Here is a 57,671-nt window from a genome sequence, read left to right as displayed (position 1 = left end):
GAGATAATTTTAATTAAATTAATCTATTATGTTTTCAATAAAAAAATATATTTCTTATGTTTTTATACTTTTAGTAAGCAGTTGTTCTACCAAGAAAAACGCTTTGCAAATTGCATTAGCATCTAAAAATCCAAAAATAAAAACTGTTATGAATAATCCAGAACCACATGAAATTCAGATTATTTATACCGAAATTTTGAGGGATAAAGAAGGTAAAGTTTCTTTTAAGGATTTTAGCTATAATTTAAATTCCAAAAATTATTTTTATCCGGCTAGTACTGTCAAATTTCCTATTGCCGTATTAGCTTTAGAAAAACTGAATACAATTCCAAATACTGGTCTTAATACAACTTATACTATTGAAGGAAGTGCTGAAAAATTACAATTTTCTGAAGAGATATCGAAAGTTTTTGCCGTGAGTGATAATGTGGCAAGTACCAATCTGCTTGATTTTCTAGGTTTTGATTATGTAAATTTAAAAATGAAAGAAAAAGGATTATACCCATTTAGTCTTAGCCATCGACTTTCTGGTACAGATCCTAGTAATCCTGAGTTTCCTGCAATAACACTATATAAATCGGATAATACAGTAGTCAACATTCCTTCAAAACGGAATCAAATTCCTGAAGCGCTATCTCTAAATGGCATTCAGAAAGGAAACGCATATCGAGATTCTAAAAATAAACCAATAAACGAACCTTTTGATTTTTCTAAAAAAAACTATTATCCATTAGAAACTTTACATAATACGTTAAAAAGAATTGTTTTTCCAGAAGTATTTAAAAAAGAGGAACGCTTTTTAATAACTGAAAAAGACAGGCAATTTATTCTTTATTCCATGCAAAATTTGCCAAAAAATGCAGGATTTGATCCTAATGAATTTTTTGATGGATATTGCAAATTTTTTATGTTTGGTGATACAAAAGAAGATATTCCTTCCTCAATAAAAATTTATAATAAAGTAGGCAATGCCTATGGAACTATGATTGATTGTGCTTATATTACAGATCCAGAAAACAAGGTCGAATTTATGTTATCTGCCACAATTTTAGCCAATAAAAATGGTGTTTTTAATGATAATATTTATGAATATGATAGTATTAGTTTGCCTTTTTTAGCTGAGTTAGGCCGCCAATTGTATGCTATAAATAAACATTAATTTTTATAATTAAATGATTTGCTAATATTTACCAAAGCTGACTTACTTCATTTTTTAAGAATGATAGTGCTGTAGTACTTGGAGCATGTTTTTCCATTAGATCACCAATAACCATTTCTCTTAAAGTATCTGCATTTGTTACTTTTTCATTTTTTGTAGTCAACCGAATCATTTGTATTGTGGCATTTTTTGCTGTAATTACAATAGACCAACATTCTTCAGATACATAAATCTGTTGGGATAAATTATGCTCAAATTCTTGTTCAATTTGTGCTATAACAAAATTTTGATAATCTGTTTTATCTTCAGAAATTGGATTGATTCTTACCATTAATTGAGAAGGGTTTATGCGTTCCATAAGTAAAGTTAACCTTTCATAAGCTTGTAATCTTAGCGGTAAAATTGATGGTTGATTGTCTTTTTGTAGCAGCCATCGTTTGGTGTTTTGTTGTTCTTTAAAATATGAATTTAATAAAAAATAGGCTACAGCACCTGTTATTATTGATGGTAAAGAATAGGCGATTATTTCAATGATTTTTGTAGAATCCATGCTTTTATAATTTTAAAGAGCAAAAATATACTTTTTAGATTATAAATCAAGTTGATTTAATTAGCAATAAATGAATTCGAATAGTAATTTTACGTTTTGTATTAAAAAATAATAATATTTACTATTTAAATGGAAACTTACGTATTGGTTTTACTGTGTTTAGCCGCTTTTGCTGCTGGTTTTGTAGATGCGATTGTTGGCGGAGGCGGACTCATACAAACTCCAATGGGATTAATTTTATTGCCTAATCTTCCTGTATCTACTGTAATTGGAACTTTAAAAATTCCGGCTTTTAGCGGAACTTCAGTTGCTGCTTATCAATATTTGAAAAAGGTCGATATGAATTGGAAATTACTGAGTATTATGATGATTTTAGCATTTCCATCAGCATTTTTAGGATCTACTTTATTAACGTATGTGAGCAATGATTTCATGAAACCATTACTGTTAATTGTGCTGTCATTTTTGGTAATTTATACTTACGCAAAAAAGAACTTTGGTCAACATTTAGAAAAGCAGCACACGCCTAGAACACAAATCTTTAATGCAGTCGCAATTAGTTTTATAGTTGGTTTGTATGATGGTTTTATTGGCCCAGGAACCGGTAGTTTTCTTGTAGTTGCTTTTATCGCCATCATGGGATTTGACTTTTTGCATGCTTCAGCAAATGCTAAAATGGTCAATTTATCGACCAATTTTGGTTCTATTTGTCTTTTTATCTTAAAAGGAAAAATTATTTGGTCTATTGCTTTACCCATGGCAGCAAGTAATGCAGTAGGAGGTTGGATTGGAGCAAAATTAGCTATAAACAAAGGCAACAGTTTTATCCGAATTTTCTTTTTAGTAGTTGTAATTGGTACTTTAATTCGTTTTGCCTACGATGTCTTTTTTAAATAATTAGTAAGAAATATTTCTTTTAAAGTAGTGAAATTTTGTAAGGAGTCATTGTTCCTTTTTGATACTTAAAACCTCAATCAAAATCGCTATTTTTGTATAACAAAATTAAAATTTCACATGCATAAATATATCGATCAACTTAACGAAGCACAACGTGAACCCGTTTTACAAAAAGACGGTCCTATGATAATTATTGCAGGAGCAGGTTCTGGAAAAACTCGAGTGTTGACAATTAGAATTGCTTATTTAATGCATCAAGGCATAGATGCTTTTAGTATTTTATCGCTAACATTTACCAATAAGGCGGCACGAGAAATGAAAAAGCGTATCTCTGATATTGTTGGTGCAAGCGAGGCTAAAAATTTGTGGATGGGTACATTTCACTCTGTTTTTGCTCGAATACTTCGTTCAGAAGCAGAACATTTAGGCTATCCTTCCAATTTTACTATCTATGATTCACAAGATTCTCTGCGTGCTATTTCTGGTATTATCAAAGAAATGCAGTTGGATAGAGATGTGTATAAACCAAAACAAGTTTTAAGCAGAATCTCTAATTTTAAAAATAGTTTGATTACTGTAAAGGCTTATTTTAACGATCCTGAATTGCAAGAAGCCGATGCGATGTCTAAAAAACCTCGCATGGGCGAAATTTATCAGAATTATGTAGACCGTTGTTTTAAATCGGGTGCTATGGATTTTGATGATTTGTTATTGAAAACGAACGAATTACTAACTCGATTTCCAGAAGTTTTAGCCAAATATCAAAACCGTTTCCGCTATATTTTAGTTGATGAGTACCAAGATACCAATCATTCTCAATACCTTATAGTTCGTGCTTTGTCTGATAAATTTCAGAATATATGTGTGGTAGGAGATGATGCGCAAAGTATTTATGCTTTTCGTGGCGCCAATATTAATAACATATTGAATTTCCAAAAAGATTATGAAGGCGTACAAACCTATAGATTAGAACAAAATTATCGTTCTACAAAAAATATAGTAGAAGCAGCGAATACAATTATTGATAAAAATAAAGTCAAACTGGATAAAATTGTTTGGACAGCCAATGATTTTGGACCAAAAATAAAAGTTCATCGCAGTTTAACCGATAATGAAGAAGGACGTTTTGTAGCCAGCACCATTTGGGAACAAAAAATGCAAAATCAATTACATAATGGTGCTTTTGCTATTTTATATCGTACCAATGCTCAATCGCGAGCCATGGAAGATGCCTTAAGGAAAAGAGATATTCCTTATCGAATTTACGGTGGACTTTCTTTTTATCAAAGAAAAGAAGTAAAAGATGTCTTGTGCTATTTAAGGCTAGTCATTAATCCGAAAGATGAGGAAGCTTTAATGCGTGTGATCAATTATCCAGCACGTGGAATTGGAAATACGACGATCGAAAAATTGACCATTGCCGCTAATCACTACAAACGATCCATGTTTGAAGTAATGCAAAATATCGAACGAATTGATTTAAAATTAAACTCAGGAACGAAGCAAAAACTATTGGATTTTGTAACTATGATTCAGAGTTTTCAGGCCATTAATGAAAATCAAGATGCTTTTTATCTAGCCGATCATGTAGCTAAGAAAACAGGTTTGGTTCAAGAATTAAAAAAAGATGCAACTCCTGAGGGAATGGCAAAAATTCAAAACATTGAAGAATTACTAAATGGAATAAAGGACTTTACAGAAGGTCAAATTGAAGTGGATGGTGCAAGAGGAGCCTTGTCAGAGTTTATGGAAGATGTGGCTTTAGCTACTGATTTAGATAAAGATACTAGCGATGAAGATCGTGTGGCATTAATGACTATTCACTTGGCTAAAGGTTTAGAATTTCCTCATGTTTTTGTTGTAGGTATGGAGGAAGATTTGTTTCCTAGTGCGATGAGTATGAGTACAAGAAGCGAATTAGAAGAAGAGCGTAGATTATTTTACGTGGCATTGACTCGTGCTGAACATCAAGCGTATTTAACCTATTCACAATCGCGTTACCGCTGGGGAAAACTAACGGATAGTGAGCCGTCTCGTTTTATCGAAGAAATTGACAGTCAATATTTAGAATACATGACGCCTCCTGAAAATAATTATCGATACAAGCCCATGATTGATAGTGATATTTTTGGAGACGTAGATAAGTCTAAATTGCGTTTAGCAAAACCAATCGGGGGGACACCACCAAAGGCACCTACAAGTATTGAGCAAAAATCAGAAATAAATGTACGCAAGTTAAAGCCTGTTTCAAGTAATGCTGCAGCTGGAAGTGCTAATTTATTTGACAATAAATTGGTTGCAGGTAATATTGTTATGCACGAGCGATTTGGCAAAGGCCAAGTTGTGAATTTGGAAGGAGTAGGAGCAGATAAAAAAGCAGAAATTAAATTTGAAGTGGGAGGTATCAAAAAATTGTTGTTGCGTTTTGCAAAGTTAGATATTATTGGATAAAAATCAGTTTTGTTATAACCTCTCAAGCTTCTTAAATAGAATAATTTGAATGGTAAATAAAACATTAAAGAAAAAATAAAATGGCAGAATTTATAAAAATATACGAAAACAAACCCAATGAAGCGGCTATAGCCAAAGTAGTAAAGGTTTTAAAAGATGGTGGTTTAATTATTTATCCAACCGATACAGTATATGGTTTAGGGTGTGATATTACAAATACTAAAGCATTAGAGCGCATTGCTAAAATCAAAGGAATTAAACTAGAGAAGGCAAATTTCTCTTTTATTTGTCACGATCTTAGTAATTTATCTGATTATGTAAGGCAAATAGATACTGCTACTTTTAAGATATTAAAAAGAGCTTTGCCAGGACCTTACACGTTTATTTTACCAGGGAATAATAATTTACCTAAAGAATTTAAAAAGAAGACTACTGTTGGTATCAGGGTTCCAAATAATTCAATAGCGCTAGAGATCGTTAAGTTGTTAGGAAATCCGATTGTTTCTACATCAATACGTGATGAGGATGATGTAATAGAATACACCACTGATCCTGAGCTTATATTTGAAAAATGGCAGAATCTTGTAGATCTTGTCATTGATGGTGGTTATGGAGATAATGTAGGATCTACCATAATTGATCTGTCAGGTGATGAGCCAATTGTAGTGAGAGAAGGTAAAGGAGATTTAGACGTTTTATAAATAGCATTATTTGGCAAATAAACTATTAAAATCAACTAAGATTTAGTATGTTTACCAATAAATATTTACTTAGTAAGTTAAAAATAGTAGTATCTTATTCTTAATTGTATTTAATTGGTTGTTAAAGAAAAATTAAGGATAGGTAAAAGCAGGTCATTTGACCTGCTTTTTTTGTTTCTCCCTGAGTATAGAGTCATATATTTTCTTAACCAAAAAGGATAAAATTCATAGATAAAAAAAAACGCCTCAAATATGAGGCGTTTTTTTATCTATGTCCGAAGATTATTTTTGTTGTTTTTTCATTTCTTTTTCAATCATATCGTAAAATTGATCGATTTTAGGTAATACAACAATACGAGTTCTTCTATTACGTGCTCTGTTTTCTGCAGTATCATTTGATACTAAAGGAATGTAAGAACTTCTTCCAGCTGCGATTAATTGTTCTGGTTTAACACCTAATTGATTCGTTAATACACGAATAATAGAAGTAGAACGTTTTACACTTAAATCCCAGTTGTCTAATAAAATCCCTGATCCATTGTAAGGAACATTATCCGTGTGTCCTTCAACCATACATTCAAAATCAGGTTTGTCATTTACTACTTTTGCAACTTTAGCTAAAACAGCTTTTGCTTTATCTGTTACATCATAACTTCCTGTTTTAAAAAGTAATTTGTCAGCAATTGAGATAAAAACAACTCCTTTTTCAACATTAATTTCGATATCTGGATCCGAAATACCTACTGAGCTTTTTAAACTTGTAACTAAGGCAAGAGTAACACTATCTTTTTTAGTTAATGCGTCTTGCATTCTACTAATTTTTAAATCTTTCTCTTTGATAGATTCTAAAGCTTTTTCAATATTTTCAGCACCTTTAGTAGTTAAGATAGTCATATCTTTAGAAGTACTAATTAAGGTTTGATTTTGTTCTTTCAATCCATCAACTCTAGCTGCAAGACCTGCTTTTTCTTCTAAGCAAGAATTTAATTTTACAGTAGCTGTATTAAGTAAGTCTTGAGTTTCTTTATTTCTAGCTTCTAAATCAGTATATTTCTTCTTGGAAACACACGAAGTTAAAAGAGCCATAACTGATAAGGCGATTACGATTTTTTTCATAAATTTAGTTTATAGTGTTAATTACAAAGTTACTTTTTTATATTCTATTTAATTCTAAATAAATCGTTAAATGAAATAACTTTCCTAATGTAATAAGAGTAAACGATACTTTGCACTTTATAGTATTGCTGTTGTTGAAAATTATTTCTTTTTTTATAATAGACAGCAAAAAAACCATAAAAAGACCAATGCGCTTTTAGTATTGCCCATAAATGTTTTGGTTTTCCTTTGCATAAAAATTGCAGACCTGCAACTCCGTCTAACAGCATACGTACTAATAAAATGGTGTATAATTTCTCTTTTGGAAGGTTTTTTGTCAGCATTAGTAAGGAATTCCTAAAGTTCAAAAAAGTCTTCATCGGGTTTCCTTGTTGTAATGTAGCACCTCCAACGTGATAAACGACAGATTCTGAATTGTATTTTATTTTATACCCTTCATTTATAGCACGCCAGCATAAATCTATTTCTTCTTGATGTGCAAAAAATTCACCATCAAAACCATTTAATTTTTTATAAACTTGACTTCTAATAAAAAAACAGGCTCCAGAAGCCCAGAAAATCTCACAATTGTCATCGTATTGTCCATTGTCTTTTTCTAAAGTATCAAAAATTCTACCACGGCAAAAAGGATATCCATATTGATCAATAAAACCACCTGCTGCTCCTGCATATTCAAAATATTCTTTACTTTTATAATCAAGAATTTTAGGCTGAATTATAGCCGTATTCGATTCAGCTTCAAAAGTTTTAATAATGGGATTAAGCCAGTTTTTAGTTACTTCGATATCAGAGTTTACTAAAGCATAAACATCCCCATCAATACATTTTAATGCTTCATTATAACCACTAGCAAAGCCTAAGTTGCTTTCGTTTTTTACAATTTTAATCGATGGATAAAAAGCTTTTACATAAGAATTAGAATCATCAGTCGAGGCATTGTCAACTACGTATATTGTTGCTTCAGGTGAATATTCAACTATGGATGGAAGAAATTTTTCCAACAACAACATTCCATTCCAATTTAGTATAACAACTGCTATTTTCATTTCAAAATTTGATTATTGGATTTGATAAATTGGTAATTCAGTAAGAAACTGATATTTTTCATTTTCAAAATCCATTTGACAAAAGTAATGATTCAATCCGTTAGTCACCATCAAAAACTGAGCTTTCATTGTCATGTTATAGCGAGCAATTTGGTCAAAAGTAGCCTGAGCAATTTTAATTTCTGGCGCTTTACATTCAATTAAAATGAAAATAGAACCATCAGAATTAAAAACCACAACATCGTATCTTTTGCGTAAGCCATTGACCTTTAAAACCTTCTCGACATTGATGAGCGATTTTGGATATTTTTTCTCCTCCAATAAAAATTGGATTACATGCTGACGTACCCATTCTTCGGGAGTGAGTATGATAAATTTTTTCCTGATTTCATCAAAAATAGACACTTTATTTTCGCTATTTTTGAAACGAAATTTATAACTGGAAAAATTTAACTGCTGCATTAAGCAAAAGTATAAAATAAGATTTAAAGATTAAAGTTTAATCTTTGCCAAGGTTCAAAGCAGATGAAAATTGGAAATTGAAAGCAAAAAAAATGGATGAAGTACTAAAAATTGTAAATGATATAAAAAGTGGGAACATCAAGCCCATTTATTTCTTAATGGGAGAAGAGCCCTATTATATTGATAAATTATCTGATTATATTGAGGAAAAAGTACTTACTGAAGAAGAAAAAGGCTTTAATCAAACTGTTTTGTACGGACGAGATGTATCAATAGAAGATATTATTTCGACAGCCAAACGCTATCCAATGATGGCCGAGAGACAAGTAGTAATTGTCAAAGAAGCGCAGGATTTAATTAGAACTATTGACAAGCTAGAAGCTTATGCCGAAAATCCTATGGCATCAACAGTTTTAGTATTTTGCTACAAATATAAGACCTTAGATAAGAGAAAAAAATTAACTAAGGTTTTAGCCAAAACAGGTGTTGTTTTTGAAAGTAAAAAGCTCTATGAAAATCAAGTAGGAGATTGGATCAAACGTGTTTTGTCAAGCAAAAAATACGCCATTGAGCCTAAAGCAACTGCAATGTTAGTAGAGTTCTTAGGAACAGATTTAAGTAAAATAAATAATGAACTTCAAAAACTACAAATTATTTTGCCAGTCGGAAGTACTATTTCTCCAAAGGATATAGAAGAGAACATTGGCTTTAGTAAGGATTTTAATGTTTTTGAATTACGCAAAGCTTTAGGAGAAAAAAACCAACTAAAAGCGTATACCATAGCTGAAAATTTTGCTCAAAATCCAAAAGATAATCCATTGGTAGTCACAACCAGTTTAGTTTTTGGATTTTTTATTCAACTGCTAAAGTACCATGGATTAAAAGATCGAAATCCCAAGAATGTAGCGGCTGTAATTGGTGTTAATCCCTTTTTTTTAAAAGAATATGATGTGGCTTTAAAGAATTATCCAATGAAAAAAGTTAGCCAGATTGTAACTGCATTGAGAGATATCGACATAAAGAGTAAAGGAGTAGGTGCTAACGCATTGTCTCAATCTGATTTATTAAGAGAAATGCTTTATAAAATATTTAATTAAAGGGTAAAAATTACCGATATTTGCAAATCCGTTTCGAAGTATCGAAATTTGGATAAAATTAAAATACCACATTTATGGGAATGAATAAGAATACGATATTAGGTTGGGCAACCTTAATAATGATTTTAATGGGATTACTATTAATTGGTTTAGGAGCTTTTCGCTACAGGGAAGTTTCTGGATGGGGATTTGTGGCCGTAGGAGTTGGCTTTTTAGCTAATGCTTGGGTTTTTAGTTCTCTTAAAGGAAGACTTTAGTACAGATTTGTTTCCTTGTCTAAATTGAGGTAACTTTAAAAATAAACAAAAAAAACTTTAAATAAGAATTATGGCAGACGATAAAAAAGTGATATTCTCAATGTCAAAATTGAGTAAAACCTATCAAGGTGCAGATAAACCTGTACTAAAAAACATCTACTTGAGTTTCTTTTATGGAGCTAAGATTGGTATTTTAGGTTTAAATGGTTCTGGAAAATCTTCTTTACTAAAAATTATTGCTGGTGTTGACAAAAATTATCAAGGTGATGTTGTTTTTGCACCAGGTTATACAGTAGGATATTTAGAGCAAGAGCCAATTTTAGATGATACTAAAACGGTTATAGAGATTGTACGTGAAGGAGTTGCTGAAACTATGGCAGTTCTGGATGAATTCAACAAAATAAATGACAGTTTTGGTTTGCCAGAAGTGTATGAAGATGCTGATAAAATGGAGCAGTTGATGGATCGTCAGGCACTTTTGCAAGATAAAATTGATGCATTAGGAGCTTGGGAAATCGATACTAAATTAGAAATTGCCATGGATGCCTTGCGTACTCCAGAAGGTGATACTCCAATTAAAAATTTATCAGGTGGTGAGCGTCGTCGTGTCGCTTTATGTCGTTTGTTATTGCAACAACCTGATGTATTGCTTTTAGATGAGCCTACGAATCACTTGGATGCAGAAAGTGTACTTTGGTTAGAGCAACACTTAGCACAATATGCGGGAACTGTAATCGCTGTAACGCACGATAGATACTTCTTGGATAATGTTGCTGGTTGGATTTTAGAGTTAGACAGAGGAGAAGGAATTCCATGGAAAGGGAATTATAGCTCTTGGTTAGACCAAAAATCGAGCAGAATGGCGCTTGAAGAAAAAGTAGCTTCAAAACGTAGAAAAAATTTGGAACGTGAGTTGGATTGGGTACGTCAGGGAGCAAAAGGACGTCAAACCAAACAAAAAGCGCGTTTACAGAACTACGATAAATTACTAAACGAAGATCAAAAACAATTGGATGAAAATTTAGAAATTTATATTCCAAATGGTCCACGTTTAGGTACCAATGTTATTGAAGCTAAAAATGTAGCTAAAGGTTTTGGTGAAAAATTATTATATGATAATTTGAATTTTACTTTACCACAGGCTGGAATTGTTGGAATTATTGGACCAAATGGTGCTGGTAAATCGACAATTTTCAAAATGATTATGGGTGAAGAAAAACCAGATTCTGGTGAATTTTTGATTGGTGATACAGTGAAAATTGCTTATGTAGATCAAGCGCACTCTAACATTAATCCTGACAAATCAATTTGGGAGAACTTTGCTGATGGTCAGGAATTGATTATGATGGGAGGCAAACAAGTAAATTCTAGAGCATATTTATCTCGTTTTAATTTTGGTGGTGGAGAACAAAACAAGAAAGTCTCTATGTTATCTGGTGGAGAACGCAACCGTTTGCATCTTGCCATGACTTTAAAAGAAGAAGGAAACGTATTGTTACTAGATGAGCCTACGAATGACTTGGATATTAATACGCTTCGTGCATTAGAAGAAGGTTTAGAGAGTTTTGCTGGTTGTGCAGTAGTTATTTCTCACGACAGATGGTTCTTAGATAGAATATGTACTCATATTTTAGCTTTTGAAGGAAACTCTGAAGTGTATTGTTTTGAAGGTGGTTTCTCTGAATATGAAGAGAATAAGAAAAAACGTCTTGGTGGTGATTTAACTCCAAAACGATTGAAATATAGAAAATTGATTAGAAGCTAAAATTCAATCATTTTCGAACAGCAAAGAGGATGTCTTAATAGACATCCTCTTTTTTTATGCTTTATTTTTTTTTGTCAGAATTCATCATAATTAAAACTGCCGCAACCAGTCCTACTATAACTAAACCAAATACGACAATCATTATAAATGTTCCGTTATCCCAAGTAAAAAGTGAAGTGTCTTTCATGTGTAAGTGAATTTAAAGATTGGTCAAATATATACTACTTAAAATATAAAAGTAATGATATTTATCATAAATTCATTTATTACAAAAATTTTGACTTTAACGATGGAGTTGGAATCATACAAGCCTCTTTTTTTCCATACCATTTATAACGATTTTTTGCAACATAATCGTATAAAGAATCAGTAAGTGATGTGGGTAAAAAAGAAAATATAGAGATTATAGAAAATAGTCCACCCAATTCTTTTGCAATTTCAAAAACAGCTTGTGATTTATGGTAATAGGCATATCCTGGTTGGTATAATATAATGCTACTTAACTTTTCGCTACTAATTCCGAGATAATTACTTATTTCTTTTCCCGTATCAGATTGCAGTGATACAAATCTAAATACATCCTTCTTATCGTGCTTAATAATAAACTGTACCGCTGAGTCACAGAGATTGCAAACGCCATCAAAGAGAATGATTTTTTTATTTTGAGGAAGGTTTTGCATTTGATTTATAATTTAAATTTTGCACCGCTTGTGTAACATCAGCACCGCCCCATTCTACAAGAGTAAAACCCTTGCGCTGCGTTTTTACAAGTTTTTGTTCTGGAATCTCAGTCTTATTTTCTACAGCATAAAATTCCATAAAAACCCTAATTGAAGTTTCTGGTTTTGGATTTACAGCATTGGTTGAAAAAACATCATAATCTGAATTGCTGTAAAAATGAACAAAATTAGTTTCATTTTTTTCTAAAATAGGCAACCAATACTGGACAAAATCGTTTGTTTCGTAAGTATTCAAACCTAAAATTTCCAATTTTTCTATTAAAAAATTTGTCAAATCTATTTTTGAAACTGTAAATCCAGTTTTGTACTTATAATGTTCCTCAGAAAAAGTTTGTTTACCATCCCAAAAGAGAGAAGAATAAAAACGATTTGTTTTTTTATCGAAAATTTTTCCATCTGGATAAGCCGTTAATTGCCAATTTGATTCATATTTTGGCAAAGTAGTTGATAAAATACCATTAAAATTAAATGAAAAGGTAATATCTGTTTTTGCAGTTGGATAAAGATAAACAACTGGTTTCTTAATCATTATTTCAGAATTAGTATTGACTTTCTTTAAAACTACATTCTGAATTGTTTGATTGTTAACAATAATTTGTTGAGATTCATAACCTGTTAAAGAAAAATTAAAAACGTCTTCATTTGATGCTCTTATTGAGTAATTCCCATAACTATCTGAATGGTAAGCTTCTTTTTTGGTAAGATTTGAAATCACTACAGTTGCCAAGGGATTGGCATCTTTATCAGAAATCAAACCAGAAATTATAATTTTATAATTATTTTTTTCAAATTTAATTGCGCTATTCTTTTTAATTAATTGTTCAAGGTTCTTATTATCAGAATTTTTAAGGGTTATTTCTACAATTCCATTTTCACCTTTTTGTCCATATTTTTCAATCTCAGATTGTTTTTTAAGCACTACAATACCTTCTATGTCTTCAGGTTTGATAGATGAAATCACAGCGTAATCCTCTATGGTAATTCCATTTACAATATATAGAGGATTTTTTTCTTTTTCTTTCAATTTAGAAAATAGAATCTTTGCATTATTTGTAACTTCCTCTAATTTGTTGTTTTGTGCATTTGTAATGCCAATACAGAGTAATAATAGAATATTTATAATTTTCATAAAATAATTTGGTTTAAAATCTCAAAGCTAAATTAATATAAAATACGTAATAAAAATCTTATTTTAAATTGTTTCTGATTTAAAATAAATACATATCCTCAATTTAAATTTCTTTCTAATTTAAATTACTTTTTAACCGCTTCAACTAATTCTAATTCGTCCAAACTTACTTTAGACATAAACATTCCGTAATTTACATTTGCTTTATTTTTCTCGATAGTTTCAATACTTCCAACTGCTTTACCATCCAGCATACGTACTCGATCACCAACTTTTAAAATGTGTCTAATTTTCTCAATAACAGGTTTAAGTTTCTTTTCTTTTTTTTCTTTTCTAATTTCTTCTACATGAACAGTCACTTCCTCAATAACTTCCTTTTTCTTGGCAACGATAGCTTTGGCCTCTTTAGGAGTTGCCTTTTTCCTTTTGGAATTTTCTATTTCGATAATTTTTAAAAATTCAGCGATAAGATCTTTTTTATTTTTATTATTAAAATACTTCTCCGCTATATCTTCTATTTTATTACCAATGTAAATTGTTTTTTGGTTGCTGTCATACAACTCCTGATAACTTTCCAGTTTTTGTTTGATTTTGACATTAATAGTTTCCATTTTCTTGCCTTCTTCACGTGCTTTTGTTTCTTCTTCCTTTAGCGTTTGCGAAGTTTTTTCCATTTTAGAACGCTCTTTTTGTAAAGTAGCAATGGTTTTGTCAAAACGTACTTTTCCTACTTCTATCTTCTTTTTGGCGCGATTTATTAAGCCAAAAGGAATTCCGTTTTTCAGAGCTACTTCAAATGTAAATGAGCTTCCCGCTTGTCCTAATGCAAGTTTGTACATTGGTTCTAATGACTTTTCATCAAAAAGCATGTTGGCATTTGTGGCAAAAGGCAATTCGTTTGCTAAAATTTTTAGATTAGAATAATGGGTCGTTATAATCCCGAAAGCTTCTCTATGATAAAATTCTTCTAAGAAAATTTCGGCTAATGCGCCTCCTAACTCAGGATCAGAACCCGTACCAAATTCATCAATTAGGAACATTGTTTTTCTATTGCACTTCTTTAAGAAGTAGTTCATGTTCTTTAATCGATAACTATAGGTACTTAAATGATTTTCAATAGATTGATTGTCTCCAATATCTGTTAATATTCTATCAAACAAGAATGTTTCACTGCGTTCGTGAACCGGAATTAGCATTCCCGATTGCAACATCAATTGCAGCAATCCAACCGTTTTTAGCGATATCGTTTTTCCACCAGCATTAGGTCCAGAAATAACTATGATTCTATTTTCCTGAGCCAATTCAATAGTTTGCGGATGCGTAATTTCGTTTTTTTGTTTGTTATTCAAATACAAAATAGGATGGAAGGCTTCTCTGAAATACAAACGTCTATTATCGGTGATGTTGGGCAGGATTCCATTAATGCGATTTGCATATTTAGCTTTCGCAGCAATTACATCAATATCACTCAAAAAATCTTGATAGTCAATCAGTAACTGTAAAAAAGGTCGAATTTGGTTCGTTAATTGCTTTAGAATTCTAGTAATTTCTTCTTTTTCTTCGTATTCTAAGTTGCTCAGTTCTCTCGAATAATTTAGTGTTGCTTCGGGTTCGATATAGGCAATACTTCCTGTTTTAGAACTTCCTAAAATTGATCCTTTTACCTTGCGGCGATACATAGACAAAACTGCTAAAACCCTGCGATTTTGAACAAAGCTTTCTTTTATATCATCTAAATATCCAAGGGCATTGTATTGCGTAAGTGCTGTACCAAAACTCTGATTTACTTTACCGCGAACCGTATTCATATTCCTGCGAATATTTAATAAATCGGGTGAAGCGTTGTCTTTTATTTCACCATATTTATCAACGATTTCGTCGGTCATGGTAATAATGTCCTTTGTAAATTCGACTTGTAAAGCCCGTGAATTTAAATTAGGATAATAGTCTTCAAATTTTTTAAAATAACTCAATAAAAAATTAACGGTAGAGGATATTGTTGCTATTTTTCTAAAACTTCCTACTTCAAGAAAACTATCTTCAATGGCAAGAAATCTTATTTCATGCGTAATGGCATCAAAACCATGATTTGGAATGGCATTGTTGTTTTGGAAAGAAGACACATATTCTGATGTTTGCATTAAGGCCTTCATCAAAGTTTCCTTGTCTTTAAAAGGAGTTATTTCAAGTGCTTTTTGTTTTCCTATATCGGTATTACAAATTGCCGAAATCGTTTCGAGAACGGTTGGGAATTGTAAATCTTGTAATGTCTTTTCGGTGATGGATATCATTTATCTATAAAATTCTTTTCGACACAAAAATAGTTAATAGTTAAGACTAATTAACAGTCATTCACAAAGAATTAAAGAATGTTTATTGTGGTTTTTTTAAGTGAAATATTATCTTCTCTTATTACTTCTCAGCCATTACTCTGTGTATCTTTGTAACATAACAATTATTTATGCAAACGAATCTTAATCCAGAATGGCAAACTATTTTGTCAGATGAAATACAGAAGCCTTACTTTGCTGACTTAATGGAAAGTGTGGCTGAAGAATACAAGACAAATATTTGTTTTCCGCCAAAAGAATTAATTTTTTCGGCTTTTGATTATTGTAGTTTTAAAGATTTAAAAGTGGTTATTATTGGTCAAGACCCCTATCATGGAAATGGCGAAGCAAATGGTTTGTGCTTTTCAGTAAATAATACTGTTCGTATTCCGCCTTCTCTGAGAAATATTAATCGGGAACTGAGTGATGATTTGGGAACGATTTTTTTGCCTACTTCAGGCAATTTAGAAGATTGGGCGAAGCAAGGAATTTTGCTTTTGAACGCTTCGTTGACGGTAAGAAAAGACACTCCAAATAGTCACAAACATTTAAAATGGAATCTTTTTACCGATGCTGTTATCGATCATATTTCTTCGAAAAAAGAAAATGTAGTGTTCTTACTTTGGGGCGCTTTTGCGCATAAAAAAGGAATTAAGATAGATAGAAATAAGCATTTAGTTTTAGAGTCTGGACATCCGTCGCCGATGAGCGCTAATCAAGGAAAGTGGTTTGGGAATAAACATTTTAGTAAAACGAATGCTTATTTAAAGCAAAATGGTAAAGAAACCATTAACTGGATTACGGAATAGTAATATTAGAAAGTAGAAATCTCTATTTTATTCTAGATTGCGTGAGGGATTGAAGCTAGCTACCGAAGTAGCGCGTAAAGCCCGACAGTATAAAAAATAAGGGCTCCTCACAACAATGTAAGGAGCCCTTGTTTTTTATGGTGGCACGTCCAAATTAGAACTAAATCATTATATTTACTCTTTTTCTTTTTTGATTATATCATCTAAAACCGCTTTATTTTCATAGTTGATGACCTTTAAAATAATTTCTTGGTTTTTGACTGTTTTACCTTCAATTACGTATAATTTTCCTTTTTTTACGATAACATTACTTTCATCAAAAACGACATCGCCAAATTGCAAAGTATTTTTAATATCGGTAGTATCAATCCATTTTTCAGCTAGTATTTGAGATGCTTTTTCGGAATAATGAAAGGGCTTATTTCGTAGATCATTTAGAACTCTTGCGTTTGGAAAATAATTACAACGGGTATCTTTACCGCTAAAAACTAAAGAGACAAAAAACACTCCAATTACTAAACCTACTAAATAGTAAGCAAAACGATGTATAAATTTCATGAATTATATTTTTGGCAAAGGTAGCTCAAAGTTTCCTTAAAAAACAATTAAATTGATGTCGTTATTGGGCAAATCAAACCAGTCGCCAATGGCAGCATTTGTTAGAATTCCGTGATACATGTACACTCCATTTTTAAGTCCTTTATCAAAACGTATGGCAGTTTCAATTCCGCCATCATCAGCGATTTGTAATAGGTATGGCGATATAATATTACTGATGGAGAGCGAAGCCGTTTTTGAATATCGAGAAGGGATGTTGGGAACACAATAATGCAATACATTACTTTTGACAAAAGTCGGTTTTTCATGCGAGGTCACTTCTGAAGTCTCAAAACAACCACCTGTATCGATGCTAACATCAACAATTACGGCACCATTTTTCATGTGTTCTACCATTGTTTCGGTTACAATTACAGGACATCTTTCTTTACCGCGCATCGCGCCAATGGCAACATCACAGCGTCTAAGCGCTTTTAATAAAGATTTAGGTTGTATGGTAGATGTAAAAATGCGTTGGTTTAAATTGTTTTGAAGACGTCGTAATTTGGTAATAGAATTATCAAAAACTTTTACTGTTGCACCCAAACCAATTGCTGTCTTTGCGGCAAATTCTCCTACGGTTCCCGCTCCTAAAATCACAACATCTGTAGGCGGAACTCCGGTAATATTGCCAAATAGCAATCCTTTTCCAAACTCATTTGTAATCATTAATTCAGCTGCAATAAGGATTGAGGCTGTTCCTGCTATCTCGCTTAAGGATTTAACGGCAGGATACGTGCCATCTTCATCTTTAATATATTCAAATGCTAATGCGGTAATTTTCTTTTTTGTTAAGGCTTCAAAATATTTTTTCTTTCGAGTCTTTAACTGAATAGCAGAGATTAGAATCGTTTGAGGATTCATCATGGCTATTTCTGCGGTTGTTGCTGGTTCTACTTTAAGAATCATTGGGCAACTAAAAACTTTTTTAGTGTCGTTCGTGATTTCTGCCCCTGCATCAGAATATTCTTTATCAGTATAACTAGAGCTTAGTCCTGCACCAGATTCAATCATTACACGATGCCCGTGATAGGTAAGTGAATTTACAGCATCGGGTGTTAAACAAATGCGGCGTTCTTGATGGCAGGTTTCTTTTGGAATACCAATAAAAAGTTCGCTTTTTTGTCTCGCCACTTCAAGTTTTTCTTCTTGAGGCAAAAGCTGCTGTTTGGTAAAAGGTGTGTTGGTAATTGGCATTAGCTCGTTATATTAGAGGTACAATTTACGTAAAAGTTTTATATAAGAATACAATAGTTTTGATGGAATGGTGAATTTGTAAAATATCAAAAATTAAAAAATTATTTTCTGCATTTTGATATCCGCTCTTTCATAAATACCATGTTCTAATTCTATTTCTTCAAAACCATATTTTTTATACAAATGAATAGCGGGTATTAAGCGTCTATTTGAATATAAAATTAGTTTGGATATGTTATTTTCCTTGGCATAAGTCAAACAATATTCGATAAGTTTTTTTCCAATACCCAATCCTTGAATTTTCTCTGTAATTGCCATTTTACTTAATTCGAAACAATCATTAGTAACCTTTAATAAAGAAACAGTTCCTATAATTTGGTTCTTGTATTTGGCATAAAATATAAAGCCTCCTTTATCAATTATTTCAGCTTTTGGGTTTGATAACACAATTTCATCATTGGGTTCTACTTTAAAATATTTATTCAGCCATTCTAAATTAAGGGTTTTGATAGCATCTTTTTCTTCTATAGTAAAAGGGATAATTTCTAAATTATTTTCAGAATTCATAATAGAATTTACTAATTTAAAGTTAGAGAGCGTTTTCCATCTTCAAGTATAGAAATTGAGATCGTAGAGTGTGATTCAGGAATTAAATTTGGAATCTTTTCTGCCCATTCGATAAAGCACCAATTTCCAGAATACAGATAATCATCAATTCCCATATCCAAAGCTTCTGTTTCTTGATTGAGTCTGTAAAAATCAAAATGATAAACTAATTGATTATTAGTAGCTTCATATTCATTAACTAAAGAAAAGGTTGGACTACTAGTTGCAGATTTAACGCCTAAAACTTTACATAATTGTTTGATTAAAGTTGTTTTTCCAACGCCCATTTCTCCATGAAAAAGGATTACTTTATTGGGATTAGCACTAATTATTTTTTGAGCAACCTCTTCTAGTTGATCTATTACAAATTCAATTTCCATAGTTGTATTATTTCAATATTTCCTGTTGCAAAAATAAAATTAAATCTCCTAAAATCTTTATCAACCTAATGAAAATTCAATTTAGGAGTTTTACTATTTCTATTTATTTTGGACTAAAAATCAAGCAAGGAATAATCATTTCCTCTAATGAAATTCCTCCGTGTTGGTAGGTGTTTTTATAATAACTTACATAATGATTGTAATTATTAACATACGCTAAAAACAAATCATTTTTTGCAAAAATATAGGAACTGCTCATATTTATGGCTGGTAAACCAATGTTTTTTGGTTCTTTTACGGCATAAACATCTTTGTATTCATAAGTAAGACTTCGACCGGTTTTATAACGCAGATTTAAACTGGTATTTTTATCTCCTATTACTTTTGATGGATTTTTTACATTTATAGTACCGTGATCTGTGGTTAAAATTAATTTAAATCCTAGTTTTTGAGCTTGTTGAATGATTTCTAACAAAGGCGAATTTTTAAACCAGCTTAACGTTAGAGAGCGATAAGCCTTATCATCAGAAGCTAATTCTTTGACCACATCCATTTCGGTTTTGGCATGAGAAAGCATATCGACAAAATTATAAACAACGGTAACAAGATCATTGTTTTTTAAAGCTTTAAAACCTTCTACAAGTTTTTTACCACCGGCAAGATTGGTTATCTTAAAATAATCTTCCTTGATATTTAATCCTAATCGTTTTAATTGTGCTGATAAAAATTCTGCTTCATATAAGTTTTTTCCACCTTCTTCCGGATCATTTTTCCAATATTGAGGAAACTGTTTCTCCATATCTATCGGCAATAGTCCAGAGAAAATAGCATTTCTCGCATATTGTGTAGCGGTTGGTAAAATAGAGTAGTAGGGAACTTCTTTTTCGAGTTTGTAATAATTAGCAACTACGCTTTCAAAAGTCTTCCATTGATCGTATCTTAAATTATCAATTACGACAAATAAAATAGGTTTGTCTTTTTTCTTAAGTTCAGGAACAACCAATTCTTTGAATAAAGTATGCGATTGAATGGGTTTATCTGCTTTTGGAGCAAACCAATCTTCATAATTGCGTTCGATAAATTTACCAAATTGCGAATTGGCTTCTGCTTTTTGTGATTCTAGAATTTCAATCATGCCATGATCGTCTATATTCTCTAATTCCAACTCCCAAAAAATCAATTTTTTGTACATTTCAACCCAATCTTCATAGGAGTTGACTTGCGCCATTTCCATGGTGATTTTTCTAAATTCTTTTTGGTAATCTAAAGTTGTTTTTTGAGAAATCAATTTCGAATGGTCTAAGTTTTTCTTTAAACTCAGCAAAATCTGATTTGGATTTACGGGTTTGATTAGATAATCAGCAATTTTAGAACCTATGGCTTCTTCCATAATATATTCTTCCTCACTTTTTGTAATCATTATCATTGGTATAGAAGATTTTTTCTCCTTCATCTCTGATAGGGTTTCTAAACCGCTCATTCCAGGCATATTTTCATCAAGAAAAACAACATCGAAGTTGTCTTCTTCAAAAATTGTAATCGCATCAAGACCGTTATTACAAGTAGTTACTTCGTAATTTTTCTTTTCCAAAAATAATATATGTGGTTTTAAAAGGTCGATTTCATCATCTACCCAAAGTATTTTTATTTTATCCATAAGTTGTCTAACAAGTGTTGTAATGTACTAAATCAAAGTGCCAAATTACATTTTTTTGTAGCTTCTATCTGCTAATATTATTATAATTTTTTAGGGATTTCTAATTGTTCACCATCATTTTGGAACCACTTTTAATTTTGTAAAATTTGATTTCATACACTTCGGTACTTGCAGTTTTATTATTTCAAATAACTAATCTTGCTTTTTTAAAAAAACTGCAACATAAAAAAAACCACTACTTTTTGAAAGTAGTGGTTTCTAATTTTTGAATCAATAATATTAAAAAGTAGTTTATTGCCAACCACCACCAAGAGCTCTATACAGTTGAATTATGGCTTTATATTGTTGGTATTTATTGTCTATCAAACTCAATTCAGCATTCAGCGCATTGTCTTTTACAGTCAATACTTCTAAATAATTGGCTAAGCCATAAGTTAACAATTCATCAGAAAAACCAGTGGCTTTGTTTAATGCCTCCACTTGCTTTTCTCTAACGGTCAATTTATAAGTCTCATTATTATATTGTGCTAACGCATCCGAAACTTCTTTTCCAGCTGTTAACAACGATTGTTCAAATTGAATATAAGCTTTTTCCTGATTGGCTTTAGCAATTTCGAACTTAGTTTTAATTTGTCTCTGGTTAAAAATTGGTTGAGTCAAACCCGTAATTACATTCGCAAAAAGTGAATTGGCACTAAACCATTCTTTCAAATCTATACTTTGCAATCCACCTGAAGCAGTCACTTTTAACGTTGGATAAAAATTACTTTTAGCAATATTAGTTTGCTCAAAATTAGAAATCAAATTGTACTCTGCAGCGATAACATCCGGCCTATTTCTTAATAAAGTTGCTGGAACTCCTAGCGTAATAGTTGGTTGCATTAATTGACTTTCAAAAGTGCTTCTTTCAATTTTAGTACCACTTTCACCTAAAAGGATACTCATGCTATTTTCTAAAATAATAATACTATTTTTTAAATCAGCGATAATAATTTCAGTGGCATATTTCTGCGCTTCTGTTTGTTTTACGCCAACTTCAGTCACATTACCAGCATCCTTTAATGCAACAATAGCTTCGATACTTTGGTTTCTATTAATCAAAGTTTTCTCTGCTAATTCGATTTGAGCATCAACAGAAAGCAATTGGTAATAAGTAGCGGCAATGTTAGCTATTAATTGCGTTTTTACAGCTTGTTTTACCGCAGTTGTTTGAAGAAAACTTGCATTTGCAGCACGTTTGTTACTTCTTATTTTACCCCAAATATCTGCTTCCCAAGAAAGATTTCCTGTTAATTGATATTGGTCCGTGCTTCGGTTCTGCAATAAAGCACCAAACTGACTGTTTTTGGAAAGTTCTTGATGTGTCCAATCAGCTCCTGCGGAAAGACTAGGGAAGTACCCTGCTTTTCCTTGTTTCATAGTAGCTTCTGCAGCTACAATGTTTTGAATTGCGATTTTGACATCTAAGTTATTAACTAATCCTTTTTGTATATATCCTTGCAAAAGCGGATCCGTAAACACTTTATCCCAAGCCACATTGGCAAAGGATAAAGTATCATTAGAAACGACTTCGTTACGGTATAAATTTTCTGTTTTTAATTCTGGACGCTTGTAGTCTTTGGCAACAAAACACGATTGCATTATTGTTGCTGTTAGAACAACAAGTCCTATTTTATGGAACTTATTTTTCATTTTCTTCGTTTAAAAGTATAGTATCAGATTCGGTAGTCACAACAGGTTTTCCTGAAATTTTTTCTTGTAAGCTTTGGAATATGATGAACAAAATAGGAACTACAAATACTCCTAAAATGGTTCCTACTAGCATTCCACCTACAGCTCCCATACCAATCGAACGGTTACCCACGGCACCAACTCCAGAAGCAAAAGCCAAAGGCAATAATCCGAAGATAAAAGCTAGAGAAGTCATTAAAATAGGACGTAAACGTGCTTTTGCACCTTCGATGGCAGCTTGCGCTAAATCCATTCCGTGTCGGCGTCTTTGTATGGCAAATTCGACTATCAAAATGGCATTTTTCGCTAATAGTCCTATCAGCATTATCAGTGCAACTTGGAAATAAATGTTGTTTTCCAATCCTGCAAATTTCACAAAAGCAATCGCTCCAGCAATACCAACAGGTAATGAAAGTAGTACAGATAGTGGAACTAAATAACTTTCGTACTGTGCACTTAATAAGAAATAAACAAATATCAAACTTAGTAAGAACACGCCAATTGCTTGATTTCCTGCTAGAATTTCTTCACGAGTCATTCCTGAAAATTCGTAGCTATACGTTTTAGGTAAATGCTGCGCCGCAACTTCTTGAATTGCTTTGATCGCATCACCAGAACTATAGCCCGGTTTTGCTTTTCCGTTTACATTTACTGCTTTTAACATATTGAAACGGGCCACTGCTTCAGGACCATAAATTCTTTTTAAATTTATAAACTGACTGATCGCCACTTGTTGACCTGCAGCATTCTTTACATAAATGTTGTTTATCGAAGCTTCGTTAGCTCTATCAGACGGTTTAGCCTGAATCATCACGCGGTATTGCTTACCAAATTTATTAAAATCTGTAGTGTACAATCCTCCATAATAGCCTTGCATCGTGTTGAAAATATCAGAAACTGATACTCCAGCATCTTTCGCTCTTTCGACATTAATATCCATTTGGAATTGCGGAAACGATGCATTAAAATTGGTTTGAGCATATTGAATTTCAGGTCTTTTCATTAATTCGCCTAAAAACTCATTGCTCACTTTGCTTACGGTAGCCCAGTCATCATCGCCTTTATCTTGAATTTTTAATTCGAAACCATCGGCTGAACCAAAACCTTGAACACTTGGAGGGGTGAAAAATAAAGCTCTTGCATCTTTAAAATGGGCTGTTTTTCCAAATAATTCTTTTACAACAGCATCAACGGATTGATTATCTTCTTTACGGTGTTTCCAATCTTTTAATTTAATGATTGTAAAAGCATAAGAACCTCCATTTACACTGTTCAGTAAACTGAAACCTACAACACTCATTCTAGATTCAATAATATCCATTGAACCTAAAATGGTATCTAATTCTTTAACTGCTTTTTCAGTTTTTTCTAATGTTGTTCCTGGCGGCAATGTTAAATCGGCCATGATTATTCCACGGTCTTCATTAGGAATAAATCCTGAAGGTGTCGTTTGGAATAAAAGGAATGTAATTCCTGAGAAAACAACTAAACCAATAACCGTAATCCATTTTTTTCTTGCCAAAAATCCTAATGATTTCACATATTTGTTATTCATTCTATCAAAACTAGAATTGAAAGCAATGAAAAAACGATCTTTAAAATTGGCATCGTGATGATCAGAATCTTTGTGAGGTTTTAAGAATAAAGCACATAATGCAGGACTTAAAGTCAAAGCATTTACTGCTGAAATCAAAATTGCAATTGCCAAAGTAATTGCAAACTGTTGGTAAAAAACACCTGATGGACCACTCAAGAAAGACACAGGAATAAATACTGCCGCCATTACCATTGTGATCGAAATAATAGCTCCTGTAATTTCGCTCATTGCTGAGATAGTCGCTTCTTTTCCTGATTTTGCTCCCTCATCCAATTTAGCATGCACTGCCTCGACGACGACAATGGCATCATCGACGACAATTCCAATGGCTAGAATCATAGCAAATAAAGTCAACATATTGATCGAGAATCCAAATATTTGGAGGAAGAAAAAAGTACCCACGATAGCTACAGGAACTGCAATCGCAGGAATTAAAGTCGAACGAAAATCTTGCAAGAAGATATATACCACAATAAATACCAATATAAAAGCTTCGAGCAAAGTGGTTAATACTTTGTCAATTGAAGCATCAAGAAATGTTTTTGTGTTTAATGGAATCACGTAATCAACTCCTTTTGGGAAGTCTGGTTTTGTATCTTCCAAAATTTTCATTACTTCGGTAATAATATCTTGCGCATTAGAACCAGAAGTTTGGAAAACCCCTACTGCAACCCCTTGTTTACCCATTGCAATATTCTTAGTTCCATAATTGAAACCTCCTAATTCAACAGTGGCAACATCTTTTAAGTGCAAGAAATTTCCATTTCCTGTAGAACGAATAACAATATTTTCGTAATCTGCAATTTCAGAAAGTCTTCCTTTGTATTTAATTACATATTCATAAACACCTTCGGCATTTTCACCAAATTTCCCTGGTGCAGCTTCAACATTTTGTTCTTGCAATGCGGCTTGAATTTCTTTTGGAGAAACATTATACGCAGCCATTTTTGCAGGATCAATCCAGATTCTCATCGAATAATCTTTGGATCCAAAAACGTTTACTTGACCAACACCTTTTACACGTTGTAATTTTGGAACTAAATTAATTTTAGCATAATTCTGAATATACGTTTCATCAAAATCTTTGTTTTTTGAATATAAGGCAAAGAACATCAAAGCACTCGTTTGACTTTTTAGCGTTGTAACTCCAGTTTGAACCACCGCTTGAGGCAGTTTACTAGTAGCACGCGATACTCTATTTTGAACGTTTACCGCCGCAATATCTGGATCTACACCTAATTCGAAATATACAGAGATTTTAGCAGAACCATCATTGGCAGCAGAGGAAGTCATATAAGTCATTCCTTCTACACCGTTGATTTCTTCTTCTAGCGGAATTACAACACTATTTAATACGGTTTCTGCATTGGCACCGGTATAATTGGCACTAACCTGAACGGTTGGCGGTGCAATTTCAGGGTATTGTTCGACTGGTAATGCCATCAATCCTAAAACCCCTAAAATGGTTATTAAGATAGAGATTACAGTCGATAGGACAGGTCTTTCTATAAAAGTTTTTAACATTTTAAATATTATTTTTTAGCTGCAGCAGCATTTGTTTTTACTATTTCTTTATCCGTTGGAGCTACAGTTTCTGAATTCGTTTTATCAATTTGTTGTGGAATAATTTCTGTATCATTTTTCAATTTTGAGGCACCTTCAACAACTATTACGTCACCTTCAGAAAGTCCATCGGTAACAATAAAGTTCAAGTCTGAGGTTCCGTTTGTTGTAATAATTTTTGATTGTACTTTATTTCCTTGACCTACAACAAAAATCATTTGTTTTCCTTGTACTTCAAAAACAGCATTTTGGGGTACTACTACAACATCTTTCTGGATTATTGGCAAACGAATGATTCCACTATTTCCACTTCTTAAAAGACCTTCAGGATTTTTGAATTCAGCTCTAAATTGAGTGGTTCCCGTTGTTGGGTTTACTAAGCCGTTCATAGTGACAACTTTACCTTTTTGGTCGTATTCTGAATTGTCCACTAAAAGTAAAGAAACTTCTGGAACTGATTTTAGTTTTTCAGCAGTTGTAGCCCCTTTAAAAGTTTTATTAAAGAAAAGCAATTGCTTTTCATTCATTGAAAAGTAAGCACGTATCATTTTGGTATCAGACACTGTAGTTAATGGCATTTCACTAGTTGAATTCACCAAACTTCCTTCACGGAAAGGCAAACTACCAATTACTCCATTTACAGGAGAAACGATTGTTCCAAAACCAATATTTGAAGCAATACTACCATAAGCACTTTTTGCTTGAGCCAATTTTGCTTTAGCCGTTTCCAATTGAACATTACTGATAATTTTGCGATCTACTAGAGGTTTTAGTCTATCAACTTCAACCTGAGCAGCTTGTACCATTGCTTTAGCTGCAGAAGCATCTTGGTTTAACGTTTGTGTTTCTAGTTTGAAGAGTAGTTGTCCTTTTCGTACTACTTGTCCTTCATCAACATATATTTTTTGAATAAATCCAGTTACTTTAGGACGGATTTCTACGTTTTGTTGGCCTTCAAGATTAGCGGTATATTCTTGGTAAACAACAGCATCTTGCTTTGTAATTGTTTGAACTGGAAAAGGCGCAGCTGTTGGAGCTGGCATTTGCTGCTCTTCTTTTTTACCGCAAGAGGCTAAAATTAGTACTATAAATAGAGTAAATATTGAATTTTTTTTCATTTTTATTCTTGAGTTTGGGATTTATATTTAGTGATTATTCTTTTCTATTATTTTAAATTTTTCAATGGTCTTTATCAAAAGTTCTTCTACCTCACAAACGTGTGTTTTGTAAGCTTTGATGTCTTCCATATTGTATTGTTCTTCTGAACAGGAAATGGTTTGCTCACGATAATGAATGAGTCGATCTAAAATGGTCTTTTCAAAATCTACTAATTTGATGTAATTAGCTAATCTTTCACTGAAGGGTGAAGGCTTAAAATATTTTTTTCGATCACCTGAAACTGTGTAGTAGGTAATTTTACCCATTTTTGATAGCAAATTCAAATTTGTAGAAACAGAACTTTTACTAGCTTTCATTTTTGCCACTATTTCCTCAAATGTTAAACCTGTTTTACATCCATCAATTATTAATAATCCTAGAATTCTAGAACCTAGAGGTGGTAAATTATATAATAATTCAAAATGATTTCCGAACATTTCGATCAGTTCTTCGCGTTCTTTTTGTATTGTTTCCATAATTTTTTTTTGCAAAAGTAGAGTTAGTTCGTATATTTGCGAACTAAACGAACTTAAATTTGTGTTAATTTTTTAACATTTTATTTTTGTACTATAAATTTACTTGAAATTAAAAATTATAAAACTGCTCTAATCAAGTGAGTATGGTTTAAAATACATTTGTAATTTTAAACTCAAAATGGGGTTCATTTGGATTTCTTATTTAAGATCTAAATTTCCGTATATTTGTTGACCTAAAAAATAACTTATAGTGAGTCAAATCAATAAGCTTAAAATATTTAATGATCCTATTTATGGTTTTATTACCATTCCCAATGCTTTAATTTACGATTTAATTCAGCATCCTTATTTTCAGCGTTTGCGTCGTATATCACAAATGGGATTGTCCTACTTAGTCTATCCAGGAGCTAATCATACTCGTTTTCATCACGCTTTAGGCTGTATGCATTTGATGCAAAAAGCGGTTGATGTACTTCGATTTAAAGGAATTGTTATTTCAAATGAAGAGGAAAACGCTTTGTACATTGCTATTTTACTGCACGACATTGGTCACGGACCTTTTTCTCATGCTATGGAAAAAAGTATTGTAGAAGAGGTACATCATGAAGAAATATCTTTGTTATTTATGAACCAATTAAATGTTGAGTTTAATGGTAAGCTAGATTTGGCTATTCAAGTATTTAAAGGAGAGTATGATCGTAAATTTATGCTTCAGTTGATTTCGAGTCAACTCGACATGGATCGAATGGATTATTTGAAACGCGATAGTTATTATTCGGGTGTTGCGGAAGGAAATGTGAATTCAGAACGATTAATTCAGATGATGAATGTTGTTGATGACTATTTAGTTATCGAAGAAAAAGGAATCTATTCGGTAGAGAAGTTTTTAATGTCACGACGTTTAATGTATTGGCAAGCGTATTTGCATAAAACGAGTTTAGTGGCCGAATTAATTTTGATGAGAATACTAAAACGAGCCAAAGAATTAACATTAAAAGGAGTTTCATTACCCTGCAGCGAACCTCTATTATTTTTTATGCAAAATAAAGTTACAATAGAAACTTTTGATGCTGAAAAATTAGATTTATTTGCTCAATTAGATGATTTTGATATTATTGGAGCTTTAAAATCTTGGCAAAAAAATGATGATTTTATTTTAGCCACCTTGAGTAAAATGATTGTTAATAGAGATTTATTAAAAATTAAATTAACAAGTGAAAAAGTAGCCATTGAAGATTTACAGCCATTGAAAGAGCGTTTTGCGTTACAGAATAATATTTCTGTCGCAGATGCTAATTATTTTATCTTTAAAGGAAAAATAAAAAACCAAGCCTACAGTAAAGAAGCAGATCCGATACGTATTTTGAAAAAAGATAATACTGTTGAGGATGTAATTGAATCTTCAGATCAGCTGAATTTAAAATCATTATCTAAATCGGTGACCAAATATTACATCTGTTTTCCAAAACAACTGTTATAAAAACACCATTTAAAATCTATTTTTTATATTTTTGTCGCAATGAAATTTACAGCAGAACAAATAGCAGGGATTTTAGAAGGAGAAGTTATTGGGAATCCAATGGCCGAAGTTTTTAGATTGTCAAAAATCGAAGATGGAGCAGAGGGATCACTGACTTTTTTGTCAAATCCTAAATATCTTCATTATATATACTCTACAAAAGCCTCAGTTACAATTGTTAACGATAGCTTTATTCCAGAGGCAAATTTAGATACAACATTGATAAAAGTACCAGATGCGTATGCTGCTTTTTCTAAATTATTAGAATTTTATAATGAAGTAAAGCAAAATAAAAACGGTATAGAACAACATTCCTTTCTTTCTTCGAGTGTAATACATGGAGAAAACCTATATTTGGGCAGTTTTAGTTATGTAGGAGAAAATGTTATTATAGGTACCAACGTAAAAATATATCCCAATTGTTTTATAGGTGATAATGTTGTTATAGGCGATAATGTAAAATTATTTGCTGGTGCAAAAATTTATTCTGAAACTAATATAGGTAACAATTGTACAATTCATTCCGGAGCTATTATAGGTTCGGATGGTTTTGGTTTTGCACCAAATCCTGATGGGACATATACCACGATTCCTCAAATAGGAAATGTAATAATAGAAGATAATGTAGATATTGGTTCTTGTACGACGATTGACAGAGCAACAATGGGATCTACTATCATTAGAAAAGGAGTAAAATTGGATAATCAAATTCAAATTGCTCATAATGTAGAAATAGGTGAGAATACTGTAATTGCTGCACAAACTGGTGTTGCAGGTTCTACTAAGATTGGAAAGAACGGAATGATTGGTGGCCAAGTCGGAATTTCAGGACATTTACACATTGGTGATAATGTTAGAATTCAGGCTCAATCTGGTGTTGGAAGAAACATAAAAGACAACGAAATTTTGCAAGGAAGCCCTGCATTTGGATACAATGATTTTAGTAAATCGTATGTTCATTTTAAGAACTTACCTAAAATTGTTGCAGAAATAAAAGAATTAAAGAAACAAATATTAAACCAAAAAAATGGAAACAATGGTTAAACAGAAGACCATCAAAACAGAAATCTCATTAACAGGAGTTGGACTGCATACCGGTAAAGAAGTAAAAATGACTTTTAAACCTGCTCCCGTGAATAATGGTTTTACTTTTGTTCGAGTAGATCTGGAAGGACATCCTATTATTGAGGCAGATGCAAATTATGTTGTAAACACTGAAAGAGGGACAAATTTAGAAAAACGTGGAGTAAAAATTCAAACTCCAGAACATGTTTTGGCAGCTTTAGTTGGTTGCGATTTAGACAATGTTATTATCGAATTGAATGCTTCAGAACTTCCTATTATGGATGGTTCTTCAAAATATTTTGTAGAAGCTATAGAAACTGCTGGAGTAGAAGAGCAAAATTCAAAAAGAAATGTATACGTAGTAAAAGAAGTTATTTCTTTTACAGATGAAGAATCTGGAAGTGAGATTTTGGTTATGCCAAGTGATCATTATTGCGTAACAGCTATGGTAGATTTTGGGACTAAAATTTTAGGTACTCAAAATGCAAACATGAAAAGCATTGCCGATTTCAAAACAGAAATTTCTCAATCAAGAACCTTTAGTTTTCTACATGAATTAGAATCATTATTAGAAAAAGGGCTTATTAAAGGTGGGGATTTAAATAATGCCATTGTTTATGTTGACAAGGATATTTCTGCCTCAACTATGGAAAACTTGAAAGTTGCTTTTGGAAAAGAGGAATTGACAGTTAAGCCCAATGGAATTTTAGACAACCTTACTTTGCATTATCCAAACGAGGCAGCAAGACATAAATTACTAGATGTAGTTGGAGATTTAGCTCTAATTGGTACAAAAATTCAAGGTAAAGTTATTGCCAATAAGCCAGGACATTTTGTGAACACACAGTTTGCTAAAAAAATGGCTAAAATCATAAAAATCGAACAAAGAAATTATGTTCCTGTTTATGATTTAAATTTAGAACCATTGATGGACATTCATAAAATTATGGCTGTTCTACCTCACAGACCTCCATTTTTATTAATTGATAGAATTATAGAAATGTCTGAAAGTCATGTTGTAGGTATGAAAAATGTAACGATGAATGAAAATTTCTTTGTTGGTCATTTTCCAGAAGCTCCAGTGATGCCAGGTGTTTTAATTGTTGAAGCTATGGCTCAAACAGGAGGAATTCTAGTTTTAAGTACGGTTCCAGATCCTGAAAATTATTTAACATATTTCATGAAAATTGATAATGTTAAATTCAAACAAAAAGTATTACCAGGTGATACTTTGATATTTAAGTGCGATTTGATAACACCGATTCGAAGAGGAATTTGCCACATGCAAGCAAATGCTTATGCCAATGGTAAATTAGTTGCTGAAGCAGAATTAATGGCACAAATTGCTAAAAAACAATAGATTTGGAGAAAATTACTTTTAATTTTATTAAAAATGAAAGGTAGCTTTAACCTAGTAAAAAATTAAAAAATAGCTGATGAATCAACCACTAGCCTATGTTCATCCAGGCGCAAAAATAGCCAAAAATGTAGTTATTGAGCCGTTTACAACCATTCATAATAATGTAATTATTGGAGATGGAACTTGGATCGGATCAAATGTTACTATAATGGAAGGAGCGAGAATTGGAAAAAATTGCAATATATTCCCAGGTGCGGTTATTTCAGCAGTTCCTCAGGATTTAAAATTTGGAGGCGAGGATTCCTTAGCAATTATTGGTGATAATTGCACTATTAGAGAATGTGTAACCATTAATAGAGGAACAATTGCATCGGGTCAAACCACAATAGGTGATAATTGTCTTATTATGGCAACAGCTCATATTGCTCATGACTGTCACATTGGTCACAATGTTATAATTGTAAACGGAGTACTTTTAGGAGGACATGTAACCGTAGGGAATCACGCTATTATTGGTGGATTGTCTGCAGTACATCAGTTTATTAGCATAGGTGATCATGCAATGATTTCTGGAGGATCACTATTAAGAAAAGATGTACCACCTTACACTAAAGCCGCAAAAGAACCTCTGTCTTATGTAGGTATTAATTCAGTAGGATTAAGAAGACGTGGTTTTTCTTCTGAGAAAATTAGAGAAATTCAAGGTATATACAGGATTTTATATCAAAAAAATTACAATACCACTCAAGCTTTAGGAATTATCGAAGCCGAGATGGAAGCAACACCAGAAAGAGATGAAATTATTGATTTCATTAGAAATTCATCTCGAGGTGTGATGAAAGGATATTCTGGAAATTACTAAAAAAACTCTTGACTATTAGCAATTTTGGTAATAGTCAGAAAAATAAATAAAATATAAATCGCTAATAGCTAAAAGTAAAATATAAATGGCATCTACATCAGATATTAAAAACGGATTGTGCATTAAATTCAATAATGACATCTATAAAATAGTTGAATTTCTTCATGTAAAACCAGGTAAAGGACCTGCTTTTGTTAGAACAAAACTAAGAAGTTTAACTAACGGAAGAGTATTAGATAATACTTTTTCTGCTGGACATAAAATTGATGAAGTACGAGTTGAAAATCATAAATTTCAGTTTTTATATCCAGAAGGTGATGAATTTCATTTCATGAATACTGAAACTTTTGAGCAAATTACATTAAATAAAAATATTTTAGATTCTCCAGGTTTATTAAAAGAAGGAGAAAATGTAATGATTAGCATTAATACAGAAACTGATTTACCGCTTTCAGTAGATATGCCAGCTTCTGTTATACTAGAAGTTACGTATGCTGAGCCTGGAATTAAAGGAAATACAGCAACAAACGCTACCAAATCAGCAACTGTTGAAACAGGAGCGCTAGTAAATGTTCCTTTGTTTATCAATGAAGGGGATAAAATTAAAATAGAAACTACTTCTGGTTCTTACATGGAACGCGTAAAAGAGTAAGTAATTTGATAATAGAAAATGTGAAAATTAGATAAATTTCACATTTTCTATTTTTTTTTAATTTTCTAATAAAAATTATGAAATTTCCAAAAGTTTACTCTTTAGAAGAAATAGCTACTATTATCGGTTGTGAATATGTTGGTGATACCAATTTCCCTGTAACTGGAATGAACGAAATACATGTAGTTGGCAGCGGTGATATAGTATTTGTAGATCATCCAAAATATTATGATAAGGCTTTAAATTCGGCTGCTACAATTATTTTAATAAATAAAAATGTTGACTGTCCTGAAGGGAAAGCGTTATTAATTTCTGAAGATCCGTTCAGAGATTTTAATAAATTGACAAATTATTTCAAGCCTTTTCAGTTTTCAAATGTCTCAATAGCTACTTCTGCAACTGTAGGAGAAGGAACTATTATTCAGCCAAATACGTTTATAGGAAATCATGTAGTTATTGGTAAAAACTGTTTAATACATTCTAATGTTTCTATTTATGACCATACTGTAATTGGTGATAATGTTATAATTCATGCAGGAACAGTTTTAGGTGCAGATGCTTTTTATTATAAAAAAAGAGCCGAAGGATTTGATCAGTTGCTTTCTGGAGGAAGAGTTGTCATTCAAGATAATGTAGGCATTGGAGCTCTTTGCACCATTGATAAAGGAGTAACAGGAGATACAACTATTGGTGAAGGAACAAAAATTGACAATCAAGTGCATGTAGGACATGATACTGTGATAGGAAAAAAATGTTTAATAGCTTCTCAAACCGGAATTGCAGGCTGTGTTATTATTGAAGATGAAGTGACAATTTGGGGACAAGTAGGAACCACTAGCGGAATTACGATAGGAGCAAAGGCTGTTATCATGGGACAAACTGGAGTAACTAAATCAGTTGAAGGTGGAAAATCTTATTTTGGTACTCCAATAGAAGAGTCAAGAGAGAAATTGAAACAGTTGGCTAATATTAAAAAAATTCCAGAAATTTTAAAAAAAATAAAGTAATATGTCTTCAAAAGAAATTGTTGAGAAATTTTACAAATCGGATGCTTTAATTGATAGTGAAGTTATAAAAGATTTTTTACATCCCGATATTATAGTCGAGTGGAACAGTAGTAAAGGTTTTATTGAGCTAAATTATGAAGCATTATTAAATTTATCTAACGATTTAAGTAAAGCTTACGTTCGATCTAAGGTTCGCATCAATCAGATTATTGCCGAAAATGATTTGGTTTCAGTGCGTTATTCTCATTTTGTAAAAACAATTGAGAACCCTAGAGAAGAAATGTTACTGGCACATTTTATTGTGATTTGGCAAATTAAAGACAATAAATTATATCGAGGGTATCAAATGAGCCAATTATCCTAATTTAGTGGTAAAAAACTGAATATGGGATACCCGTTTAGTGCTTACAATTTTATACTTTTGCATAACCATTTTAAAAACTACATAAAATAATATATCATGAGTGTTTTAGTTAATAAAGATTCCAAAATAATTGTTCAAGGTTTTACAGGAAGTGAAGGGACTTTCCATGCTTCTCAAATGATTGAGTACGGAACTAATGTTGTTGGTGGTGTAACTCCAGGAAAAGGAGGAACATCTCATTTAGACAGACCTGTTTTTAATACTGTAAAAGATGCTGTTGAACAAGCAGGAGCTGACACAACTATCATTTTCGTTCCACCAGCTTTTGCAGCTGATGCGATTATGGAAGCTGCAGATGCAGGTATTAAAGTAATTATTGCAATTACAGAAGGAATTCCTGTTGCTGACATGATAAAAGCAAACAGTTACGTTAAAGAAAGAAATGCAAGATTAATAGGTCCAAACTGTCCAGGAATTATTACTCCAGGTGAAGCTAAAGTTGGTATTATGCCAGGTTTTGTTTTCAAAAAAGGAACTATTGGTATTGTTTCTAAATCAGGAACTTTAACTTACGAAGCGGCTGACCAAGTAGTAAAACAAGGTTTAGGAATCACAACTGCTATCGGAATTGGTGGAGATCCAATCATTGGAACTACAACAAAAGAAGCAGTAGAATTATTGATGAATGACCCAGAAACAGAATGTATCGTAATGATCGGTGAAATCGGTGGACAATTAGAAGCGGATGCTGCTCATTGGATTAAAGCTGACGGAAACCGTAAACCAGTTGTAGGTTTCATCGCAGGAGTAACTGCTCCAGCAGGACGTACAATGGGACATGCAGGTGCAATTGTTGGTGGATCTGATGATACGGCTGAAGCTAAAAAACAAATTATGAGAGAATGTGGTATTCACGTAGTAGATTCTCCAGCTGAAATTGGTAAAAAAGTAAAAGAAGTTTTAGGATAATCTTTTATATTTATAAAAAAAAATTAAAAGCCTCACATTTTGTGGGGCTTTTTTATTATTGAATGGAATTAAAGAATACCTTTGCACTTTATTAAAAATAGTGTTTAATAGATTTATTTTTGATAAATAAAAAATGTAAACGAATGGTTTAGATAACTTTTCCGATTTTTGTGAGTTTTATCTAGGAAGACCATTTCAAATAAAAATATAATATATGTACAAGGAGTTAGAAAAATTCAAAGTTACCAATCAGTTTTCATTTACAGCAGAAGATAGTTTAGCAGAAGTTTGCAATGCATCTGAAGGATCTGGTGTGTTTTTGGTTTATGCAGTTGGTGAAGTAAAAGAGTTAATTATGGTTGGTTCTACTGGAACTGTTCAAAATGACGGAACTTTGAAAATTAAAAATGGTGGTTTGAATGATAAAATAGTCGAAGGACACCAATTTGCTAAAACAGGAAGAAAATATTCTTGGCCAGCACAAATGAACAAAGAAGATATTAGGACACTTGAAGTAGTTTGGTATGAGACTTTTAATGATGATTCTAAAGTAATTCCAACATTTGTAGAAGCACAAGTTTTACAAAATTTCTTAGATGAAAATGGAAAATTGCCAAAATGGAATGTAGCTTTTTAAGTTATTTCTATACTAATACAATTGAAAGACTTTACTTCGGTAAGGTCTTTTTTTTGTTTTAAATTCATAAATAGTATTTTTTATTTGTTTATATAAAAAAATAAGTACTATTTTTGCTCCCGTTATCACGAATCTCTTAATAGAGATAGCAACCTGCAAGAACGAGCAAGGTGCTAAAACGATAAGCCAAATCCTTTGGAAAAAATGTTGTTTTTTTATTCCTGTTTTGCTTTTTTGTTTTTCGTCATAGCCCTTTAATTTAAAAATTGATTATGACTAAACAAGGTAAAAATAATGGTAATCCATTCGCATTAATTCCTTTATTTATTTTTATTGCTACTTTTTTAGGAGTTGGTATTTGGCTAGATGATTTTTATGCTTTCCCGTCTCCAATTGCTGTTTTAATTGGAATAATTGCGGCTTTCCTACTTTTTAAATCTTCTACAGAAGATAAAGTGAATACGCTGATTGCTGGTTGTGGTGAAAGTAAAATAATGACGATGTGTCTTATTTATTTACTTGCTGGTGCTTTTGCTGTAGTGAGTAAAGCTACTGGTGGAGTAGATGCTGTTGTAAATTTGGGAATAAACAATATTGATGTTGCTTATTTTCCTTTAGGTATTTTTTTGATTGCCGCATTTTTATCTACTGCAACTGGTACGTCTGTTGGAGCAATTGTTGCAATTGGTCCTATAGCAGTGAGTTTAGCGGATAAAAGTGGTGCTTCATTACCTTTGATTTCGGGTGCATTATTGGGTGGTTCTATGTTAGGAGACAATCTCTCTATGATTTCGGACACCACTATTGCGGCAACACAATCTTTAGGTTGTAAACTCAAAGACAAGTTTAAAATTAACTTATTTATTGCTTTTCCAGCTGCTATAATTACAATTGCAGTATTTTTCTATTTGGGTTTAAACTCAGAAATTGTTTCCGTTGCCATACCTAAAACTGATTTTAATTGGATTGCTATCATACCCTATATACTCGTTATTGTATTAGCAGTTTCTGGAATTAATGTATTTTCTACGTTAATTATAGGAACATTGTTAGCGGGAATTATAGGTTATTTTGGTGGTAATTTTACGTTTATGGTTTTTACCCAAAAAATATATGAAGGTTTTACCAGTATGACAGAAATATTCTTACTTTCTATGCTTTCAGGTGGTTTAGCTGCGATGGTTGATAAAGCGGGCGGAATTGATTACGTTTTATATCAAGTTAAAAAGCGAATAAAGAGTAAGAAATCGGCGCAGACAGGAATTGGTGTTTTAGTTGGATTAACCAATTTAGCAATCGCTAATAACACCGTTTCTATTGTGATTACAGGAAGTATTGCAAAAGAAATTAATGATGAATACAATTTGAGTGCAAAGAAAACGGCTACTATACTTGATATTTTTTCTTGTGTTATTCAAGGAATATTACCTTATGGAGCTCAAGTACTTTTAATATTAAGCTTTGCAGATGGAAAGCTGAACTTTTTAGATTTGATTAGTAATGCTTGGTATCATTTGTTCTTATTTGTTTTTACATTAATCGCTATTTATGCTAATTTTTGGGATAAATGGGTGAATCGAATTATTAAAATTTAAAAGCTAGTATTTTTATTAATGTATATGGTTTTGTATTTTTTTTAAAAAAGTAAATATTCTATATTTGACAGATATAAGATAGCCCTGATAGAAGTGGAAATCCTTTTATTTTTTTGTTTAAAAAAATAAAAGATTGTAGCGGATAGCAGGAATAGCTTCAAATAAAAATTAAAATAAGTTTTGAATATGAAATTACTAGAAGGAAAAGTAGCTATAATTACAGGCGCAAGTCGTGGAATAGGTAAAGGAATTGCAGAAGTTTTTGCAAAACACGGAGCAAATATTGCTTTTACTTACAGTTCATCTGTAGAATCAGCTATGGCATTAGAAAATGAATTGAATGCACTTGGAATTAAAGCGAAAGGGTATCAATCTAACGCAGCTGATTTTAATGAAGCGCAAACGCTTGTTGATGCGGTTAATGCTGAGTTTGGAACAGTAGATATTTTGATTAACAACGCCGGAATTACCAAAGATAATTTGTTAATGCGTATGTCTGAACAAGATTTTGACCAAGTAATGGATGTAAACTTGAAATCAGTTTTCAACATGACAAAAGCAATTCAGAAAACTTTTCTTAAAAAACGTGCGGGATCTATCATTAATATGAGTTCTGTAGTTGGAGTAAAAGGAAATGCCGGACAAACAAATTATGCTGCTTCTAAGGCGGGAGTTATTGGTTTTTCTAAATCGGTAGCATTAGAATTAGGATCGCGCAATATTCGTTGTAATGTAATTGCACCAGGTTTTATTGAAACTGAAATGACTGCAAAATTAAACGAAGATGTAGTAAAAGGTTGGAGAGATGGAATTCCGTTAAAACGTGGCGGAACAACTGAAGATGTAGCTAATGCTTGTCTGTTCTTCGCTTCAGACATGAGCGGTTACGTAACGGGTCAAGTTATGAACGTTTGTGGAGGAATGCTTACTTAATAAAAAGTGATTCGTTTTTAGTTTTTTTTAATCAAAATTGAAAACGAATTTCTATATACTATAAAATATGACAACAACTGCAATACTATTATTACTGGTTTCTTTATTAATAGCTAGCGGTTTATCCTATTTTCAATATATCTACAAAGCCAAAAACAAATCTAAAGTCAATTTGTTTTTGGCTTTTTTACGTTTTTTAACCATTTTTTCTATTTTTTTATTGCTTATTAATCCAATAATAACCAAAAATAGATTAGAAATTGTAAAAACACCTTTACCTATCGTGATTGATAATTCTAGTTCCATTTCATTTTTAAATGTGAATAAAGAAGTTGAACAATTATATAAAAAAATCATTTCGAATAAGGATATTCAAGAAAAATTTGAGGTTCAATCCTATCAGTTTTCAGAAGATTTTGAACCATCAGATAAATTTACTTTTAAAGGAACGCAGACTAACATTGATGTTGTTGCCAAAAACCTTAAAAGCATTTATAAAAACACCAATTATCCGACGATTTTAATCAGTGATGGAAATCAAACTTCAGGTAATGATTATGTGTATAGTTTTGGTGCTGAAAATAAAGTGTACCCAATAATTGTAGGTGATACAACGACATTTTTAGATATTAAAATCAATCAATTAAATGTTAATAAATATGCCTTTCATAAAAATAAATTTCCTGTTGAAGCATTTTTAAGTTATTCAGGAACAAAAAACATTACTGCTGATTTTGTAATTTCACAAGGAAACTCAATACTCAGTAAGCAGCGAATTTCATTTACAACTCATAAAAAAACGGCTACTGTTAGTGTTCTTTTACCTGCTGACAAAATAGGAATTCAAGTTTTTAAAGCTACTATTACATCTGTAGAAAAAGAAAAAAATACGTATAATAACACCAAAAATTTTGCGGTTGAAGTTATTGACCAAAAAACGAATATTGCAATTGTTTCAGCAATTAATCATCCAGATTTAGGAGCATTAAAAAGAGCAATCGAAACTAATGTACAACGTAAAGTAACAACACTTAAACCTAACGATATTAAGTCATTGCAAGATTATAATGTTTTAATTTTATACCAACCTAATACAGAATTTAAAGCCTTATTTGAGAATAACAAAGTAGCTGGAATAAATACCTTTATTATTACTGGAAATAGTACGGATTTTAATTTTCTGAATCAGCAACAAAACAATCTAAACTTTAAAATGAGTGGCCAAAAAGAGGATTATTTATCGGTCTTTAACCCACAGTTTAATTTATTTGCAATTGATAATATTGGATTTGAAAATTTACCTCCTTTGCAAAATGCTTTTGGATCCGTTACCGTAAACGGATCATTATCTGTTCTGCTTTCATCTAAAATTAGAACTATTAATACGAATAGTCCTTTATTAGCTTTTGCAGAAAATCAGAGCAAGAGAAGCGCTTATCTTCTTGGCGAAAACAGTTGGAAATGGCGTTTGCAATCCCACATCAACAATCAATCATTCGAAAAATATGATGTTTTTATTGATAAAATAATACAGTTTTTAGCAACAAGTACTAGCAAAAAATCATTAGTTGTTGAACATGAGCGATTTTATAATTTTGGCGAAGCTATTGAAATTACAGCTCAATATTTTAATAAAAATTATGAGTTTGACGAAAAAGCTCGATTGACCATTGCGGTTACTAATACAAAAACCAAACAAACCAAAAGCTTTGATTTACTAAAAAGTAATAATTATTACAAAGTGAATCTTGACGGTCTTAAAGCGGGTAACTATAGTTTTAATGTAAAAGAATTGAATTCTAATAGTACTTATTCTAGTAATTTTGAAATTCTTGATTTTGATATCGAAAAGCAATTTGTAAATCCTGAGATTGAAAAAATGTCGCAACTAGCGCTACAAACCCTAGCAAAAGAATACTATCCAGATCAAGTAGATACTTTAATAAAAGTGCTTTTAGAGAATAAAGAATACAAAGCCATCCAAAAAAATAATAGTACAAAAACGCCATTGATTGACTGGGTTTGGCTGTTAATTTTCATATTGATTCTATTGATCACAGAATGGTTTACTCGTAAATACAATGGTTTACTTTGATAAAACTAAAGTAGTAGATTATGGATTTTAGACTAAAAGTTTTTTATATCGTTGCGAGCCGTTTGAGTTTTACAAAAGCGGCAACCGAATTATTTATAACTCAACCTGCAGTTTCTAAACACATACAGGAATTAGAAGAACAATATAAAATTAAACTTTTTGAAAGAAATGGTTCTAAAATTTCATTAACAAGTGCTGGCGAAGTATTGCTAAACCACACCAAGAATATTTTTGAAATTTATCGAGAAATAGATTTTGATATGAGTTCGCTTATTAATGAACGTAATGGATTATTGCGAATAGGAGCAAGTACTACAATTTCACAATATATTATACCGCCACTTTTAGCCCGTTTCCATCAAAAAATGGAAAATATTAAAGTCAATTTACGCAATGGAAATACGGAACAAATAGAAAGCGCTTTATTAAAAAAAGAAATTGAAATAGGCATTGTTGAAGGACAATCTAAAAATAAGTCTATAAAATATACGCAGTTTTTAAAAGACGAATTAGTCTTAGTTTGCAAAAGTTCTCATTCTCTTGTAAAAAAAGACGAATTGATTCAAGAAGATCTTAAGAAAATGAATTTTCTAATTCGGGAGCAAGGTTCTGGAACACTTGAAGTTATTGAATATGCTTTGAAAACCATACAACTTAAATTTTCTGATTTGAATGTTGAAATGCAATTGGGAAGTACTGAAAGTATAAAGTCCTATTTATTGAACTCTGATTGTGTTGCTTTTTTATCCATTCACGCTATTGAAAAAGAGTTAAAAAATAACGAACTGACTATTTTAGATGTAAAAAATCTAAGTATAGAACGCTATTTTTATATCATTACTCTTCAAGGAAAAAATGATTCTCTTTCTGATTTATTTATAAAAATAATTTCCAGTTACTATAACCTGGAGTTATAGTAGATTGTTATTTGTGATTATTGAATGTTGTTTAAACTTCTGACCTTTGTAGCGTAATAATTAAAAAACTTCATTGTGAAAAATCATAATACAACACCTAAAAAAGATTCTGCTGCTTTTCTAAAAGTTAGCCCAATTTTTCAAAAAATAATTTTCGGACTATTAACTCTTTTATGTCTTTCCGGTTTTATTTCTCCACCCGTTGCCTTATTGATGGGATTAGTTGTTGCTAATCTTTCAGGACATCCTTTTTTAGAACTCAATCATAAAGCGACTAGCATTTTATTGCAAGTTTCAGTAGTTGGACTTGGTTTCGGAATGAACGTTAACAGTGCTTTATCGGCTGGTAAAGAAGGATTTATTTTTACAGTTGCATCAATATTTTGTACTTTAATTTTAGGTTTCTTTATCGGAAAATGGTTGAATATCGAAAAGAAAACCTCTCACCTAATTTCTTGCGGAACTGCTATTTGTGGGGGAAGTGCCATTGCTGCGATTGCTCCCGTAATTAAGTCGGATGAGAAACAAACTTCCGTTGCATTAGGAGTAATTTTTATACTGAATTCAATTGCTTTGTTTTTATTTCCAGCAATTGGACATTGGTTAGATCTTAGCCAGCAAGAGTTTGGTTTGTGGTGTGCCATTGCCATTCACGACACGAGTTCTGTTGTAGGAGCGGCAAATAAATACGGAGCAGAAGCCTTGCAAATTGCAACTACGGTAAAATTAGCTAGAGCATTATGGATTATTCCTGTTGCTTTATTAACATCGGTTTTATTCAAAAATAAATCGAGTAAAATAAAAATCCCGTATTTTATTGGACTGTTTATTGTTGCAATGCTATTGAATACTTATGTACCGCAAATAGCTCTTGTAGCACCTTATTTAGTAAATATTGCTAAAATTGGATTAACAATAACTTTGTTTTTAATTGGAGCAGGGCTTAACTTTAGTGTTTTAAAATCGGTTGGTGTAAAACCATTAATTCAAGGAGTTTTGTTATGGATTTTTATTGCAACTGCTGCTTTATTTTCAATTATGTATTTCAGTTAATTTTATGTCGCAATGTTTTACGTTTAATAACATGAAACTGCATTCTGATATAATCATACAAAAGAGCTATCAAAAGGAATACAACCGCTATGAGAAGTGTTTTTAATTGCAATAAATTAAATAAAAAACCACCAGAAACGCATCCAATAAAAAAACAAATAATTATAGATAATCTAAGAAAAATACTTGTTTTTAGTTTTTTATTTTCTTCTGGCTTTTTATAGAAAAATAATTGAGATAATTCTATTCCTAGATCAGTAAAAAGTCCTGTAAGATGAGTAGTTCTAACGGTAGATTGCGAAATTTTTGTAACCATAGCATTTTGAATTCCCATAGCAAATAGCATCAAAAAGGCTATCCATTTTCCTTCATTATTTGATAAGTTAGATTGCGATCCAAAAAATGCGATACTTAATAAAATGATCATTTCGAGAGAAATTGGAATTACATGTGACAAATGAGAATTTTTCTTAGCGATTAATTCGGATAAAAAGTTAGAAGTAAAGGCTCCAAATAAAAAGAATAAAGTGAGTACCAAAAATGTAAATGCAGCATTATAATCCTGCTTCATTATTTCTTCTGCAAAGTAGGCAAAATGACCAGTAACATTGGTAGTTAAAGTGTGTATTGATAAAACTCCAGTAATATTTACAAGACCAGCGACAAAGGATAATAATACGGCTAAACGAAGATTATGAATAAAAGTTCTGTTTTTTCCTTGATGTCGAAACATATTTGTGGTTTTCCTTTAGTATTAACAGAATCTTAAATGCCAATTTTATAAAATAACAATTTAAAGAAATACATTTGTAATTCTAAAAACTAAATTTAATGAAAAATTTTAAAATTAAGCCTACGCTTATCACTTTATCTACTCTTGTAGTTGCTTTTTTAGTAATTTCATGGGGAGTTATCGGTCACGAACGAATTAATAGAGCCGCAGTTTTAGCGCTTCCTGCTCCATTGCAGACTTTTTTCTATAATCATATCGATTATATCACTCAAGAATCTACTGTTCCAGATTTGAGAAGAAATGTTTTAAATGATAAAATGGAACCTTCTCGTCATTATTTTGATATGGAAAATTTTGGTGATGTTGCTACTTTTCCAAAGACCATGGAAGAAGCTAAGAAGAAATATGATGATAAATTTTTAGACAAAAATGGCATATTACCTTGGCATATTCAAGATATGATGTCCAAATTAACAAAGGCTTTCAAAGATAAGAGAAAGAACGAAATATTGTTTATTGCTGCTGATTTAGGTCATTATATTGCAGATGCACACATGCCTTTGCACACTTCTGACAATCATGACGGACAAAATACTAATCAAAAAGGAATACACTCTTTGTGGGAAAGTCGTTTACCAGAATTATTTGTAAAAGATTATAAATTAAATGTTCCACAAGGAAAATATCTTGAAAACGTAGATGCTGCAATTTGGGAATTAATGGCAGATACACATAGTTTGGTTGAGCCTCTTTTAGCTGCCGATAAAAAACTAAGAACAGCTACTCCCGAAAATAAAATGTATGTTACGGATTCCGATGGAGCAGTTGTAAAAAACAAATACGGAGGTATGTTGTATTCGGATGAATATGCAGGGAGATTTCATCAAGAATTAAACGGAATGGTAGAAAATCAAATGAAAAAAGCAATTACAGTAACTGCTAGTTTTTGGTACACTGCTTGGGTAAATGCTGGAAAACCAGATTTGAGTAAACTAGACACAAATGAGCTTACTAAACGCAATCATAAATTTTTGAAAAAAGATTTAAAAACTTTCGAACAAGGTAAACTTTTTGGTTTAGTCTACGATAAAGAATAAAATAAGCATATTACATAAAAAAACGGCTGAGAATTAAATTTCAGCCGTTTTTTTATGATTAAAAATTTTCTGGAACTGATCTGCTTTTTTGCTAAAAAAACACCAAAAGAAAGCATTATTCCGTTCAGTTTAATTGCGTGCAAGTATATATTTATCTACTAATTTATTCATGTAAATTTTTCTAATTTGTTTTTGTATTTTTAGAAATTCAAATCAATAATAATATAAAGTCTTATCAGATTTAATACAAAAGAAAACGGGTGAGATACAAATCTCACCCGTTTTTTATGCTAATTGATTTTTTGATACTTCTTATTTTTTAAGATATCCGAAGCAGTTTGATAATAGGAAATAGTTTCATTTACTAAATCTGTTCTTTCTGTTTTCATTGGTACTTGATCATAGAAAATCTGGAACTCTGGCGCTACTTTTTGGTTTGGTTTTAAAGTCAATTGAAACTGTTTGACTGTTTGTTTTGGCGAAATAATTGTTAGAACATTATCTTTAATTAATCCCAGATCTTGATAGGTAGCAATCAACGCTCTTGGCTTATAATCTGATTTTAAAACATCTTGTCCGTAAAACTTACTTTGATAATTAAAATTTAATAATCCTAAAACCGTTGGCATTACATCAATTTGTGACATTATATTATTGTAATATTGAGGCTCTACAAAGCCAGGACTATAAATCATCGCTGGAATTCTATATTTGTCAGCAGGAAGTTCTGTTTTACCTGCACTAGAGGCACAGTGATCCGCAACAATAACAAATACCGTATTGTTGAACCATGGTTGTTTCTTGGCCATTTCAAAGAATTTCTTCATCGCATAATCCGTATATTTTACACCTCCATCACGCGATTTTGCATCTCCAGGAATATCAATTTTCCCATTAGGATACGTAAACGGTCTGTGATTACTTACGGTCATGATATGATTAAAAAAGGGTTTTCCAGATTTTGCTTCTTTGTCCATAATTTTAATGGCTTTGTTGTACATGTCTTCGTCGCAAACTCCCCAAATATTGGCAAAGGTAATCTCGCTAGGTGCAAATGTTTTTTTATCTACAATATCGTATCCATTTCCTCCAAAAAAGTCTTCCATATTGTCAAAAAAGGCATCACCACCATACATATATTTCACATCATAGCCTTTTTCTTTAAAAATTGCTCCAGTGGAGAATTTATCTTTATTGTCTTTTCTTTTTACTACACTTTCGCCAGCAGTTGGAGGAAAACATAAAGTAACGGCTTCTAGACCACGAACAGTTCTATTTCCTACCGCATAAAGGTTAGAAAAAACTAAACTTTTTGTTGCCAAACTATCTAAGAAAGGAGTTATATTTTGCTCATTACCATACATTTTCATAAATTCAGCACTATAACTTTCAATGGTTATCAGCACTACATTTTTGTGATTTTCATCTGCTTCGCTTTTTATTTGTCTTAAAGTGGTTTCGCCGGAAATTGCTGGTAATTGTTGCTTTAATTCGGCATAAGCTTCACTATTTGGAACTGTTTTATAGAATTTAAAATAATCCAATTCGCTGTTCATGAAAGCCAAATAGAATTTGTAAATTCCGTTCGCTTGCAGTTCGTTTGCAAAAATATTCTGTGCATTTTCTCTACTCGCTAATGCCGGAATGGCAAACAAAGACAAGGCAAAAAGTACCATGTAAATTCCGGATATTTTTAATTTTTCTATAAAAGTTGGAATACTTTCGATATATACTTTTGATTTTTTTACAATAAAATAAGTAACTAAACCTGCAATGATAAATAATCCTGAAAATATTGGAATTACAGGATACGATTCCATAATATTACCAATAACTTCGTTGGTATAAATCAAGTAGTTTACCGCTATAAAATTGTATTTGACACCAAATTCATTCCAAAAGAAATACTCGCTAATTGCATTTTGTAGAATTAAAACCACATAAAGGAAAATTACAAAAGAGAACAACCAAAAACGTATTTGATTTCTGTATTTTGGTAAAAAAAGAAGTAATCCAAATAGGAACGTTTTTAAACCTACAAAGATTAACCCAATTTTTGGTAAAGCGCCACCATACTCATTTAGTACTGATTTTCCTGAAAGGATATAAAGGAATAATGCTATAAATAATCCGAAAATAATATATCCATACGGTTTGTAATATTTACTATTGGATATAAAAATAAGGTAGAGCCACAAAAAGCCACTAATTAATACAAAAATGAAAAAATCGGATAAAAAACCAAATAGAAAAACTGAAACCGTATCATTAAACGTAAAGCTGGTTTGAGTTATAGGATGAAAAAAAAGAATTATTCTTGAAATAAAGCTAACTACAACATAAAAGAGTAGCAAATAATAAAACGGAGAGACTTTTTTAGATAAATTCATATAATTGTATTTTGGGCAAAAGTATAACTAATTTTTAAACATATTTTTTTAGGACTCAATTTATCTATTAATAAAAATTAATATTCGCTTAAGATAGAATTGGATTGACTTTAACTTAGAATAAAATGAATAATTTTATTCCATACTAAAAAACAAATGCGATGAAAAAAATAATAATTTTATTGTTACTTTTCACAGGAACAATAGGATACTCTCAAAATTGGAATTCTAGTTTTGTTGAAGCTCAGAAAAAAGCAGTGACAGAAAATAAAAATATTTTGCTTGTTTTCTCTGGCTCTGATTGGTGTGCACCTTGCATAAAATTAGACAAAACCATTTGGAAATCAGAAGAATTTAATAAGGAAGCAACTGAAAACTGGATCTTGTACAAAGCTGATTTCCCAAAGTAAAAAGCTAATTTATTGTCATTAGAATTAACTGCTGAGAATAAAAAAATAGCAGAACGATATAACAAAGAAGGAAATTTCCCGCTTGTTTTACTTTTAGATCCCTCCGGAAAAGTATTGGGAATTACGGGCTATAAAAATGTTACACCTCAAGAGTATATTCAAATCCTTCACTCTTTCGAAAAAAAATGAAAAATATAGTTTTCTTCGGTTTATTCTTGTTCTCCTTATCGGCTTTTTCGCAAATAGCCCATAAGCGAAAATTATGGATGTTAGGAAGCCCATTTGAGGTTACTGCTGTTGCAAAAGATACTGTTGCTGCTAACCTATATATTGATATGGCTGTGGCCGAAACAAAACGAATAGAAAATTTAATTTCCGATTGGATTCCGACAACGCCAATTTCAGAAGTAAACAGAAATGCTGGAATAAAACCAGTCAAAGTAAATTCTGAAGTTTTTGATTTGGTAACAAGAGCTCTTAAAATTTCAGAAATTACCGATGGTGCGTTTGATATATCCTACGCATCAATGGATAAAATATGGAAGTTTGACGGAACCATGAAAACCATGCCAACTAAAGAAGCCATAAAAAAGTCTGTTGAAAAAATTGGATACAAAAATGTAATTCTAGATAAAAAAGAGCAAACGATCTTCCTGAAAATAGCTGGAATGAAATTAGGTTTAGGCGGAATAGGTCAGGGATATATTGCTGATAAAGTCAAAGACTTATTATTTTCTAAAGGATGTATTTCTGGAATTATAAATGTTTCTGGAGATATTAATGCTTGGGGAAAACAACCCGATGGTAAATTATGGACCATTGGAATTGTAAATCCTTTAAATAAAAATAAAATTTTTGCTACTTTTCCTTTAGAGGATAGTGCCGTAGAAACTTCTGGTAGTTATGAAAAGTATGTCATTTTTGATGGCATTCGATATTCACACATTATAGATCCTAGAACAGGTTATCCTGCAAAAGGAGTGGTTAGTGTTTCTGTTTTTGCTAAGCAAACCGAAATTGCTGATGCTTTGGCTACAGGCATATTTGTAATGGGTGTAGATGTAGGTCTGGATTTAGTAAATCAAATTAAAGGGATAGAATGTATTATTGTTGATGATCAGGGCAAAATTCATGCTTCGAAAGGAATTGATGTTCAAAAATATAATTAAATAAAATTATTTAAAATGATAAAGAAAATAACCTTTGGAGTTTTTGCACTTTTTCTTTTACAAGCTTGCAGCACTGTAAAAGAGTACGAAAAAGAAAAAATAAATGATCCTGATATGAAACTCACTGCCCGAACAGCAGAACGATATGAAACTTCTTTTCAGGTTTATCGAGAAGGAGCGGCTGGTGCAAACGGAGGAAAATCAGGCGGTGGTTGCGGTTGCAACTAAATTTTAATTATTAATTCGGATTATTAATTTCAATTCTTTAGAATATGAAAATAAAAATAGTAGCTCTTTTTATCCTATTGTCGGGAACAGTTTTTTCGCAAGAGAAAACCACTTCGCCAACTTTTAAAAAGAGAGTTTTAGAAAGTACTGAAGTAGATTTTTTAGCTAGTTATTACAATCAAGACGGATCAAGATCAGCTGTATCTGGCGGATTAGGATCTGAAAAATTGACCGATGTTGCTTCTAATATAGTTATCGCAATGCCTTTAAATGATGATGATATTTTAACAATTGATTTAGGATTGTCTGCTTATACATCGGCTTCCTCAAGTAATATAAATCCTTATGATTCGGGAGGTAAACCTACACCTTGGCAAGCTTCATCGGGAGCTTCAAAAAGTGACCAATTAGTATCTGCGGTTGCCAGTTACAGCCATAGTAGTGATTCTCGAAATTTTATCTGGAATGCAGACGCATCATTTTCAAATGAATATGATTATACTTCGGTAGGTTTTGGAGGTGGAATTGCAAGTCTTTTTAATGAAAAAAATACAGAATTAAGCTTGAAAGTTAATGCCTATTTAGACCAATGGAGACCAATCTATCCAAAAGAATTGGAAGAGTATTCAAAATACGGTTCTAACTTTACCAATCAAGGTTATCTGGGCGGAATAACTGTTTTAGACCAAAACGGACAAGCAACTAATGGTTATTCTCCATCAGCATTCAAAACGATAAGTGCTGTCAGTAGAAATTCGTTTTCTGCTTCTTTTGGATTTTCTCAAGTTGTGACCAAGAAATTACAATTTTCAGTATTCTTTGATATTTTACAACAACAAGGATTATTATCAACACCGTATCATCGTATGTACTTTGCGGATAAAGCCAATTTTTATATAGGAGAAGCACAATCTATTAGCAATTATGAAAATGCAAGCAATACTGGAGTATATAAATTAGCTGATGACATCGAAAGATTACCAGATTCTCGTTTTAAACTTCCCATTGGTGCTCGATTGAATTATTACATCAATGAACATTTTATTGTAAGAACCTATTACCGTTTTTATTCTGACAATTGGAACATTCAATCGCATACAGCTAGTATTGAACTTCCTGTAAAATTGTCTGATAAATTTACAATTTTCCCAATGTATCGTTATTACAAACAAACCGCATCAAAATATTATGCTCCGTACGAAACCCATTTATCTACCGAAACTTTTTATACATCAGATGCTGATTTAGCAGCTTTTTTTGCGAATCAATATGGTTTTGGGGTTAATTATACTGATATTTTTACTGCTGCAAAATTATGGCGATTTGGTCTAAAGAATATTGATTTTAGGTTTAACCATTATCAACGAAGTGATAAATTAAATGCTAATATTGCTACAGTTACTTTCAAGTTTATAATGCAATAAAGCTTAGATTTACAAAAAAAACTTACACTATGCACCTATTAATAGTAGAAGATGAAGCCGGTATTGTTCAATTCCTTAAACAAGGATTAGAAGAAGAAGGGTATCAAGTTACTAGCGTTTCAGATGGTTTAAAAGGTTTCGAAATCACTCAAAAAGTACATTTCGATTTAATTTTATTAGACTGGATGCTGCCAAAAATGACTGGTTTAGAATTGTGTAAAGCGATTCGATTAAAAAACGAAAAAACTCCAATTTTATTCTTGACAGCTAAAGATACCGTTCAAGAAACTATTGAAGGACTTAAAGCAGGTGCCAATGATTATATTAAGAAACCGTTTAGTTTTGATGAGTTGCTAGAACGAATCAAAATTCATTTTAGAAATCAAAAAGAAGATGAAATTCTAAAACTTGGAACGATAGAGATTGACAATGCTAAACATCGAGTGTCAGTAAATCAAAATGAAGTTGCCTTGACACAACGCGAATTTGAGTTACTCTCTTATTTGGTTAAAAATAAAGGTAAAGTATGTACCAGAGCGCAAATCATCGAAGATGTTTGGGATATTCATTTTGAATACGACACGGGCGTTATTGACGTTTTCATGAATGGAATACGCAAAAAATTAAATTTAAAAATAGAAGAAGACTACATCAAAACTGTTCGTGGCGTAGGCTATATTGCTAATGACTAAATAAAATGCAGCAACTTTCCTTTAAAAATAGAATCGCCTCTCATTACATAATTACTACAGCACTATTGATTTTTGTAGTTTTTTTTGTGATTTATTCGATTGTTAAATTAAGTGTTTACAATCATCTTAACACTGATATTTCAAAAGAAGTCAAGAATCATTTGAATGAAATTGAAGTTAAAAACAATACGTTTTATCTCATGCACATGCAGGAATGGGAGGAAAGGGAACACAATACGGTTGATGTAAACCCCGTTTTTATTCAGTTTTTGGATAAAAATGGAGCTATTATTGAAAAGTCTCCCAACTTAAAAAATGAGTTTCTGTTTTTTGATAAGAAAAGGAACGATAATGAGTTATTTGATACCAAAATATTAGGCAATAAAATTCGCCAAATTCAAGTTCCAATTTATGACGGCGCTAATATTGTGGGTTATGTAATGATCGCTATGTCATTAGAAGGAGCTTTGATGGTTTTGCAAAATTTAGCAGAAATCTTGAGTATTGCGTATCCTTTAATTTTGATTTTGCTTTTCTTTATTGCTCGTTTTATTGCAGGAAAAAGTATTAAGCCAATAAACTCGATTATTAAAACTTCTAATACTATTACAAAGGATAATTTAACTTCTCGAATTCCAATTCCTCAAAACAGAGATGAATTGTTTGTTTTATCCAATACAATTAATAGTCTGTTAGACCGAATCGAAACTGCTATTGAGAGAGAAAAGCAATTCACTTCGGATGCATCGCATGAATTAAGAACACCCTTAACGGTAATTAAAGGAACTTTAGAAGTCTTGATACGCAAGCCTAGAGAAGCCACCGAATACGAAGAAAAAATTAATTTTTGTGTAAATGAAGTAGACCGCCTAAACCACTTGGTAGATCAATTATTGCTCTTGGCTCGATTTGAAAACCAAAAACAAACTTTAAAATTAGAAAAAGTATATTTGAATGCGATTTTTTTAGATACTATTGCACGCTATTCTTCAACTATACAATCCAAAAAAATAGCGGTATCTACTGATTTTTCAAAAGATTATTACACAGAAACAGATAGTTATTTGTTCTCTATTGTCATAAACAATCTCATTTCAAATGCATTAAAATATTCCGATTGTAATGGTACTTTATCGGTCAAGATAATGAATAATAGATCCAAAATAGAATGTCATATTATTGATTCTGGCATTGGGATTCCCAAAGAAGATTTAGAACGTATTTTTAATCCTTTCTATCGTTCAAAATCAACTGATCACCCAGAAATAAAAGGAACTGGTTTAGGATTATCTATAGTAAAAAGATTATCGTCATTGTTATCTATAGAAATAGCAATTACCAGCGAAGAGAGTAGGGGAACAAAAGTAATTTTAAGTTTATTTGAAGCATAACTTAAGTAGTTCTTAAGGATAACCTTATCTTTTAATAGTACTTTTGAAGTATAAATAAGATAAAAAAATGCTCGAAAAAATAATTGCTTTCAGTTTAAAAAACAAACTCATTGTTTTGCTTTTCACCCTTGGCGTTTTTGGATACGGTATGTTATCTGTATTTCAAATTTCGATTGGTGCTGTTCCAGATGTTACTAATAATCAGGTTCAGGTAATTACCACTTCTGGAAATCTTTCTACTCAAGATATCGAACAGTATATTACGTATCCTGTTGAGATTGAAATGGCAAATTTACCCGGTGTAAAAGAAATTAGGTCCATATCTAAATTTGGCTTATCTGTTGTTACCATCGTTTTTGAAGAAAGTTTAGGAACCTATTTACCAAGACAACTTATCGCCGAAAAAATTAAAGCAGCTTCTGAGAAAATTCCGCAAGGTTTTGGAACTCCAGAAATGGGGCCTATTACGACAGGTCTTGGCGAAATTTATCAATATACTTTAGAAGTTAAACCAGAATTCAAGAACAATTATACCGTTACTGATTTACGAACCATTCAGGATTGGATAGTAAAACGTCAGTTATCAGGTATAAAAGGAGTGGTTGAAATTAATACCTGGGGCGGTTATTTAAAACAATATGAAATTGCAATTAATCCTTCGAGTTTAAAAGCAATGCATATCACGACAACCGATGTCTTTACAGCACTGGAGAAAAATAACAGTATTGCCGGTGGTGCTTATATTGAAAAAGTTAATCAAAGTTATTTTATTCGCGGAGAAGGTAAAGTAAAATCTATAGAAGATATTGGTAATATTGTAGTTAAAAACAGCAATGGTTTACCTATTTATATTAAAAATGTAGCAGATGTTCGTTTTGGTCACGCCAACCGTTTTGGAGCTATTACCGGAAATGGAGAAGGCGAAAAAGTATTGGGTCAAGTGATGATGCTTAAAGGAGCGAATTCTAAACAAGTCATAGATGATGTAAAACATAGAGTGACAGAAATCGAGAAATCCTTGCCTGAAGGCGTTTATATTAATGGATTTTTAGAACGAAGCGAATTAGTAGGTAAAACAACTTTTACAGTTGCGGAAAACTTAATTTTAGGCTGTTTAATCGTAATTTTTGTAGTGATTTTATTGTTAGGAAATTGGCGTTCAGGATTAGTTGTAGCGTCAGTAATTCCGTTGTGTTTGTTGTTTGCCATTTCCTTTATGAATATTTTTGGTATAGATGCCAATTTAATGAGTCTTGGTGCTATAGATTTTGGAATTATAATTGACGGAGCAGTTATTATAGTAGAGTTTATTGCTTTTCAGATAGCCAGTAAATCAGCTCATTTAGTTGGTCTTGAAAAAGAAGAGCGTCAGTTAGAAATTGACCAAATCACGTATAAAAGCGCTTCAAAAATGATGAATTCGGCTATTTTTGGTCAGTTGATTATTTTGATAGTTTTTATCCCAATACTATCATTATCTGGAATCGAAGGTAAAATGTTTAGACCAATGGCGATGACTTTTAGTTTCGCTTTACTCGGCGCTATGATATTCTGTTTTACGTATGTTCCGGTAGTTTCTTCGTTATTTTTAAAACCAAAACCAGAGAATCCAGATTCTATATCGAGCAAATTAATCCGTAAACTGAATTCTTGGTATTTACCAATAATTACTTGGGCAATTGGTAATACAAAAAAAGTATTGTACGGAGCTTTAGCATTGTTATTGCTAGCTGTCGGATTATTCGCAACAATGGGCGGTGAGTTTATCCCAACCTTAGATGAAGGAGATTTTGTTATTCAACCCGTTTTAAAAACAGGAACATCATTAACTAAAACGATTGCCATAACTACTAAAATTGAAAAAATAATTCTTAAAAATTTCCCAGAAGTGACCCAAGTAGTCAGCAGAATTGGAGCTGCCGAAGTTCCCACTGATCCTATGTCAATGGAGGAAAGTGATGTTATTGTGAAATTAAAACCGAAATCACAATGGACGTCAGCGAAAAGTAAAGATGAATTAGCCGATAAAATTAAATCAGCGATTGAAAAAGAAATTCCAAACATGGAAATTGAATTTACTCAGCCAATTGAAATGCGTTTTAATGAATTAATTTCTGGTACTCGATCTGATGTAGCGGTAAAAGTTTTTGGTGAAGATTTAAATGTTTTAGCCAAAAAAGCACATGAAATCAAAAAAGCGATTGCTAAAGTAGAAGGTGCTTCGGATATAATTATTGAAAAAACGGAAGGTTTGCCTCAAATGTCGGTAGTTTATGATCGCTCTAAAATTGCACGCTATGGACTTAATATTTCTGATTTAAACGAAATGATTGCTCTTGGCTTTGCCGGAAAAACAGTTGGAAATGTCTTTGAAGGCGAAAAACGTTTTGATATGGTTATTCGTTTGGATCAAGAAAATCGTCACGATATTGAGGATTTACGTAATTTATACGTTTCCACGCCAAATGGTGAACAAATTCCGTTACAAGAACTCGCTTCAATAGAATATACAGAAGGTCCTGCGAAGATTTCGAGAGACAATACCAACCGAAGAATTGTAGTAGGAATCAACGTTAGAAACCGCGATTTACAAAGTGTAGTGATGGACATTCAGAAAGTTGTTGATAATGACATTAAACTGCCTGCCGGTTATTATGTAAAATATGGTGGACAGTTTGAAAACTTACAAAGTGCCAAAGCCCGTTTAATGATTGCTGTTCCAATTGCCTTATTTTTGATATTTGTTCTATTATATTTTGCTTTTGGTTCTGTAAAAGAAGCCTTAATGGTCTATTCCGCTATTCCATTATCGGCAGTTGGTGGCGTTTTATTTTTATGGATTCGAGATTTACCTTTTAGTATTTCAGCAGGAGTTGGGTTTATAGCCCTTTTCGGAATTGCAGTTCTAAACGGAATTGTATTAATTGAACATTTTAAAGAACTCAAACACCAAGGCATGAAAGATATCGATGCATTAATTTTGAAAGGAACCACAGATCGATTGCGTCCTGTTTTATTAACAGCTGCTGCGGCTGCCTTAGGATTTTTACCGATGGCCATTTCGTCATCAGCTGGTGCAGAAGTTCAGCGTCCTCTTGCAACTGTGGTAATTGGTGGCTTATTTACAGCAACAATCTTAACAATGATTGTACTACCTATTTTGTACAAGGTTTTTGATAGTAAAGAATTTAAAAAACCTAAGTTTAAAAAACATCAAAGTGGTACTTATATTATTTTATTTTTATTATTTTCTTCATTTACTTTTTCACAAAATTCAAATGCAGAATTAGAGGGTTTATTATCAAAAGCAATTCAGAATAACAAAGGAATAAAAGCGGCACAGTTACAAGTTGATAAAACGCAGGCTAATATTAAAACGGCATACACCTTTGATAAAACAAATGTATATTACAGTTATGATCAGAATAATTTAGCGATGAATGATCAGCCTTTAAAAGTTTTTGGAGTGCAACAACGCTTTTCTTTTCCAACCGTTTACGGCGCACAGAAAAAAGTGTATTCGTCTGAATATGAAAAAGAAAAAGCCAATTTCGAAATTCAGAAAAATAAACTTTCATTAGCCGTTTCAAAATCGTATCAGCATATTGTATATCTACAACATCAGGAAAAATTGTATCAGTATTTAGACAGTTTATATCAAAATTTTTCTAAAGCAAGTGATAGACGCTTTGAATTAGGAGAGACTAATTATCTGGAAAAAATTACTGCTCAAGCTAAGTTTAGACAAATAAAAACTAAGCTTTCTCAAATCGATAAAGATAAAAAAGCACAGTATGACGTATTGCAATCTTTAGTACAAAATGATGAAATAACGGTAATAAATAATAGTGAAATAACAGTTCTAAATAATTTAAGCGATAGTACAAGTAAATCATTTTATACTACTTATTTAGAAAGTATTACTAAAAATTATAAAACTCAAATAGATTTACATAAGCAATCGTGGTTACCAGATATTAATTTAGACTTTTTTCAAGGTAAAAATAGCGGTATATCACAATCTTTATACGGTTTTCATGTTGGTATTGGTATTCCATTATTATTTTCGGGAAATGTTTCTAAAGCTAAAGTTGCACAATTAGAACTGCAAAGTTGGGAACAGCAAAAACAAAATGAAGATTCAAAAATAGAACAATACATGAATCAAAAAACAAATGAATTAGCCAAATATCAAGAAGCAATAAATTACTACAATTTGTACGGTAAAAAATTATCAGATGAGATTATAAAAGTAGCAAATAGTAGTTTTAAACATGGCGAAATCGATTTTTTTCAATACATACAAAGTTTAGAAAACGCGACAACCATTCAAGTTGATTATTTAGATACAATTTTACAATTCAACCAAACGCAATTAGATTTACAATACTTAAATTTTTAATACCATTACAATGAAAAAAATACTATATATAGCTACTTTAGCAGTTGTTTTATTCTCTTGCAAAGAATCTAAAACCGAACAAGTAGCTCCCAAGGATGATGATTTAACGACTGTAACCAAGGCTCAATTTCAATCTTCAGCAATGGAAATTGGTACTCCAACAGAACAAGATTTTGATGTAACAGTGAAAACTGCTGGAAAAATTGATGTTCCTCCACAAAATCGTGCAAAAGTAACCACTTTTATGGGCGGATATGTAAAATCGACTACACTTTTAGTGGGTGATAAAGTTAAAAAAGGACAGGCCTTATTAGTCTTACAAAGCACAGAGTTTTTAGATATTCAAAAAGATTATATGGAAGTAGCAGAGCAATTAACTTTCTTAAAATCAGAATATGATCGTCAAAAAACATTATTCGACGAAAAAATAACGTCTCAAAAAAACTATTTAAAAGCCGATAGTGATTATAAAAGAGCAAAAGCCATGCACCAAAGCTTACGTGCCAAATTAATGCTTTTGAACATCAATCCTAAAAGTGTAGAACAAGGTAACTTAACTTCGACAATTACTATTTTTTCTCCTATATCCGGTGATATTGTGATAATGAATGCTAACGTAGGAATGTTTGTCGCACCATCAGATGTAATTCTGGAAATTGTTGATACAGATCACTTGCATTTAGAGTTAGCCGTTTTTGAAAAAGACATTTTGAAAGTTAAGATTGGTCAAAAAATCACTTTTAAAGTTCCAGAAGCTTCAAAAGAACTTTTTAATGCAGAAGTGCATTTAGTTGGAAAATCAATCGAAGGTAATGATAGAACCATAAATATACATGCACATTTAGACGATGCTATTAAGCAAAAATTACTAACAGGAATGTTTGTTGAAGCTCAAATTATTGTGGACTCTAAAAAAGGATTAGCCATTCCTTCGGATGCATTAATAACCGAGAACAATAAAAATTTCGTACTTTTATTACAGAATCAAAAAGACGGTTATTCATTCAAAAAAGTAAGCGTTATGATAGGAGAGAAATCGGAGAAATTTGTTGAAATAATACCAAATTCAGTAATTAATGCGGAATCAAAAATTTTGACAAAAGGTGTTTTTGATTTGACTAACTAATTTATAGCAAACAACATGGGTTTAAATAAACTAAAAGATCAATTACAGACAGAAGTGGATACTGCATTTTTATACGATAGCATCGCTGCTATTCAATCTGACGATAATCT

General features: G+C 31.8%; 52 protein-coding genes and 1 riboswitch (1 of these 53 cut by a window edge). Of the genes, 33 read left to right on the top strand and 19 right to left on the bottom strand.

Features of this window, described 5'->3' with window-relative positions:
- The first annotated feature begins 28 nt into the window (after positions 1–28).
- Positions 29–1,159 (top strand): serine hydrolase, encoded by a 1,131-nt coding sequence (locus tag J3S90_RS13180; protein WP_210646586.1) that lies wholly within the window; start codon positions 29–31, stop codon positions 1,157–1,159.
- Between the two features lie 28 nt (positions 1,160–1,187).
- On the opposite strand, the gene J3S90_RS13175 is transcribed toward J3S90_RS13180, so the two are convergent.
- A complete protein-coding gene (locus J3S90_RS13175; protein ID WP_210646585.1) occupies positions 1,188–1,709 on the bottom strand; it encodes a DUF7935 family protein in 522 nt (173 codons plus the stop codon).
- A 129-nt stretch (positions 1,710–1,838) separates the two neighbouring features.
- Between J3S90_RS13175 and J3S90_RS13170 the strand changes: the two genes are divergently transcribed.
- From J3S90_RS13170 to J3S90_RS13160, 3 genes are all read left to right on the top strand, one after another.
- Complete coding sequence (locus tag J3S90_RS13170) at positions 1,839–2,606, top strand: sulfite exporter TauE/SafE family protein (protein ID WP_210646584.1); 768 nt, start codon at positions 1,839–1,841, stop codon at positions 2,604–2,606.
- 117 nt (positions 2,607–2,723) lie between these two features.
- Positions 2,724–5,057: an ATP-dependent helicase gene (locus J3S90_RS13165; protein ID WP_188051040.1), complete on the top strand. Its 2,334-nt coding sequence runs from the start codon at positions 2,724–2,726 to the stop codon at positions 5,055–5,057.
- An 80-nt stretch (positions 5,058–5,137) separates the two neighbouring features.
- A complete protein-coding gene (locus J3S90_RS13160; RefSeq protein WP_188051039.1) occupies positions 5,138–5,758 on the top strand; it encodes an L-threonylcarbamoyladenylate synthase in 621 nt (206 codons plus the stop codon).
- A gap of 282 nt (positions 5,759–6,040) precedes the next feature.
- On the opposite strand, the gene J3S90_RS13155 is transcribed toward J3S90_RS13160, so the two are convergent.
- From J3S90_RS13155 to J3S90_RS13145, 3 genes are read right to left on the bottom strand one after another with little or no spacing between them, the layout of a single operon-like run.
- Positions 6,041–6,874, bottom strand: a complete 834-nt coding sequence (locus tag J3S90_RS13155) for an OmpA/MotB family protein (RefSeq protein WP_188051038.1) — start codon at positions 6,872–6,874, stop codon at positions 6,041–6,043.
- Between the two features lie 44 nt (positions 6,875–6,918).
- Positions 6,919–7,920: a glycosyltransferase family 2 protein gene (locus tag J3S90_RS13150; protein WP_210646583.1), complete on the bottom strand. Its 1,002-nt coding sequence runs from the start codon at positions 7,918–7,920 to the stop codon at positions 6,919–6,921.
- A gap of 12 nt (positions 7,921–7,932) precedes the next feature.
- Positions 7,933–8,382, bottom strand: coding sequence for a type I restriction enzyme HsdR N-terminal domain-containing protein (locus J3S90_RS13145; protein WP_188051036.1), 450 nt, complete (start codon positions 8,380–8,382; stop codon positions 7,933–7,935).
- Positions 8,383–8,474: 92 nt separating this feature from the next.
- Between J3S90_RS13145 and holA the strand changes: the two genes are divergently transcribed.
- The 3 genes from holA (at position 8,475) to ettA (ending at position 11,501) form a co-directional block, all read left to right on the top strand.
- Complete coding sequence (gene holA, locus J3S90_RS13140; RefSeq protein ID WP_210646582.1) at positions 8,475–9,479, top strand: DNA polymerase III subunit delta; 1,005 nt, start codon at positions 8,475–8,477, stop codon at positions 9,477–9,479.
- A gap of 74 nt (positions 9,480–9,553) precedes the next feature.
- Entirely contained in the window at positions 9,554–9,736 is a 183-nt protein-coding gene (locus J3S90_RS13135) for a CAL67264 family membrane protein (protein WP_188051034.1), read from the top strand.
- Between the two features lie 70 nt (positions 9,737–9,806).
- Positions 9,807–11,501 (top strand): energy-dependent translational throttle protein EttA, encoded by a 1,695-nt coding sequence (ettA, locus tag J3S90_RS13130; protein ID WP_188051033.1) that lies wholly within the window; start codon positions 9,807–9,809, stop codon positions 11,499–11,501.
- 61 nt (positions 11,502–11,562) lie between these two features.
- On the opposite strand, the gene J3S90_RS16050 is transcribed toward ettA, so the two are convergent.
- The 4 genes from J3S90_RS16050 to J3S90_RS13115 form a co-directional block, all read right to left on the bottom strand.
- Positions 11,563–11,688, bottom strand: coding sequence for a hypothetical protein (locus J3S90_RS16050; RefSeq protein WP_255462892.1), 126 nt, complete (start codon positions 11,686–11,688; stop codon positions 11,563–11,565).
- Positions 11,689–11,767: 79 nt separating this feature from the next.
- Positions 11,768–12,181: a thiol-disulfide oxidoreductase DCC family protein gene (locus J3S90_RS13125; protein ID WP_210646581.1), complete on the bottom strand. Its 414-nt coding sequence runs from the start codon at positions 12,179–12,181 to the stop codon at positions 11,768–11,770.
- Positions 12,159–13,370: a peptidase associated/transthyretin-like domain-containing protein gene (locus tag J3S90_RS13120; RefSeq protein ID WP_210646580.1), complete on the bottom strand. Its 1,212-nt coding sequence runs from the start codon at positions 13,368–13,370 to the stop codon at positions 12,159–12,161. Before J3S90_RS13120 ends, J3S90_RS13125 begins: the two co-directional genes overlap by 23 nt.
- A gap of 125 nt (positions 13,371–13,495) precedes the next feature.
- On the bottom strand, positions 13,496–15,661 hold the full coding sequence (locus tag J3S90_RS13115) for an endonuclease MutS2 (protein WP_188051030.1): 2,166 nt from the start codon (positions 15,659–15,661) through the stop codon (positions 13,496–13,498).
- Positions 15,662–15,831: 170 nt separating this feature from the next.
- Between J3S90_RS13115 and J3S90_RS13110 the strand changes: the two genes are divergently transcribed.
- Complete coding sequence (locus J3S90_RS13110) at positions 15,832–16,509, top strand: uracil-DNA glycosylase (protein ID WP_210646579.1); 678 nt, start codon at positions 15,832–15,834, stop codon at positions 16,507–16,509.
- A 174-nt stretch (positions 16,510–16,683) separates the two neighbouring features.
- Here J3S90_RS13110 and J3S90_RS13105 read toward each other — a convergent pair whose 3' ends face one another.
- The 9 genes from J3S90_RS13105 to J3S90_RS13065 form a co-directional block, all read right to left on the bottom strand.
- Complete coding sequence (locus J3S90_RS13105; protein ID WP_188051028.1) at positions 16,684–17,067, bottom strand: DUF4258 domain-containing protein; 384 nt, start codon at positions 17,065–17,067, stop codon at positions 16,684–16,686.
- A 36-nt stretch (positions 17,068–17,103) separates the two neighbouring features.
- The gene (locus J3S90_RS13100) at positions 17,104–18,303 is read right to left on the bottom strand and encodes an alanine dehydrogenase (RefSeq protein ID WP_210646578.1); all 1,200 of its coding nucleotides are present in this window, start codon (positions 18,301–18,303) and stop codon (positions 17,104–17,106) included.
- Between the two features lie 93 nt (positions 18,304–18,396).
- The gene (locus tag J3S90_RS13095) at positions 18,397–18,870 is read right to left on the bottom strand and encodes a GNAT family N-acetyltransferase (protein WP_210646577.1); all 474 of its coding nucleotides are present in this window, start codon (positions 18,868–18,870) and stop codon (positions 18,397–18,399) included.
- 11 nt (positions 18,871–18,881) lie between these two features.
- Positions 18,882–19,289, bottom strand: coding sequence for a tRNA (adenosine(37)-N6)-threonylcarbamoyltransferase complex ATPase subunit type 1 TsaE (gene tsaE / locus J3S90_RS13090; RefSeq protein WP_210646576.1), 408 nt, complete (start codon positions 19,287–19,289; stop codon positions 18,882–18,884).
- 103 nt (positions 19,290–19,392) lie between these two features.
- Positions 19,393–20,946, bottom strand: coding sequence for a T9SS response regulator signal transducer PorX (gene porX / locus J3S90_RS13085; RefSeq protein ID WP_188051024.1), 1,554 nt, complete (start codon positions 20,944–20,946; stop codon positions 19,393–19,395).
- Positions 20,947–21,237: 291 nt separating this feature from the next.
- Positions 21,238–22,638 (bottom strand): efflux transporter outer membrane subunit, encoded by a 1,401-nt coding sequence (locus tag J3S90_RS13080; RefSeq protein WP_210646575.1) that lies wholly within the window; start codon positions 22,636–22,638, stop codon positions 21,238–21,240.
- Entirely contained in the window at positions 22,628–25,798 is a 3,171-nt protein-coding gene (locus J3S90_RS13075; RefSeq protein ID WP_210646574.1) for an efflux RND transporter permease subunit, read from the bottom strand. The genes J3S90_RS13080 and J3S90_RS13075 overlap by 11 nt, the downstream gene beginning before the upstream one ends.
- An 8-nt stretch (positions 25,799–25,806) precedes the next feature.
- Positions 25,807–26,955 (bottom strand): efflux RND transporter periplasmic adaptor subunit, encoded by a 1,149-nt coding sequence (locus J3S90_RS13070; RefSeq protein WP_210646573.1) that lies wholly within the window; start codon positions 26,953–26,955, stop codon positions 25,807–25,809.
- A gap of 27 nt (positions 26,956–26,982) precedes the next feature.
- Positions 26,983–27,471, bottom strand: coding sequence for a GbsR/MarR family transcriptional regulator (locus tag J3S90_RS13065; RefSeq protein ID WP_188051020.1), 489 nt, complete (start codon positions 27,469–27,471; stop codon positions 26,983–26,985).
- 250 nt (positions 27,472–27,721) lie between these two features.
- Here J3S90_RS13065 and J3S90_RS13060 point away from each other — a divergent pair, with 250 nt between their 5' ends.
- The 14 genes from J3S90_RS13060 (at position 27,722) to J3S90_RS12995 (ending at position 42,499) form a co-directional block, all read left to right on the top strand.
- The gene (locus J3S90_RS13060; protein WP_210646572.1) at positions 27,722–28,951 is read left to right on the top strand and encodes an HD domain-containing protein; all 1,230 of its coding nucleotides are present in this window, start codon (positions 27,722–27,724) and stop codon (positions 28,949–28,951) included.
- A 39-nt stretch (positions 28,952–28,990) separates the two neighbouring features.
- Positions 28,991–30,034, top strand: coding sequence for a UDP-3-O-(3-hydroxymyristoyl)glucosamine N-acyltransferase (lpxD, locus tag J3S90_RS13055; protein WP_210646571.1), 1,044 nt, complete (start codon positions 28,991–28,993; stop codon positions 30,032–30,034).
- Positions 30,027–31,415 carry a bifunctional UDP-3-O-[3-hydroxymyristoyl] N-acetylglucosamine deacetylase/3-hydroxyacyl-ACP dehydratase gene (locus tag J3S90_RS13050; protein ID WP_188051080.1) on the top strand — a complete coding sequence of 463 codons (1,389 nt, stop codon included), beginning with the start codon at positions 30,027–30,029 and terminating at the stop codon, positions 31,413–31,415. The genes lpxD and J3S90_RS13050 overlap by 8 nt, the downstream gene beginning before the upstream one ends.
- A 76-nt stretch (positions 31,416–31,491) precedes the next feature.
- Positions 31,492–32,277 carry an acyl-ACP--UDP-N-acetylglucosamine O-acyltransferase gene (lpxA, locus tag J3S90_RS13045; protein ID WP_210646570.1) on the top strand — a complete coding sequence of 262 codons (786 nt, stop codon included), beginning with the start codon at positions 31,492–31,494 and terminating at the stop codon, positions 32,275–32,277.
- Between the two features lie 85 nt (positions 32,278–32,362).
- Positions 32,363–32,929 (top strand): elongation factor P, encoded by a 567-nt coding sequence (gene efp, locus J3S90_RS13040; RefSeq protein ID WP_210646569.1) that lies wholly within the window; start codon positions 32,363–32,365, stop codon positions 32,927–32,929.
- A 77-nt stretch (positions 32,930–33,006) separates the two neighbouring features.
- Positions 33,007–33,936 carry a UDP-3-O-(3-hydroxymyristoyl)glucosamine N-acyltransferase gene (locus J3S90_RS13035; RefSeq protein ID WP_210646568.1) on the top strand — a complete coding sequence of 310 codons (930 nt, stop codon included), beginning with the start codon at positions 33,007–33,009 and terminating at the stop codon, positions 33,934–33,936.
- A gap of 1 nt (position 33,937) precedes the next feature.
- The gene (locus J3S90_RS13030; protein ID WP_188051014.1) at positions 33,938–34,300 is read left to right on the top strand and encodes a nuclear transport factor 2-like protein; all 363 of its coding nucleotides are present in this window, start codon (positions 33,938–33,940) and stop codon (positions 34,298–34,300) included.
- 96 nt (positions 34,301–34,396) lie between these two features.
- The gene (gene sucD / locus J3S90_RS13025) at positions 34,397–35,269 is read left to right on the top strand and encodes a succinate--CoA ligase subunit alpha (RefSeq protein ID WP_188051013.1); all 873 of its coding nucleotides are present in this window, start codon (positions 34,397–34,399) and stop codon (positions 35,267–35,269) included.
- A gap of 214 nt (positions 35,270–35,483) precedes the next feature.
- Positions 35,484–35,906, top strand: coding sequence for a hypothetical protein (locus tag J3S90_RS13020; RefSeq protein WP_210646567.1), 423 nt, complete (start codon positions 35,484–35,486; stop codon positions 35,904–35,906).
- A gap of 117 nt (positions 35,907–36,023) precedes the next feature.
- Positions 36,024–36,121: riboswitch (SAM-I-IV-variant riboswitch) on the top strand.
- Between the two features lie 57 nt (positions 36,122–36,178).
- Positions 36,179–37,501: a Na+/H+ antiporter NhaC family protein gene (locus tag J3S90_RS13015; RefSeq protein ID WP_210646566.1), complete on the top strand. Its 1,323-nt coding sequence runs from the start codon at positions 36,179–36,181 to the stop codon at positions 37,499–37,501.
- 186 nt (positions 37,502–37,687) lie between these two features.
- A complete protein-coding gene (fabG, locus tag J3S90_RS13010) occupies positions 37,688–38,434 on the top strand; it encodes a 3-oxoacyl-[acyl-carrier-protein] reductase (protein ID WP_188051010.1) in 747 nt (248 codons plus the stop codon).
- A 67-nt stretch (positions 38,435–38,501) separates the two neighbouring features.
- The gene (locus J3S90_RS13005) at positions 38,502–40,529 is read left to right on the top strand and encodes a hypothetical protein (protein WP_210646565.1); all 2,028 of its coding nucleotides are present in this window, start codon (positions 38,502–38,504) and stop codon (positions 40,527–40,529) included.
- A gap of 20 nt (positions 40,530–40,549) precedes the next feature.
- Complete coding sequence (locus tag J3S90_RS13000) at positions 40,550–41,446, top strand: LysR family transcriptional regulator (RefSeq protein WP_210646564.1); 897 nt, start codon at positions 40,550–40,552, stop codon at positions 41,444–41,446.
- A gap of 75 nt (positions 41,447–41,521) precedes the next feature.
- Positions 41,522–42,499, top strand: a complete 978-nt coding sequence (locus J3S90_RS12995) for a YeiH family protein (protein ID WP_210646563.1) — start codon at positions 41,522–41,524, stop codon at positions 42,497–42,499.
- On the opposite strand, the gene J3S90_RS12990 is transcribed toward J3S90_RS12995, so the two are convergent.
- Positions 42,492–43,232, bottom strand: a complete 741-nt coding sequence (locus J3S90_RS12990) for a YoaK family protein (protein ID WP_210646562.1) — start codon at positions 43,230–43,232, stop codon at positions 42,492–42,494. The genes J3S90_RS12995 and J3S90_RS12990 overlap by 8 nt on opposite strands.
- A 98-nt stretch (positions 43,233–43,330) precedes the next feature.
- Here J3S90_RS12990 and J3S90_RS12985 point away from each other — a divergent pair, with 98 nt between their 5' ends.
- Positions 43,331–44,329 (top strand): zinc dependent phospholipase C family protein, encoded by a 999-nt coding sequence (locus J3S90_RS12985; RefSeq protein WP_210646561.1) that lies wholly within the window; start codon positions 43,331–43,333, stop codon positions 44,327–44,329.
- A 290-nt stretch (positions 44,330–44,619) separates the two neighbouring features.
- On the opposite strand, the gene J3S90_RS12980 is transcribed toward J3S90_RS12985, so the two are convergent.
- A complete protein-coding gene (locus J3S90_RS12980; RefSeq protein ID WP_210646560.1) occupies positions 44,620–46,719 on the bottom strand; it encodes an LTA synthase family protein in 2,100 nt (699 codons plus the stop codon).
- A 161-nt stretch (positions 46,720–46,880) separates the two neighbouring features.
- Here J3S90_RS12980 and J3S90_RS16125 point away from each other — a divergent pair, with 161 nt between their 5' ends.
- The 10 genes from J3S90_RS16125 to J3S90_RS12935 form a co-directional block, all read left to right on the top strand.
- Complete coding sequence (locus J3S90_RS16125) at positions 46,881–47,129, top strand: thioredoxin family protein (RefSeq protein WP_317192546.1); 249 nt, start codon at positions 46,881–46,883, stop codon at positions 47,127–47,129.
- A 12-nt stretch (positions 47,130–47,141) separates the two neighbouring features.
- A complete protein-coding gene (locus J3S90_RS16120; protein ID WP_317192545.1) occupies positions 47,142–47,318 on the top strand; it encodes a hypothetical protein in 177 nt (58 codons plus the stop codon).
- Positions 47,315–48,298 (top strand): FAD:protein FMN transferase, encoded by a 984-nt coding sequence (locus J3S90_RS12970; protein WP_210646559.1) that lies wholly within the window; start codon positions 47,315–47,317, stop codon positions 48,296–48,298. The genes J3S90_RS16120 and J3S90_RS12970 overlap by 4 nt, the downstream gene beginning before the upstream one ends.
- A gap of 15 nt (positions 48,299–48,313) precedes the next feature.
- Positions 48,314–48,526: a DUF4266 domain-containing protein gene (locus J3S90_RS12965; RefSeq protein ID WP_188051002.1), complete on the top strand. Its 213-nt coding sequence runs from the start codon at positions 48,314–48,316 to the stop codon at positions 48,524–48,526.
- Between the two features lie 44 nt (positions 48,527–48,570).
- The gene (locus J3S90_RS12960) at positions 48,571–49,950 is read left to right on the top strand and encodes a DUF3570 domain-containing protein (RefSeq protein ID WP_210646558.1); all 1,380 of its coding nucleotides are present in this window, start codon (positions 48,571–48,573) and stop codon (positions 49,948–49,950) included.
- 29 nt (positions 49,951–49,979) lie between these two features.
- Positions 49,980–50,642 carry a response regulator transcription factor gene (locus J3S90_RS12955; RefSeq protein ID WP_188051000.1) on the top strand — a complete coding sequence of 221 codons (663 nt, stop codon included), beginning with the start codon at positions 49,980–49,982 and terminating at the stop codon, positions 50,640–50,642.
- A 5-nt stretch (positions 50,643–50,647) separates the two neighbouring features.
- Complete coding sequence (locus J3S90_RS12950; RefSeq protein ID WP_210646557.1) at positions 50,648–52,033, top strand: sensor histidine kinase; 1,386 nt, start codon at positions 50,648–50,650, stop codon at positions 52,031–52,033.
- 67 nt (positions 52,034–52,100) lie between these two features.
- Positions 52,101–56,435, top strand: coding sequence for a CusA/CzcA family heavy metal efflux RND transporter (locus J3S90_RS12945; RefSeq protein WP_210646556.1), 4,335 nt, complete (start codon positions 52,101–52,103; stop codon positions 56,433–56,435).
- 10 nt (positions 56,436–56,445) lie between these two features.
- Complete coding sequence (locus J3S90_RS12940) at positions 56,446–57,561, top strand: efflux RND transporter periplasmic adaptor subunit (protein WP_210646555.1); 1,116 nt, start codon at positions 56,446–56,448, stop codon at positions 57,559–57,561.
- Between the two features lie 15 nt (positions 57,562–57,576).
- Positions 57,577–57,671, top strand: the 5' portion of a protein-coding gene (locus J3S90_RS12935) for a VIT1/CCC1 transporter family protein (RefSeq protein WP_210646554.1). 1,024 nt of this gene lie beyond the right edge of the window; only the first 95 of its 1,119 coding nucleotides appear in the window; the start codon lies at positions 57,577–57,579; the stop codon falls past the right edge of the window.

Source organism: Flavobacterium flabelliforme (genome assembly GCF_017948675.1).
GTDB lineage: Bacteria > Bacteroidota > Bacteroidia > Flavobacteriales > Flavobacteriaceae > Flavobacterium > Flavobacterium pygoscelis.
The sequence above is the reverse complement of the archived record's forward strand: the minus strand, read 5'-3'. Positions and strand labels throughout refer to the sequence as shown.

Coding starts and splice junctions, on each gene's coding strand:
- J3S90_RS13180 (WP_210646586.1), top strand. CDS start 29: ATGTTTTCAATAAAAAAATATATTTCTTATGTTTTTATACTTTTAGTA.
- J3S90_RS13175 (WP_210646585.1), bottom strand. CDS start 1,709: ATGGATTCTACAAAAATCATTGAAATAATCGCCTATTCTTTACCATCA.
- J3S90_RS13170 (WP_210646584.1), top strand. CDS start 1,839: ATGGAAACTTACGTATTGGTTTTACTGTGTTTAGCCGCTTTTGCTGCT.
- J3S90_RS13165 (WP_188051040.1), top strand. CDS start 2,724: ATGCATAAATATATCGATCAACTTAACGAAGCACAACGTGAACCCGTT.
- J3S90_RS13160 (WP_188051039.1), top strand. CDS start 5,138: ATGGCAGAATTTATAAAAATATACGAAAACAAACCCAATGAAGCGGCT.
- J3S90_RS13155 (WP_188051038.1), bottom strand. CDS start 6,874: ATGAAAAAAATCGTAATCGCCTTATCAGTTATGGCTCTTTTAACTTCG.
- J3S90_RS13150 (WP_210646583.1), bottom strand. CDS start 7,920: ATGAAAATAGCAGTTGTTATACTAAATTGGAATGGAATGTTGTTGTTG.
- J3S90_RS13145 (WP_188051036.1), bottom strand. CDS start 8,382: ATGCAGCAGTTAAATTTTTCCAGTTATAAATTTCGTTTCAAAAATAGC.
- holA (WP_210646582.1), top strand. CDS start 8,475: ATGGATGAAGTACTAAAAATTGTAAATGATATAAAAAGTGGGAACATC.
- J3S90_RS13135 (WP_188051034.1), top strand. CDS start 9,554: ATGGGAATGAATAAGAATACGATATTAGGTTGGGCAACCTTAATAATG.
- ettA (WP_188051033.1), top strand. CDS start 9,807: ATGGCAGACGATAAAAAAGTGATATTCTCAATGTCAAAATTGAGTAAA.
- J3S90_RS16050 (WP_255462892.1), bottom strand. CDS start 11,688: ATGAAAGACACTTCACTTTTTACTTGGGATAACGGAACATTTATAATG.
- J3S90_RS13125 (WP_210646581.1), bottom strand. CDS start 12,181: ATGCAAAACCTTCCTCAAAATAAAAAAATCATTCTCTTTGATGGCGTT.
- J3S90_RS13120 (WP_210646580.1), bottom strand. CDS start 13,370: ATGAAAATTATAAATATTCTATTATTACTCTGTATTGGCATTACAAAT.
- J3S90_RS13115 (WP_188051030.1), bottom strand. CDS start 15,661: ATGATATCCATCACCGAAAAGACATTACAAGATTTACAATTCCCAACC.
- J3S90_RS13110 (WP_210646579.1), top strand. CDS start 15,832: ATGCAAACGAATCTTAATCCAGAATGGCAAACTATTTTGTCAGATGAA.
- J3S90_RS13105 (WP_188051028.1), bottom strand. CDS start 17,067: ATGAAATTTATACATCGTTTTGCTTACTATTTAGTAGGTTTAGTAATT.
- J3S90_RS13100 (WP_210646578.1), bottom strand. CDS start 18,303: ATGCCAATTACCAACACACCTTTTACCAAACAGCAGCTTTTGCCTCAA.
- J3S90_RS13095 (WP_210646577.1), bottom strand. CDS start 18,870: ATGAATTCTGAAAATAATTTAGAAATTATCCCTTTTACTATAGAAGAA.
- tsaE (WP_210646576.1), bottom strand. CDS start 19,289: ATGGAAATTGAATTTGTAATAGATCAACTAGAAGAGGTTGCTCAAAAA.
- porX (WP_188051024.1), bottom strand. CDS start 20,946: ATGGATAAAATAAAAATACTTTGGGTAGATGATGAAATCGACCTTTTA.
- J3S90_RS13080 (WP_210646575.1), bottom strand. CDS start 22,638: ATGAAAAATAAGTTCCATAAAATAGGACTTGTTGTTCTAACAGCAACA.
- J3S90_RS13075 (WP_210646574.1), bottom strand. CDS start 25,798: ATGTTAAAAACTTTTATAGAAAGACCTGTCCTATCGACTGTAATCTCT.
- J3S90_RS13070 (WP_210646573.1), bottom strand. CDS start 26,955: ATGAAAAAAAATTCAATATTTACTCTATTTATAGTACTAATTTTAGCC.
- J3S90_RS13065 (WP_188051020.1), bottom strand. CDS start 27,471: ATGGAAACAATACAAAAAGAACGCGAAGAACTGATCGAAATGTTCGGA.
- lpxD (WP_210646571.1), top strand. CDS start 28,991: ATGAAATTTACAGCAGAACAAATAGCAGGGATTTTAGAAGGAGAAGTT.
- J3S90_RS13050 (WP_188051080.1), top strand. CDS start 30,027: ATGGTTAAACAGAAGACCATCAAAACAGAAATCTCATTAACAGGAGTT.
- lpxA (WP_210646570.1), top strand. CDS start 31,492: ATGAATCAACCACTAGCCTATGTTCATCCAGGCGCAAAAATAGCCAAA.
- efp (WP_210646569.1), top strand. CDS start 32,363: ATGGCATCTACATCAGATATTAAAAACGGATTGTGCATTAAATTCAAT.
- J3S90_RS13035 (WP_210646568.1), top strand. CDS start 33,007: ATGAAATTTCCAAAAGTTTACTCTTTAGAAGAAATAGCTACTATTATC.
- J3S90_RS13030 (WP_188051014.1), top strand. CDS start 33,938: ATGTCTTCAAAAGAAATTGTTGAGAAATTTTACAAATCGGATGCTTTA.
- sucD (WP_188051013.1), top strand. CDS start 34,397: ATGAGTGTTTTAGTTAATAAAGATTCCAAAATAATTGTTCAAGGTTTT.
- J3S90_RS13020 (WP_210646567.1), top strand. CDS start 35,484: ATGTACAAGGAGTTAGAAAAATTCAAAGTTACCAATCAGTTTTCATTT.
- J3S90_RS13015 (WP_210646566.1), top strand. CDS start 36,179: ATGACTAAACAAGGTAAAAATAATGGTAATCCATTCGCATTAATTCCT.
- fabG (WP_188051010.1), top strand. CDS start 37,688: ATGAAATTACTAGAAGGAAAAGTAGCTATAATTACAGGCGCAAGTCGT.
- J3S90_RS13005 (WP_210646565.1), top strand. CDS start 38,502: ATGACAACAACTGCAATACTATTATTACTGGTTTCTTTATTAATAGCT.
- J3S90_RS13000 (WP_210646564.1), top strand. CDS start 40,550: ATGGATTTTAGACTAAAAGTTTTTTATATCGTTGCGAGCCGTTTGAGT.
- J3S90_RS12990 (WP_210646562.1), bottom strand. CDS start 43,232: ATGTTTCGACATCAAGGAAAAAACAGAACTTTTATTCATAATCTTCGT.
- J3S90_RS12985 (WP_210646561.1), top strand. CDS start 43,331: ATGAAAAATTTTAAAATTAAGCCTACGCTTATCACTTTATCTACTCTT.
- J3S90_RS12980 (WP_210646560.1), bottom strand. CDS start 46,719: ATGAATTTATCTAAAAAAGTCTCTCCGTTTTATTATTTGCTACTCTTT.
- J3S90_RS16125 (WP_317192546.1), top strand. CDS start 46,881: ATGAAAAAAATAATAATTTTATTGTTACTTTTCACAGGAACAATAGGA.
- J3S90_RS12970 (WP_210646559.1), top strand. CDS start 47,315: ATGAAAAATATAGTTTTCTTCGGTTTATTCTTGTTCTCCTTATCGGCT.
- J3S90_RS12965 (WP_188051002.1), top strand. CDS start 48,314: ATGATAAAGAAAATAACCTTTGGAGTTTTTGCACTTTTTCTTTTACAA.
- J3S90_RS12960 (WP_210646558.1), top strand. CDS start 48,571: ATGAAAATAAAAATAGTAGCTCTTTTTATCCTATTGTCGGGAACAGTT.
- J3S90_RS12955 (WP_188051000.1), top strand. CDS start 49,980: ATGCACCTATTAATAGTAGAAGATGAAGCCGGTATTGTTCAATTCCTT.
- J3S90_RS12950 (WP_210646557.1), top strand. CDS start 50,648: ATGCAGCAACTTTCCTTTAAAAATAGAATCGCCTCTCATTACATAATT.
- J3S90_RS12945 (WP_210646556.1), top strand. CDS start 52,101: ATGCTCGAAAAAATAATTGCTTTCAGTTTAAAAAACAAACTCATTGTT.
- J3S90_RS12940 (WP_210646555.1), top strand. CDS start 56,446: ATGAAAAAAATACTATATATAGCTACTTTAGCAGTTGTTTTATTCTCT.